This window comes from Roseovarius albus (assembly GCF_900172335.1).
Classification (GTDB): Bacteria; Pseudomonadota; Alphaproteobacteria; order Rhodobacterales; family Rhodobacteraceae; genus Roseovarius; species Roseovarius albus.
On record NZ_FWFX01000004.1, the window covers coordinates 170,743 to 228,413 of the forward strand.

The 57,671-nt window shown below is 52.7% G+C and carries 54 protein-coding genes (2 of these 54 only partly in view); 35 read left to right on the plus strand and 19 right to left on the minus strand.

What is annotated here, in order from left to right:
• The 3 genes from ROA7450_RS08195 to ROA7450_RS08205 form a co-directional block, all read right to left on the minus strand.
• On the minus strand, nt 1-247 hold the start of the coding sequence (locus ROA7450_RS08195; RefSeq protein WP_085805218.1) for a class I SAM-dependent DNA methyltransferase. The gene continues 368 nt to the left of window position 1, outside the view; the window shows 247 of its 615 coding nt (coding positions 1-247); its start codon is at nt 245-247; the stop codon falls past the left edge of the window.
• Nucleotides 248-268: 21 nt separating this feature from the next.
• A complete protein-coding gene (trmFO, locus tag ROA7450_RS08200) occupies nt 269-1,624 on the minus strand; it encodes a methylenetetrahydrofolate--tRNA-(uracil(54)-C(5))-methyltransferase (FADH(2)-oxidizing) TrmFO (RefSeq protein ID WP_085805219.1) in 1,356 nt (451 codons plus the stop codon).
• A gap of 512 nt (nt 1,625-2,136) precedes the next feature.
• The gene (locus ROA7450_RS08205) at nt 2,137-2,925 is read right to left on the minus strand and encodes an enoyl-CoA hydratase (RefSeq protein ID WP_085805220.1); all 789 of its coding nucleotides are present in this window, start codon (nt 2,923-2,925) and stop codon (nt 2,137-2,139) included.
• Nucleotides 2,926-2,983: 58 nt separating this feature from the next.
• Here ROA7450_RS08205 and ROA7450_RS08210 point away from each other — a divergent pair, with 58 nt between their 5' ends.
• Complete coding sequence (locus ROA7450_RS08210) at nt 2,984-3,406, plus strand: PaaI family thioesterase (protein ID WP_085805221.1); 423 nt, start codon at nt 2,984-2,986, stop codon at nt 3,404-3,406.
• A 52-nt stretch (nt 3,407-3,458) separates the two neighbouring features.
• On the opposite strand, the gene ROA7450_RS08215 is transcribed toward ROA7450_RS08210, so the two are convergent.
• A complete protein-coding gene (locus ROA7450_RS08215) occupies nt 3,459-3,692 on the minus strand; it encodes a DUF1127 domain-containing protein (protein ID WP_085805222.1) in 234 nt (77 codons plus the stop codon).
• A 162-nt stretch (nt 3,693-3,854) separates the two neighbouring features.
• On the opposite strand from ROA7450_RS08215, the gene ROA7450_RS08220 reads away from it, so the two are divergent.
• From ROA7450_RS08220 to ROA7450_RS08235, 4 genes are all read left to right on the plus strand, one after another.
• On the plus strand, nt 3,855-5,177 hold the full coding sequence (locus tag ROA7450_RS08220; protein ID WP_085805356.1) for an aminotransferase-like domain-containing protein: 1,323 nt from the start codon (nt 3,855-3,857) through the stop codon (nt 5,175-5,177).
• Between the two features lie 184 nt (nt 5,178-5,361).
• The gene (gene rplM, locus ROA7450_RS08225; protein ID WP_085805223.1) at nt 5,362-5,826 is read left to right on the plus strand and encodes a 50S ribosomal protein L13; all 465 of its coding nucleotides are present in this window, start codon (nt 5,362-5,364) and stop codon (nt 5,824-5,826) included.
• Nucleotides 5,826-6,314, plus strand: a complete 489-nt coding sequence (rpsI, locus tag ROA7450_RS08230; RefSeq protein ID WP_085805224.1) for a 30S ribosomal protein S9 — start codon at nt 5,826-5,828, stop codon at nt 6,312-6,314. Before rplM ends, rpsI begins: the two co-directional genes overlap by 1 nt.
• Before the next feature lie 86 nt (nt 6,315-6,400).
• Nucleotides 6,401-8,326 (plus strand): acyltransferase family protein, encoded by a 1,926-nt coding sequence (locus ROA7450_RS08235; RefSeq protein WP_085805225.1) that lies wholly within the window; start codon nt 6,401-6,403, stop codon nt 8,324-8,326.
• Nucleotides 8,327-8,429: 103 nt separating this feature from the next.
• Here ROA7450_RS08235 and ROA7450_RS08240 read toward each other — a convergent pair whose 3' ends face one another.
• The 8 genes from ROA7450_RS08240 to guaA form a co-directional block, all read right to left on the minus strand.
• Nucleotides 8,430-8,978 (minus strand): peroxiredoxin, encoded by a 549-nt coding sequence (locus ROA7450_RS08240; protein ID WP_085805226.1) that lies wholly within the window; start codon nt 8,976-8,978, stop codon nt 8,430-8,432.
• Nucleotides 8,979-9,520: 542 nt separating this feature from the next.
• Nucleotides 9,521-10,138: a TetR/AcrR family transcriptional regulator gene (locus ROA7450_RS08250; protein ID WP_085805228.1), complete on the minus strand. Its 618-nt coding sequence runs from the start codon at nt 10,136-10,138 to the stop codon at nt 9,521-9,523.
• Nucleotides 10,131-11,000, minus strand: a complete 870-nt coding sequence (gene ppk2 / locus ROA7450_RS08255; protein ID WP_085805229.1) for a polyphosphate kinase 2 — start codon at nt 10,998-11,000, stop codon at nt 10,131-10,133. Before ppk2 ends, ROA7450_RS08250 begins: the two co-directional genes overlap by 8 nt.
• A 74-nt stretch (nt 11,001-11,074) precedes the next feature.
• A complete protein-coding gene (gene metA, locus ROA7450_RS08260; protein WP_085805230.1) occupies nt 11,075-12,019 on the minus strand; it encodes a homoserine O-acetyltransferase MetA in 945 nt (314 codons plus the stop codon).
• Between the two features lie 39 nt (nt 12,020-12,058).
• The gene (locus ROA7450_RS08265) at nt 12,059-12,919 is read right to left on the minus strand and encodes an ATPase (protein WP_085805231.1); all 861 of its coding nucleotides are present in this window, start codon (nt 12,917-12,919) and stop codon (nt 12,059-12,061) included.
• Between the two features lie 119 nt (nt 12,920-13,038).
• Nucleotides 13,039-14,175: an OmpP1/FadL family transporter gene (locus ROA7450_RS08270; RefSeq protein ID WP_085805232.1), complete on the minus strand. Its 1,137-nt coding sequence runs from the start codon at nt 14,173-14,175 to the stop codon at nt 13,039-13,041.
• Between the two features lie 143 nt (nt 14,176-14,318).
• Nucleotides 14,319-15,146: a DMT family transporter gene (locus tag ROA7450_RS08275; protein WP_085805233.1), complete on the minus strand. Its 828-nt coding sequence runs from the start codon at nt 15,144-15,146 to the stop codon at nt 14,319-14,321.
• 53 nt (nt 15,147-15,199) lie between these two features.
• Complete coding sequence (gene guaA, locus ROA7450_RS08280) at nt 15,200-16,759, minus strand: glutamine-hydrolyzing GMP synthase (RefSeq protein ID WP_085805234.1); 1,560 nt, start codon at nt 16,757-16,759, stop codon at nt 15,200-15,202.
• A gap of 197 nt (nt 16,760-16,956) precedes the next feature.
• Between guaA and ROA7450_RS08285 the strand changes: the two genes are divergently transcribed.
• Nucleotides 16,957-18,501 carry a trimethylamine methyltransferase family protein gene (locus ROA7450_RS08285; protein WP_085805235.1) on the plus strand — a complete coding sequence of 515 codons (1,545 nt, stop codon included), beginning with the start codon at nt 16,957-16,959 and terminating at the stop codon, nt 18,499-18,501.
• On the opposite strand, the gene ROA7450_RS08290 is transcribed toward ROA7450_RS08285, so the two are convergent.
• Nucleotides 18,494-18,793, minus strand: a complete 300-nt coding sequence (locus tag ROA7450_RS08290) for a DUF6477 family protein (protein WP_085805236.1) — start codon at nt 18,791-18,793, stop codon at nt 18,494-18,496. The two genes, ROA7450_RS08285 and ROA7450_RS08290, sit on opposite strands and share 8 nt — an antisense overlap.
• Before the next feature lie 227 nt (nt 18,794-19,020).
• Between ROA7450_RS08290 and ROA7450_RS08295 the strand changes: the two genes are divergently transcribed.
• The gene (locus ROA7450_RS08295; protein WP_085805237.1) at nt 19,021-20,133 is read left to right on the plus strand and encodes a DUF6456 domain-containing protein; all 1,113 of its coding nucleotides are present in this window, start codon (nt 19,021-19,023) and stop codon (nt 20,131-20,133) included.
• A gap of 212 nt (nt 20,134-20,345) precedes the next feature.
• Nucleotides 20,346-21,299, plus strand: a complete 954-nt coding sequence (gene lipA, locus ROA7450_RS08300; RefSeq protein ID WP_085805238.1) for a lipoyl synthase — start codon at nt 20,346-20,348, stop codon at nt 21,297-21,299.
• A gap of 384 nt (nt 21,300-21,683) precedes the next feature.
• Here the strand turns inward: lipA and mepK are convergent, their stop codons facing one another.
• A complete protein-coding gene (gene mepK / locus ROA7450_RS08305; RefSeq protein WP_085805239.1) occupies nt 21,684-22,253 on the minus strand; it encodes a peptidoglycan L,D-endopeptidase MepK in 570 nt (189 codons plus the stop codon).
• A 326-nt stretch (nt 22,254-22,579) separates the two neighbouring features.
• Here mepK and ROA7450_RS08310 point away from each other — a divergent pair, with 326 nt between their 5' ends.
• Genes ROA7450_RS08310 through ROA7450_RS08325 form a run of 4 tightly spaced genes read left to right on the plus strand, consistent with a single transcriptional unit; the run spans nt 22,580 to nt 26,813 of the window.
• Nucleotides 22,580-24,196, plus strand: a complete 1,617-nt coding sequence (locus ROA7450_RS08310) for a L,D-transpeptidase family protein (RefSeq protein WP_143534403.1) — start codon at nt 22,580-22,582, stop codon at nt 24,194-24,196.
• Between the two features lie 29 nt (nt 24,197-24,225).
• On the plus strand, nt 24,226-25,317 hold the full coding sequence (gene lpxD, locus ROA7450_RS08315; protein WP_085805240.1) for a UDP-3-O-(3-hydroxymyristoyl)glucosamine N-acyltransferase: 1,092 nt from the start codon (nt 24,226-24,228) through the stop codon (nt 25,315-25,317).
• 30 nt (nt 25,318-25,347) lie between these two features.
• Nucleotides 25,348-25,605 (plus strand): acyl carrier protein, encoded by a 258-nt coding sequence (locus ROA7450_RS08320; RefSeq protein WP_085805241.1) that lies wholly within the window; start codon nt 25,348-25,350, stop codon nt 25,603-25,605.
• Complete coding sequence (locus ROA7450_RS08325; protein WP_085805242.1) at nt 25,602-26,813, plus strand: beta-ketoacyl-[acyl-carrier-protein] synthase family protein; 1,212 nt, start codon at nt 25,602-25,604, stop codon at nt 26,811-26,813. Before ROA7450_RS08320 ends, ROA7450_RS08325 begins: the two co-directional genes overlap by 4 nt.
• A gap of 57 nt (nt 26,814-26,870) precedes the next feature.
• Here the strand turns inward: ROA7450_RS08325 and ROA7450_RS08330 are convergent, their stop codons facing one another.
• Nucleotides 26,871-27,536 carry an invasion associated locus B family protein gene (locus ROA7450_RS08330; RefSeq protein WP_085805243.1) on the minus strand — a complete coding sequence of 222 codons (666 nt, stop codon included), beginning with the start codon at nt 27,534-27,536 and terminating at the stop codon, nt 26,871-26,873.
• A 409-nt stretch (nt 27,537-27,945) separates the two neighbouring features.
• Between ROA7450_RS08330 and ROA7450_RS08335 the strand changes: the two genes are divergently transcribed.
• The 4 genes from ROA7450_RS08335 (at nt 27,946) to dxs (ending at nt 32,684) form a co-directional block, all read left to right on the plus strand.
• The gene (locus ROA7450_RS08335) at nt 27,946-29,487 is read left to right on the plus strand and encodes a helicase HerA-like domain-containing protein (protein ID WP_085805244.1); all 1,542 of its coding nucleotides are present in this window, start codon (nt 27,946-27,948) and stop codon (nt 29,485-29,487) included.
• Nucleotides 29,488-29,598: 111 nt separating this feature from the next.
• Complete coding sequence (locus ROA7450_RS08340) at nt 29,599-29,841, plus strand: exodeoxyribonuclease VII small subunit (RefSeq protein WP_085805245.1); 243 nt, start codon at nt 29,599-29,601, stop codon at nt 29,839-29,841.
• Nucleotides 29,842-29,846: 5 nt separating this feature from the next.
• Entirely contained in the window at nt 29,847-30,713 is an 867-nt protein-coding gene (locus tag ROA7450_RS08345) for a polyprenyl synthetase family protein (RefSeq protein ID WP_085805358.1), read from the plus strand.
• Between the two features lie 42 nt (nt 30,714-30,755).
• The gene (gene dxs, locus ROA7450_RS08350) at nt 30,756-32,684 is read left to right on the plus strand and encodes a 1-deoxy-D-xylulose-5-phosphate synthase (RefSeq protein WP_085805246.1); all 1,929 of its coding nucleotides are present in this window, start codon (nt 30,756-30,758) and stop codon (nt 32,682-32,684) included.
• Here the strand turns inward: dxs and ROA7450_RS08355 are convergent.
• Nucleotides 32,681-33,682, minus strand: coding sequence for a GlxA family transcriptional regulator (locus tag ROA7450_RS08355; RefSeq protein ID WP_085805247.1), 1,002 nt, complete (start codon nt 33,680-33,682; stop codon nt 32,681-32,683). The two genes, dxs and ROA7450_RS08355, sit on opposite strands and share 4 nt — an antisense overlap.
• Nucleotides 33,683-33,854: 172 nt before the next feature.
• Here ROA7450_RS08355 and ROA7450_RS08360 point away from each other — a divergent pair, with 172 nt between their 5' ends.
• On the plus strand, nt 33,855-35,225 hold the full coding sequence (locus tag ROA7450_RS08360) for a class II 3-deoxy-7-phosphoheptulonate synthase (RefSeq protein WP_085805248.1): 1,371 nt from the start codon (nt 33,855-33,857) through the stop codon (nt 35,223-35,225).
• A 77-nt stretch (nt 35,226-35,302) separates the two neighbouring features.
• Here ROA7450_RS08360 and ROA7450_RS08365 read toward each other — a convergent pair whose 3' ends face one another.
• Nucleotides 35,303-35,956, minus strand: coding sequence for a PAS domain-containing protein (locus tag ROA7450_RS08365; protein WP_085805249.1), 654 nt, complete (start codon nt 35,954-35,956; stop codon nt 35,303-35,305).
• Nucleotides 35,957-36,157: 201 nt separating this feature from the next.
• Here ROA7450_RS08365 and ROA7450_RS08370 point away from each other — a divergent pair, with 201 nt between their 5' ends.
• The 10 genes from ROA7450_RS08370 to phoB all read left to right on the plus strand — a co-directional run bounded on the left by ROA7450_RS08370 (nt 36,158) and on the right by phoB (nt 45,650).
• Entirely contained in the window at nt 36,158-37,036 is an 879-nt protein-coding gene (locus ROA7450_RS08370; protein ID WP_234999469.1) for a YicC/YloC family endoribonuclease, read from the plus strand.
• Nucleotides 37,037-37,043: 7 nt separating this feature from the next.
• Entirely contained in the window at nt 37,044-37,685 is a 642-nt protein-coding gene (gmk, locus tag ROA7450_RS08375; protein ID WP_085805251.1) for a guanylate kinase, read from the plus strand.
• The gene (locus ROA7450_RS08380) at nt 37,682-38,203 is read left to right on the plus strand and encodes a gamma carbonic anhydrase family protein (protein ID WP_085805252.1); all 522 of its coding nucleotides are present in this window, start codon (nt 37,682-37,684) and stop codon (nt 38,201-38,203) included. The genes gmk and ROA7450_RS08380 overlap by 4 nt, the downstream gene beginning before the upstream one ends.
• 23 nt (nt 38,204-38,226) lie before the next feature.
• A complete protein-coding gene (locus ROA7450_RS08385) occupies nt 38,227-39,276 on the plus strand; it encodes an ATP-binding protein (RefSeq protein WP_085805253.1) in 1,050 nt (349 codons plus the stop codon).
• A 166-nt stretch (nt 39,277-39,442) separates the two neighbouring features.
• Nucleotides 39,443-40,498, plus strand: coding sequence for a substrate-binding domain-containing protein (locus ROA7450_RS08390; protein WP_085805254.1), 1,056 nt, complete (start codon nt 39,443-39,445; stop codon nt 40,496-40,498).
• Nucleotides 40,499-40,576: 78 nt separating this feature from the next.
• Entirely contained in the window at nt 40,577-42,037 is a 1,461-nt protein-coding gene (gene pstC / locus ROA7450_RS08395) for a phosphate ABC transporter permease subunit PstC (RefSeq protein ID WP_085805255.1), read from the plus strand.
• Complete coding sequence (gene pstA, locus ROA7450_RS08400) at nt 42,034-43,389, plus strand: phosphate ABC transporter permease PstA (RefSeq protein ID WP_085805256.1); 1,356 nt, start codon at nt 42,034-42,036, stop codon at nt 43,387-43,389. The genes pstC and pstA overlap by 4 nt, the downstream gene beginning before the upstream one ends.
• A 49-nt stretch (nt 43,390-43,438) precedes the next feature.
• Complete coding sequence (gene pstB / locus ROA7450_RS08405) at nt 43,439-44,206, plus strand: phosphate ABC transporter ATP-binding protein PstB (RefSeq protein WP_306372427.1); 768 nt, start codon at nt 43,439-43,441, stop codon at nt 44,204-44,206.
• An 11-nt stretch (nt 44,207-44,217) separates the two neighbouring features.
• On the plus strand, nt 44,218-44,946 hold the full coding sequence (gene phoU / locus ROA7450_RS08410; RefSeq protein WP_085805258.1) for a phosphate signaling complex protein PhoU: 729 nt from the start codon (nt 44,218-44,220) through the stop codon (nt 44,944-44,946).
• A 14-nt stretch (nt 44,947-44,960) separates the two neighbouring features.
• Nucleotides 44,961-45,650 carry a phosphate regulon transcriptional regulator PhoB gene (gene phoB / locus ROA7450_RS08415; RefSeq protein ID WP_085805259.1) on the plus strand — a complete coding sequence of 230 codons (690 nt, stop codon included), beginning with the start codon at nt 44,961-44,963 and terminating at the stop codon, nt 45,648-45,650.
• Nucleotide 45,651: 1 nt separating this feature from the next.
• Here the strand turns inward: phoB and ROA7450_RS08420 are convergent, their stop codons facing one another.
• Nucleotides 45,652-46,560 (minus strand): LysR family transcriptional regulator, encoded by a 909-nt coding sequence (locus ROA7450_RS08420; RefSeq protein WP_085805260.1) that lies wholly within the window; start codon nt 46,558-46,560, stop codon nt 45,652-45,654.
• A gap of 104 nt (nt 46,561-46,664) precedes the next feature.
• Between ROA7450_RS08420 and ROA7450_RS08425 the strand changes: the two genes are divergently transcribed.
• The 5 genes from ROA7450_RS08425 (at nt 46,665) to ROA7450_RS08445 (ending at nt 54,061) form a co-directional block, all read left to right on the plus strand.
• Nucleotides 46,665-47,888: an acyl-CoA dehydrogenase gene (locus ROA7450_RS08425; protein WP_085805261.1), complete on the plus strand. Its 1,224-nt coding sequence runs from the start codon at nt 46,665-46,667 to the stop codon at nt 47,886-47,888.
• A 75-nt stretch (nt 47,889-47,963) separates the two neighbouring features.
• Nucleotides 47,964-49,211, plus strand: a complete 1,248-nt coding sequence (locus ROA7450_RS08430) for an NAD(P)/FAD-dependent oxidoreductase (protein ID WP_085805262.1) — start codon at nt 47,964-47,966, stop codon at nt 49,209-49,211.
• Nucleotides 49,212-49,328: 117 nt separating this feature from the next.
• Entirely contained in the window at nt 49,329-50,729 is a 1,401-nt protein-coding gene (locus ROA7450_RS08435; protein ID WP_234999470.1) for an MATE family efflux transporter, read from the plus strand.
• A 181-nt stretch (nt 50,730-50,910) separates the two neighbouring features.
• Nucleotides 50,911-52,521, plus strand: a complete 1,611-nt coding sequence (locus ROA7450_RS08440) for an ABC transporter substrate-binding protein (RefSeq protein WP_085805263.1) — start codon at nt 50,911-50,913, stop codon at nt 52,519-52,521.
• Nucleotides 52,522-52,648: 127 nt separating this feature from the next.
• Nucleotides 52,649-54,061, plus strand: a complete 1,413-nt coding sequence (locus ROA7450_RS08445; protein WP_085805264.1) for an MATE family efflux transporter — start codon at nt 52,649-52,651, stop codon at nt 54,059-54,061.
• A gap of 43 nt (nt 54,062-54,104) precedes the next feature.
• Here the strand turns inward: ROA7450_RS08445 and ROA7450_RS08450 are convergent, their stop codons facing one another.
• Nucleotides 54,105-55,079 carry an aldo/keto reductase gene (locus ROA7450_RS08450; protein ID WP_085805265.1) on the minus strand — a complete coding sequence of 325 codons (975 nt, stop codon included), beginning with the start codon at nt 55,077-55,079 and terminating at the stop codon, nt 54,105-54,107.
• A gap of 548 nt (nt 55,080-55,627) precedes the next feature.
• Between ROA7450_RS08450 and ROA7450_RS08455 the strand changes: the two genes are divergently transcribed.
• From ROA7450_RS08455 to tsf, 3 genes are all read left to right on the plus strand, one after another.
• Nucleotides 55,628-56,323 carry a DUF4336 domain-containing protein gene (locus tag ROA7450_RS08455; RefSeq protein ID WP_085805266.1) on the plus strand — a complete coding sequence of 232 codons (696 nt, stop codon included), beginning with the start codon at nt 55,628-55,630 and terminating at the stop codon, nt 56,321-56,323.
• A 307-nt stretch (nt 56,324-56,630) separates the two neighbouring features.
• Nucleotides 56,631-57,419 (plus strand): 30S ribosomal protein S2, encoded by a 789-nt coding sequence (gene rpsB / locus ROA7450_RS08460; protein ID WP_085805267.1) that lies wholly within the window; start codon nt 56,631-56,633, stop codon nt 57,417-57,419.
• 74 nt (nt 57,420-57,493) lie between these two features.
• Nucleotides 57,494-57,671, plus strand: the start of a protein-coding gene (gene tsf, locus ROA7450_RS08465) for a translation elongation factor Ts (RefSeq protein WP_085805268.1). 698 nt of this gene lie beyond the right edge of the window; 178 of the gene's 876 nt are visible here — the first part of the coding sequence; it begins with the start codon at nt 57,494-57,496; its stop codon lies beyond the right edge, outside the window.

The window sequence follows — 57,671 nt, forward strand, 5'->3', positions numbered from 1 at the left end:
CATCAATTTGCGTAAAACCCGCTTGTCGCAGGGCGAGGCCAGACAGACCGGTGCCGCAGCCAAAATCCAATACTGGTGCCCTGCAATCTGCAATAAACTTCGCCAATGCCTTTGCGACGCGTGGTGGGGTGGCATATCCATTGTCGGCCACTTCGGCGTCGTAAGTGGCGGCCCATTTGCCATACATCTCTTGTCTCTCGTCGGGGGATGAGACGTCGTAAACCTTGTCGAAGAATTTTTCTGTCATGACGACAGAAGATCACAGCACTCAGCCTGCGTCCAGATTCGTTTCTGAAAGCCAATCGGTCCATGCGGATTTGGCGCGGTCGGTGTAGGCTTTGTAGCGATCTTTGCGGCCCTTGCGGCCACCTTTCAGGCCGTCAACCGGACGGAATAGGCCGAAATTCACGTTCATGGGTTGGAAGGTCTTCGCTTCGGCCCCACCGCTGATATGATAAATTAAGGCCCCCATGGCACTGTCTTGCGGCGGATCTTGGAGAGGCTGCCCCAGAAGTTCAGCTGCGGCCAAACGACCAGCTAGCAATCCCATGGCAGCAGATTCAACATAGCCCTCGACTCCGGTGATCTGACCGGCAAAGCGGATGTGAGGATGTGAGCGCAGACGCATCTGGCTATCGAGCAGCGTTGGCGAGTTCAGAAACGTATTGCGATGAATTCCGCCCAAGCGGGCGAAACTGGCGTTTTCCAGACCGGGGATCATGCGGAGAACCTCGGTTTGTGCGCCGTACTTCATTTTGGTTTGGAAGCCGACGATATTGTACAGCGTGCCAAGTGCGTTGTCGCGACGGAGCTGCACCACCGCATAGGGTTTGACATCCGGTTGATGCGCATTCGTCAGGCCGACGGGTTTCATCGGGCCAAAGCGAAGCGTTTCGCGGCCGCGTTCGGCCATCACCTCGATGGGTAAGCAGCCGTCGAAATAGGTGGCAGTTTCGCCCTCGTGAAATTCTGTTTTATCTGCAGTCAGCAGAGCATCAATAAACGCCTCGTACTGTTCCTTATCCATCGGGCAGTTGAGGTAGGCCGTGCGCTCTTCTTGAGTTTCGCCTTTGTCATATCGCGACTGCATCCAGGCGCGGCTCATGTCGATGCTGTCGAAATAGATGATCGGAGCAATGGCATCAAAAAAGGCAAGGGATTCCGCACCCGTTACTTTGCCAATAGCCTGGCCTAGGGTTGCCGACGTCAACGGGCCGGTAGCGAAAATCCAGTTGCCATCCTCGGGCAGGGCGGCCACTTCCCCCTCTTTGGTCGTGATATTGGGGTGGCTGCGTAAACGTTCGGTGATGGATTGGGAAAATGCATCACGGTCTACGGCCAATGCTCCCCCCGCGGGCAAGCGGTGTTTGTCGGCCATTTCCATGATCAGTCCATTTGCAGCGCGCATTTCCCAATGCAACAGGCCCACGGCATTTTGTTCATCGTCGTCTGAGCGGAATGAATTGGAGCACACCATCTCGCCAAAGTCGCCGGTCTGATGGGCAAAAGTGCCGACCTGAGGGCGCATTTCGTGCAAGACGACAGAGACGCCCATTTGTGCGGCCTGCCATGCGGCCTCGGATCCGGCCATGCCGCCGCCAACGATATGAAGTGTTTTACTCATGGTCAGCGATGTAGGGGATGCAGTAGCTTTAGGAAAGAGAGAGCGGGCCATTGGTGATAAAAAAAACCGGACTGACGCCCGCCAGTCCGGTTCTTAATAAATGACATGCGCGGCAAACTTACACTCGTTTACACCAACCGCCGCGCATGCGCCCTATAACTAATACCCTAAAATATGACCAACACACTGGTTACTGACACAATCGTAGAACCGATATGAACACTAGAATTTCTACGCCGGTAGCACTTTGTACTTTTGCTCACTGATTACTTTCACATCGGTTCTGCAATAATTTGTACAAAATTGCGTAAAGATGAATAGGCTGCCTGCAGACACAATGTGTTTCGAATTATGTAACAAAAGCCGTATCTTTATGGAAATACAGCGAAACCCGTCCCGTTAACCGGATCGACTTTCTTCAAGGTCCTTTATAAGGGATGTTTCTGGTTTTAAGGTTGGTTACAATGGGCTCTAATTCCTTAGATATAACCCAATACGGAAACAATAAGAGATCAAGAACCTGCCCAGGAAGGCGGGCGTTTTTCGATAAATGCGCTGATTCCCTCGGCAGTATCATCAATCATCATGTTCTCAACCATGACATCACGAGTGTATTCATATGCGCCATCAAGTGGCATTTCGATCTGATTATAGAAAGCCTGCTTGCCGATACGCACCGCGGCACCAAGTTTGGAGGCTATGATTTCTGCCAACTCGTTTGTCGCCGTCTCGAGCTGTGTATCCGGGACAGCCTTGTTAATCAGCCCCAACTCTATTGCACGGTCAGTTTCGATGAACTGTCCGGTGGTCAACATTTCAAAGGCCTTTTTGCGCGGGATATTGCGGCTGAGTGCTACCATAGGGGTGGAGCAGAACAATCCAATGTTGACACCGTTGACGCCAAAGCGTGTGCCTTCGGCAGCTATGGCCAGATCGCAAGTGGCCACCAGTTGGCAGCCTGCGGCAGTCGCGATACCATGAGGCTGAGCTATCACAGGCTGCGGCAGGTCGCGAATGGTGGTCATCACGCGGGCACAACGGGTGAAGAGATCAGCAAAATAGGCACGGCCGCCATCCGGAGCTTGTCGACCACGTGTCATTTCCTTGAGGTCGTGCCCCGCGCAGAAGGCTTTGCCATTTGCAGCAAGGATCACAACGCGGATTGTTGGATCATCGGCAATCGAAAAGAGCTCGGTCTGCAAGGCGGCGAGCATGTCATCGGACAGAGCGTTCAACTTCTCTGGGGTGTTGAGAGTCAGACGGGAAACGGGCCCGGTGTCAACGCGTTCAAGAATTGCCATCTTGTGTCCTCCGATTTGTTGTGATTCCTTTTACGGGGGAATTGTGTGTGAGGGAAGCATGAGACTGTTGATGACAATTGATGAGTTGAAAGCCTTTCTTCAGAGCGACTTTCCTCAGGTAAGCGGAGAGTTCACTATTGAAGACCTGGGTGAGATGCGCATTCGGATGCGCTTGAATGTGTCTGAGCGGCATCTGCGTCCAGGTGGCACCGTGTCCGGCCCGTCAATTTTTGCGTTGGCGGATGTCGCGGTCTATCTGGCGGTGCTGGCCATGATTGGGCCGCAGGGTCTTGCGGTCACAACCAGCAGTTCGCTTGATTTCATGCGCAAACCAGTCGCTGGCAGGGACCTGATCGCCGAGTGCAGGTTGCTCAAACTCGGGCGGGTTTTGGCAGTTGGCGAGGTTTTGGTCTTTTCCGATGGTGATGATCGCCCTGTTGCGCGCGCCAGCATGACCTATTCGATTCCACCCAAGACATAAAAAAGGGCCGGAGCGAACTCCGGCCCAGGGGAAGAGGGGCCGTTACGGGGTGTCACGGCCTCCAGAAGGGTTTGCTGTATTCGATCATGGCCTCGCGCGGGGTCAGACCGATGTCATCTAGCTGCCGGGGAGAAAGCTTTTGCAGCTGTTTTCGTGTGCTGTAACGGAGCGACCATAGCGTAATGTAATACGCCCAACGCACCGCGACCTGTGCCAGAACAGGCATGTCGCGGCGAGCCATGAGCTGCGCAAAATCTGCGTGGTCTGAGAGGATAGGGGCGTACATTGGTCAAACTCCTGTATTGTGTTGATACAATCGGTGTGGTATGTATGTTTGTATGTAGCGCAATGCGTACAATATGGCGAGGAAAACATTGTGACCGATACAATTTGGCATCCTGACTTCGCTAACATTGACTCACCTAAGTATATTGTGTTGGTACAATCAATGCGCGCTGCGGTCCGTTCCGGTGTATTGAAGCAGGGGTACAAGATGCCGCCTGTGCGTGAACTGGCCTGGCAATTGGGCATTACACCCGGAACCGTAGCGCGGGCGTATCGGCTTGCGGCGGAAGAAGGTCTTGTCGAAACCGGGGTTGGGCGGGGCACCTTTGTATCTGGAGGGTTGGTCACGCAAGACACTGCACCTGAATCGCTGCTGAATGATCCCGAGCCTGGGACCGTGGATTTTCGGGGGGTACGTGTTCCAGACGTCGGACAGGACAAGGAAATTCAACGCATCATGATGTTGTTGGCACGCGACACGGGGCGCAACTATACGGACGTCCCCAGTGCCTTTACAGATCAAAAGGCGCGCGAAGCAGTGGTTCATTGGATCGGGCCGGATCGGGCAGGGCGGTTGTCTAAAGATGATGTCGTCTTGGGATTTGGGGCGCAAAACACTGTTATTCTGGCGCTGCAAACATGTTTGCATGGACCTTCGCCAGTGATCTTAACTGAAGAACTGGCCTACCCTGGAGTACGGCATGCCAGCCGTTTGCTGCGTGCGCAGTTGATTGGGATTGCCATGGATGATGAAGGCATGCGCCCGGACCGGTTGGAAGAAGCCTTGCGCAAACATGGTGGGCAGGTGTTGTTGACCTTCTCAGAGGTGCACAGCCCCACAACCAGCCGAACCAGCCTGCAGCGGCGTCAGGAAATCGCTGAGATTGCCCGCCGTTATCAGCTTCAGATCATCGAAGATGACAGCCTATGTGTGACCCGTCCCGAAGCGCCGAGTTATCGTGGGATTTGTCCAGAGCGTGCATGGTATGTGTCATCGCTCAGTAAATCGGTTTCGGCGGCGATGCGGTTTGGCTACGTCGTGTGTCCGCGTGATCAGGCGGCTCAGGCCCGGCAGGTGGCGCAATCGTCGTTTTACGGCCTACCACAGACTTCGTTGGATATATGCGCAGAGTTAATCCAGTCGGGCGTGGCCGAAACTGTTCGACAGAAGGTGGAGCAGGTAATTTTAGAGCGCGTTCGCATTGCAGTGAACGTGTTGGGGCAATGGGAGATCAACTGGCGTCCCGACGTGCCCTTTATCTGGCTTAAGCTACCGCAAGGGTGGCGGGGCTCAACGTTCGCCCGTGCCTGCGAGGCAGAAGGGGTGCGGATCAAGCCGTCGGATGAATTTGCCTTGCCAGATGGCCATGCGCCCAATGCGGTTCGACTGGGCCTGAATGCCAATGTGTCAAAAGAAACCTTTGAAAAAGCCCTTAGAACCATGTCCAGATTGCTTGCTCGACCACCAGCGAACGTTGATTTGTGAGGTGTAGAGCCGAGTATTCGCTCAAATACGTGGGGTAAAATAATACCATATTTATAAGATATTGTTTTTTAATGTTTAATACTGATTTCGCACCATTGACTGGCGCAAAAAGACCGGTATAACCCGCCCATCAACTTGAGGACTGCCATCCAGCGGCCCTATAAACATATGGGATAACCCAGAAATGAAAACATTCTCTGCAACTCCGGCAGATATCGACAAGAAATGGATCCTGATCGACGCAGAAGGCGTTGTTCTGGGCCGTCTGGCGTCGATTATTGCCATGCGTCTGCGCGGCAAGCACAAAGCCAGCTTTACACCAAACATGGACATGGGTGACAACGTGATCGTCATCAATGCCGACAAAGTGCAGCTGACAGGCAACAAGCGCGAAAAGCCAAACTACTGGCACACTGGCCACCCTGGTGGCATCAAATCGCGCACCACAGGTGAGATCCTGGAAGGCGCGCACCCAGAGCGCGTTGTAACCCAAGCGGTCAAACGCATGCTGCCAGGCAACCGCCTGTCACGCGTTCAGATGACAAACCTGCGTGTATACGCCGGCACCGATCATCCCCATGATGCACAACAGCCTGAAGTGCTGGACGTGAAATCCATGAACTCCAAAAACACGCGGGTGGCTTACTGATGAGCGAAGAAATCAAAACACTCGAAGGTCTGGAAGCAGTTGCCGAAGGCGCAGCACCAGCGATCGAAATCGAAGCCCCACGCGAGCCAGTTCGTGACGAGCTGGGCCGTTCCTATGCCACAGGCAAGCGTAAAGACGCGGTATCCCGCGTTTGGATCAAGCCAGGTTCGGGCAAAGTCACCGTTAACGGCAAAGAAATGGATAAGTATTTTGCGCGTCCAGTTCTGCAGATGATCCTGCGTCAGCCGTTCACTGTTGCAGGCGTTGAAGACCAGTTCGACGTGATGGCCACCGTAAAAGGTGGCGGTCTGTCCGGTCAGGCCGGTGCGGTTAAGCACGGTATCTCGAAAGCGCTGCAACTGTATGATCCAAGCCTGCGCGGCGCGCTGAAAGCCGCTGGCTTCCTGACACGCGACAGCCGTGTTGTTGAACGTAAGAAGTTCGGTAAGCGCAAAGCCCGCCGCAGCTTCCAGTTCTCGAAGCGTTAATTGCTTCCTTACTGAGAGAACTTGTAAGCACCTGCGAAAGTGGGTGCTTATTTTTTTAGTACACTTCAACTTGGTGTTGAAAGAACATGAAATACCGTCCTGAAATTGATGGTTTGAGAGCGATTGCCGTCGTCCCAGTCATTTTGTTTCACGCGGGTTTTGAAAGCTTTCGTGCTGAATATTTGGGAGTTGATATATTCTTTGTAATCAGCGGCTACTTGATTACGACAATATTAATCGACGACATTTCTAACGACCGTTTTAGCATTGTTAATTTCTATGAGCGCCGCGCCCGCCGGATAATTCCAGCGCTTTTCTTTGTGATGCTGGCATGCATTCCATTTGCTTGGATGTGGATGTTTCCAGCTCAAATGAAGGGTTTTACTGATAGCGTTATGGCGGTTAGCTTTTTTGTATCGAACATATTGTTCTGGTTTGAAAGTGGATACTTTGAGGCCGCTTCTGAGTTGAAGCCGTTACTCCATACATGGAGCTTGGCCGTAGAAGAGCAATACTACATCCTGTTTCCTATAATTTTGGTTTTGATCTGGAGATTTGGTCAAAGTCTTGTTTTCTGGATTATCGCAGTGTTCGCGTTGACCAGCTATACATTGGGGGAGTGGGGCTGGCGGGCTGATGAATCAGCCCGATTTTACTTAGCTCCGGCACGCGCATGGGAACTTCTGGCAGGGTCTTTAGTGGCGATTTTCTCTCACCAAAATGGTTCAAAGAGCAGCAATTTATTGTCGGCTTTGGGGTTTATCGCGATTGTTTCTGTAATTTTTGCAGGCAACAAAAATGCATCTTTTCCAAGTCTGGACGCTTTGATTATTGTTGCGGGTGTCGTTTTGGTAATTTTGTACGCAGGGCCAGGTACGTTGGTAGCAAAGGCGCTTGGCGTGAAGCCCCTAGTGGGGATTGGGCTCATTAGCTATTCAGCATATTTGTGGCATCAACCACTTTTTGCTTTTGCCAAAATCAGACTGATGGAAAAACCAAGTGACTTTCTAATGCTATGCCTGAGCCTCTCGTCTTTGGTGTTGGCTTATGGCAGTTGGAGGTTTATCGAGGCACCTTTCCGGGATCGGCAAAAAGTTTCACGAAAGAGCATTTTTAGATTTAGTCTCTTAGGAACAGTAGTGTTTGTTGCATTCGGTATCAGCGGTCACAATTCGAAAGGCTTCGAAACTCGTATGCCAGACAGTGTTGCCGCAATACAAACCGAAGGAAAGGCGGCAAGCCCGAAGTGTTTACGTGGTCAGTTCGACGAATGCAAATTTGGCGCAACAGATGAGCCACATGAAATTGTTCTGATCGGTGATAGTCACGCTGGACGATATGCTCTTGGTTTGAAAGACATTTTCCAAGCAGGCAATGCGTCATTCTACGCGTTCGTCGCGCCGTGGTGCGCTCCATTGTTAGATTGTATTGCAACCGTAAACATCAATAATCACGAATGTAGTCCAAACATGACTGAAACGTTGATTGATGTTTCACAGGATGAAAAAATTAAAGTCGTAATTCTTGCGGCGGAATGGAGCAATTACACAACGGGTTATCGGCACGAGTCAAAACACACTGCTTATTCTTTTGCGGATGGTCAGAATTTCTCTGCGAAAGGCAATGCGGCGCAATTTAAGATGTCGATGAAAGCAACTTTGGAACTGCTGTTGGATCGCGGAAAAAAGGTCGTGTTGATCGATCCGACCCCGGAATATGACTACCATGTCACAAATACCCTGGCAAAATCCGCACTCTATACAGGTGTGCCACAAACAAAAGCTATTTCGTTTGATGATTACTTTGAGCGCAATCGAGAATTTTTTAATGCAATTAGCGGTTTGACACATCCAATGTTGATCAAGATAAGCGTCGCAAACATGCTGTGCGATAGTGAAAATTGCAAGCCCTACAACGCTGATGGTTTACCTCTGTACAGTGATGACAATCATTTAAGCATACTCGGCTTAAATCGCGTCGCTAAACATATCTATCAAGCTGCGAAGCCGTAAAAACATACAGCCGATTGGTCGCATGTTTGGGGATGAGACTAAATGAGAACAGAAATGAAAAACCCGCCAGAGGCGGGCTTTTTTGAGTTCATCAAAGTTAATTTCAGGCCAGTTCAGGCTCTTTCGCGGTGTTCAGGTGCTCCATCAGAGTCTCAGGTGAGGAAACGCCGTACGGATCTTCAGGGCAGTTGTCCATCAGGCCAGGCTCTTCGAACCATGCTTCGACCACACCATCGGTGACGATGGCCGCGTAGCGCCACGATCGCATGCCAAAGCCCAAGTTATCCTTGTCAACCAGCATACCCATCTTGCGGGTGAATTCAGCAGATCCATCTGGGATGACTTTGACGTTTTCCAGCTTTTGATCCTGTGCCCATTTGTTCATGACAAAGCTATCGTTCACCGACATGCAGTAGATCTCGTCGATGCCTTGCGCTTTGAAATCAGCATAGCCGTTTTCAAACCCAGGCAGCTGGTAGGTGGAGCATGTGGGGGTAAAAGCACCCGGCAGCGAGAACAGGATCACGCGCTTACCAGCGAAATAGTCAGCGGTGGTTTTATCTTCCCAGCGGAATGGATTTGGGCCTTCAATCGCTTCGTCGCGAACACGTGTGTGGAAGGTCACGTCGGGCAGTTTTGCGCCAGCTTTCATCATCAAACTCCTGTGATTCAGATGTGATCTAGGAGCGCTTTAAAATGATTCTAAGGGGAGCTTCAATGGCAGAATTGCCGCAGGTTGAAATTATGATTTATGTAATAATTTCATTAATATACCTGAAGAAGCGCATGCCGCTGCGTTCCACGTGTTGCTGCTCATTTGCATTTCCTTTGATCCACCCAAGCAACATCAAGTGAGCCGTTTTTCAATCTTCGCTTTTCGACACAGATTGTGTCGGTGTGCTGCATTGCTTGAGTGAATGAAGAGGTGCTAAGCACATATAGGTTGCCTTGTTGATCGCGTATAGTGGCCTCCATCCCCGAGTCTGTATCGGAAAAACTGCTAACGATTGAAATGATTGGAAGGCGTTCGTAACCCTCAACAGAGTAGGTTGCGCGCTTTCCGATTAGTAGCATCATTACGATTGCAAACGGAACAAGCCAAATCGCAATCTTTATCCAATGACCATGATCAAGCACGAATGCTTGAAGCCGAGGGGATAGACATTTCAATAAATTGTGCATGGCACCTTTAGTTTATTCATCTGGTGGAATGAGGCCCAGTCCGCGTAGGTAAATCCCAATCCCGGATTCCAGCAAATCTTCGGGCGCAAAGGGGCTTTGCGTTCCGGGGGAGTTGCGGGCGAAAAGCTCGACGACGCCGTGGCTAAGCGCCCAGACATGCGCGGAAAACATAGCCGCTGGCGGCCGATTTTCTTCAGGGATGTGTTTGGATAGCTCGGTCGCGGCGTGTTCCAAAACCCCGCGCGCGCGGTTGGCGACGGCGGCCAGTTCCGGTGTACGGTTGATTGAAATGCCGGATTCAAACATTGATATGTAGTATCCGGGATATTTGCGGGCGAATGCTAGATAAGCGCGGCCGGTAGCCTCGAAACTCGCCAAAGCCGACGGCTGCCCCTGATCAAAGGCGTGCTGAATCAGATCGGCAAATATCTCGTACCCTTGACGTGCGGCTTCGGCAATCAGATCTTCACGCCCGGCAAAGTGGCGATAGACCGCAGCAGGAGTGACACCTGCGCGTTTGGCCGCCTCAGACAGGGTAAAACCGGTCGGGCCCTTGGATTCGATCAAGCTAAGCGCCGCATCGACCAGCGCTTGACGCAAGTTGCCGTGATGATAGCCGCGTTTAGGCATCCCAGATCTCGGGTCCGGCACAGAGAAGGGAGTCGATTGCACCAATCGCCTTGCCATCCTTGTTGGCATAGGAGATGGCGTTCAGGACGTGACGGATGGCCTCCAGCCGTGCGCGGCGCTTATCATCGGTACGCAAGATGGTCCAAGGGGCATGATCGCTGTGGCTTTGATCAAACGTTTCTTGAATAGCAGTGGTGTAGTCATTCCACTTGCTGAGCCCTTTCACATCGATGTTGCTCAACTTCCATTGCTTGAGCGGATCGGATTCACGGCCCAGAAAACGGCGCAACTGTTCGGCCCGTCCGACATTGAGCCAGAACTTAAAGAGGTGGGTGCCATCGTTGACCATCATGCGCTCAAAATGCATGACCTGCCTGAAAAAACGGGCGCGCTCCTCTTCTGTGCAAAAGCCAAAAACCTTTTCTACAACGCCGCGATTGTACCAACTGCGATCAAAGAACACCATTTCACCACCTGATGGCAGATGATCAATATAGCGCTGGAAATACCATTGTGATTGTTCACGATCCGAGGGTTTAGACAAAGCCACAACTCGCGCGCTGCGAGGTAGAAGATGTTCACGGAACCGTTTGATTGTACCGCCTTTTCCGGCGGCGTCACGCCCTTCAAACACAATCACGACGCGCGCACCGCTTTGCCGCACCCAAGATTGCAATTTCACCAGCTCGACCTGCAGGTTATATAGGTCTTTCTCATAGGCCTTGCGCGGCATCCGTTCGGAATGCGGATAAGTGTTGGACAGAATGTCACCTTTCTCAGCGCGCCGAATGGCATTCCGAACCTCAACAGGGGCATCATGTTCGAAATACTTGGTGATCGCGCCGTCAAATGGCAGATCCATTCCTGTCTCCCTCAACTCGTTACATCTACTATGGCCCGCTGGGAATGCAGGCGCAATATTCCAATCACCGTGTTTTAGGTGCGCAAATCAGTTTCTTCCAAGCCGATTTTGCTGATGTCGTACGGCGTGGTTTCATAGATCTCTGAAATCCAGTTGCCATAAAGCAGATGCGCATGGCTGCGCCAACGGTTTTGCGGCGTTCTAGACGGATCATCATCCGGATAATAGTTGCCTGGTACATTGATTGGCGTACCATTGGCGACATCGCGATCATATTCCTGCTTGAGCGTACCGCTGTCATATTCGAAGTGATTAAAGATATAGAGCGCGCGGAGTGCCGGATCGGACACCAGACAGGGGCCAACCTCGTCGCTGTTCAACAGGATGTTCAACCCCGACACGGCTTCGATCTCATCCCGGCGCATTTCCGTCCAACGGCTGACCGGGATCACGCATTCATCAGAAAAACCCCGCAGTAGTGGTGAGGATTCCGCCATGTTGACATGGCGAAAACACCCAAAGGCCTTGTGTGGCAAGATGTGCTTGGCCACGCCGTGAAAGTAATTGATCATCGCCATGCCACCCCAACAGACGCCAAAGGTGGAATGCACGTGAGTTTGGGTCCAGTCAAAGATCTGACGCAGCTCATCCCAATAGGTGACATCTTCAAATTCAAGATGCTCGATCGGGGCGCCCGTGATGATCAGGCCGTCAAACTTCTCCCCGGACTCGAAAACCTCGCTGAACGGTCGATAAAAACTGGCCATATGTTCTGCGGCGGTGTTCTTGGTGCGATGTTCAGTCATCCGGATCAGATGAAGCTCAATCTGCAAGGGCGTTGCTCCGATCAGCCGGGCAAATTGATTCTCGGTCTGGATCTTCTTTGGCATCAGGTTCAGCATCGCGATGCGTAGCGGGCGAATATCCTGACGTGCCGCCTGATCTTCGTCCATCACCATCACACCTTCGCGCGACAGCACGTCATAGGCGGGGAGGCTGGAGGGAAGTTTGATCGGCATGAGACTGACTTTTCTGATGTTTATCCGCAGATAAGCGGATTAGTTGCGATCCTCAAGGGCACTCGCGACGGCGTGATCGAACTCGTCCGGCGTGTTGATGTTTGCCAGTGTGTCGCCGGTGAGGGTAATGCCCCATTGCGCCATGGCCTCGTATCGCGGTTTTCGATGGGCGAGGGCGCGGGCGTAGGTCCAACGGATGAAGGTATTCGGGTCAACTTTATCTTCACTCAATCCAGATTCTGCCAAATACTCATCCCAACAACTGTCCAGGAATTCTGGCAGATAAGCCATGGGTTTTGGCGCGCGGTCGAACCGGCGGATCAGTTCTTGGGTATGTGCTTCATCGCCTTGCAGGTAGATCATCAGGCATTGCGAAGACAGTTCGTTCAACAGGGGATCATCGACATCATTGCCATCAGCCCATTCACAGATTGACCCACCAGTGTCGCAGACAAAATTCGAGTAATTGTACAATCTATCCGCGCGGTCGATGAAATACCCGGTGTCTGCCAAGGCCCGGATTTCTGCCTGACGGAACTGCTCCTGACGGCGACGATATTCGCCTATGGGCAAACCGCCTTTGTCAGGGTCTCCCGGTTTTCCTAGGTAGGTTGATACAGGTGTCAGGTTGCTGAAAGTGATGTTTGAGCCGATATAAATCGAGTCGGTCAACAAAAGGTCCCGCAAGAATGGCACTTGCATCGCATGGGCCTTGGCGTTGTCTGCAATGACTTCGCCCATGTATCGCGTGCCGATGCGGTAATCGATGGAGTAATGAAACCATTCACCCTGACCGCGCAACATAGTGGATAGATGGGTCTTGCCCAAACCTGACATGCCATAAAACAACACGCGCTTGTTTTCGGCTGATAGCCATTCATCTGCTGTCTGATATATCATTGCTGCGTCCCTTACTTCGCGCCTGTGGTAGCCAGAGGGGGAAGAGACGTCAATTTGAAACGTTCAAAAAGAAAAACCCCGCCGAAAGGGCGGAGTTTTATTTTTGGATTTTTGCTAAATCAGAAACGGAAACCCAGCTTCATTCCGAAGGCAATGGCATCGTTGCCACTGAATGAAGACACAGACGTTTCCGCATCCCCTACATCAAAGTATTTGACGCCTGTAGTGATTTCCCAAGACTCAGTTTCATAAGTCGCAGCAAGGCCATAGCTGATATAGCCGTCTTTACCTTGCAAGTTACCAACCGTTGCATCGTGCTCGGTTTCGTAGCCAAGAAGCACGGCACCACTCCAAATGTCATTGAAACGATGACCTAAACCTAACTCATAGGTCCATGAATCATCCGGTTCAAAGGCGATTGGATTGCCGGTTTGAGCAACAAAGTCTGGCGGAGCGATGTTGAACTTTGTCCATTCCCGCCATTTGATGGAGCCGAACAACAATGTGTCCGGTGCAACACCGGTTTGAGCATGCAATGTCACGGCCTGCGGAATTTCTACGTCAAATTCAGTGCCGTTGTTGTCGCGGAAATCGTGGGTGATAGCGGATTCATACGTTAGGGCCACGCGCATGGCGATTTCTGGTTTTTCGTATGCAGCGCCGAGCAGATACCCAAGCTTGTAGTCATTGTCGACATTCAAGGTGTATGAGAAACCACCTGCTGGGACAAAACCACTGGCCGCGATTACGGTAACATCACCCTTCAAACTCTGTAGGCGCAAACCACCATAAACGCTAACGTTGTCATTCACCTTGTATTTCGCCATTGCCGTATAGGCGACAGAATCTACTTGTGCTTCTGAGCCAGTAAATACGGCATTCGGCGCTCTGTAATTGACATCGGCCCCTACTGGTTCGTCAATCGTAAAGGCGATTGCAACTTGATCGTTCAGCTGATGTTTAAAGCCCGCGGCACCCGTAATATACCGTTCAGTAATATTGCCAGTGCCAGCAGTTGGGGCCACTCCTATTGGGAAGCCTCCGGGGCCAATAACTGGCAGTGCTGGCGGAGCACCAGCATTCGGCGTACCGCTGATGTACGGTGAAACTACCGTTGCGCTGAATTCAAGGTAGTTTTTACCCTCCTCGAATAGAATTTGTGATCGATCTCCAGCGCGCTCGATGCCTGCGGCATGGGCCATTCCTGCGATCGTTACCGAGGCAAACGTAGCCGTCACCAAACCTTGATATTTCATAAAACCCTCTTATCTCTTCCCGATTGCAGGGCACAATAAAGAGGGAAGTGAACCGGTCAATTACTGACGCCGCGTCACAAATTCGGAGAACCAGTTGTGTGTCTCATTGATACCACAAAGTGTTAACCTGTTGTATTTATATGTTATTTTGTCTCATTCCACAGATTCAGGTAATTTGCAGCAAAAATAATAGCCGCTCCAAGTATGACTGGATAGCTTAGTGGCTCTTGGTAAAACCAAAATCCAATCAAGGCGATGAGGGGCAAACGCAGGAAGTCTACGGGAACTACAACGGTTGCTGGGGCCATACTTACAGCTTTGGTCAGGCAGAAATGGGCGGTAAGACCGCAGAACGCGATCACCGTAAGCCATGGCAAAGTTGAGGCTGACAGTGCGGTAATATCGCCGTCATAGCCGGCGCAGATTACGCCAAAAATTGACTGAAGCAAAGTCATCCAAAGCAGAATGCAGGTCAGGCTTTCATGACGGGTCAGCATTTTAGTGAAGATGATTGAACAGGCGAAACCTATGGCTGCTACCGCAGCAGCAATGGTTCCAATGTTAAGAGCGTTTGCACTCCCGGGCTGAGTGACGATCACAACTCCTATGAACCCCGTAACAGCGGCGACAACGCGTATGATTGTCAGGCGTTCAGACAAAAGGAGAGGGGATAACATCAACACCCAAATGGGCGATGTAAATTCAAGCGCGAAGAGCTGTGCCAACGGAATTAGAGGGAGTGCAAAAAACCAAAGGTTTTGCGCTGCAAAGTGGCTGATGTTGCGCACGACTTGAAGGCGCAGGTTGCGGGTTGTGATTTCGCGAAGTGTACCCGATAGTGAAGAAATACACAGGACTGCGATCAGGCCGATGATGCTGCGATACATCATGATCTCGAAAGTATCGAGCTCAAAGCTGACGGCACGGCCGGCGATAGCCATCAAAGAAAAGGCAAAAACCGCCCCCAGCATCCAAACTGCGGCACGTAAAACGTGCGCAGGTTCAGAAGACGCTGGGGCAGGTGTTATTCCCACTCGATGGTACCCGGAGGTTTCGAGGTGATGTCATAAGTGACGCGGTTGATGCCCTTGACCTCATTGATGATCCGGGTGGCGGTTTCACCAAGGAATTCGTGGCTGTAAGGGTAGTAATCCGCAGTCATGCCGTCCACGGATGTCACCGCGCGCAGGGCGCAGGCATAGTCATAGGTTCGGCCATCGCCCATAACGCCTACGGTGCGAACTGGTAAAATAGCGACAAAGGCCTGCCAAATCTCATCATAGAGACCATGTTTTCGGATCTGGTCGATGTAGACGGCATCCGCTTCGCGCAGGATTTCCAGCTTTTCGCGAGTGATTTCACCGGGGCAGCGGATCGCTAAGCCAGGGCCAGGGAAGGGGTGGCGGCCAATGAAGCTGTCAGGCAGGCCAAGCTCGCGCCCCAAGGCACGCACTTCGTCTTTAAACAGTTCGCGCAGAGGTTCGACCAGCTTCAAGCCCATCTTTTCGGGTAAGCCGCCGACGTTGTGGTGCGATTTAATGGTCACCGATGGGCCGCCCGAGAAAGACACGGATTCAATGACATCCGGATAGAGCGTGCCCTGAGCCAGGAATTCCGCATCTTCAATGGTGTCGGCGTATTTCTGGAACACATCGATGAACAGTTTGCCGATGATCTTGCGTTTTGTCTCGGGATCGCTTTGGCCGTCCAACTCGCCCAGAAACAAATCGCTTTCGTCTGCGTGGATCAGTTGAATGTTATAGTTGTCGCGGAACATGCCGACGACTTCAGTAGCTTCGTTGTTACGCAGCAGGCCGTGATCAACAAAGACGCAGGTCAACTGGTCGCCAATCGCTTCGTGAATTAGGATCGCGGCGACAGAGCTATCAACGCCGCCGGACAGGCCACAGATGACCCTCTTGTCACCAACTTGTTCGCGGATGGTTGCGATCATCTGTTCGCGGTAAGCACCCATGGTCCAATCGCCCGAAAACCCGGCGAGCTTGACAAAATTCTCATAAAGTTTTGCACCTTTGGGGGTGTGGTGTACCTCGGGGTGGAACTGAACCGCATAGAAATTACGCGATACATCGGCCGTGATTGCGTAAGGCGCATTGGGGGAGGTGCCATAAACCTCAAACCCTGGGGCGATTTCGCTGACGTGATCACCATGCGACATCCAAACTTGTTCATCGCCCTCGGTAAACCACCCATCCAGAATACTCAGGTTCTCGCCGGGTGTCACAAAAGCGCGGCCAAACTCGGCTGTGCCATGGCCCGATTCGACTTTGCCGCCCAGTTGATGCATCATCACCTGCTGGCCATAGCAGATGCCCAGGATTGGTAACCCCAGGTCAAAGACCTCTTGCGGCACACGGGGTGATCCGTCACGGGTCACACTGTCAGGGCCGCCGGAGAAGATTACTGCTTTGGGTGCAAAATCCTCCAGAAACGCGGCAGTAACGTTTTGATAGGGATGAATTTCGCAATAAACATTCAGCTCGCGCAGGCGCCGGGCGATCAGCTGTGTGACTTGGCTGCCGAAGTCGATGATAAGAAGGCGGTCATGGGATGTCTGGGTCATGACAGCCTAGTATGCCGGAGTGTCGATTTGCGCAAGAGAGGCGTTGCGCTCAGACCTAAAAATGTCGCCATTGTCTGGTGCGGATGTCGCTATAGCGCCTCAAAGGCCGCAAACCTTCAAGGCAGGGAGGTTTTCATTGGATACAAACGATGGCAAGCTGCACCCGGTGGGGTGCTTTCAGTTCAAAGGAATAGAGAATGGCCGAAGCAGGATCGCGTCGTCGTAGCCGTGGAGGCGGAGGAGCCGCCCGTCGGGCAGAACGCAGCAGCATCAGTTTTGAAACCGCAAAGTACATCGAACGGAATATTCCGAATGTCGAGGTGCTGAACGAAGAAGCGCTGGAGCTGATCGAAACAAACGCTGAGATCATTCTTGAAGAGGTTGGAGTCAATTTTGTAGACAATCCTGCCGCATTGGATCGCTGGCGCGAAGCCGGGGCCGATATCGATGGCGAGCGCGTTCGTATCCCCCGAGGTCTGGCCCGCAAACTGTGCTCAACCGCGCCAAGCGAATATATTCAGCACGCTCGCAACCCAGAGAAATCTGTCACTGTTGGCGGTCGCAATCTGGTTCTGGCTCCTGTTTATGGCCCTCCATTTGTGCGCGACATGGATGGCGGCCGTCGTTACGCCACGATGGATGACTTCGAGAAGTTTGTGAAACTGGCCTATATGTCCAAGTGGCTGCACCACTCCGGCGGGACCGTTTGTGAACCCACAGACATCCCCGTGAACAAACGCCACTTGGATATGCTCAAGGCACACATGTTGTTGTCGGACAAGCCATTCATGGGCTCTGTGACTGAACCAAGCCGCGCACAAGATTCTGTTGATATGTGTGGCATTCTGTTCGGCAAAGACTTTGTCAAAGACAACACAGTCATGACATCGCTGACCAACATCAACTCTCCAATGACATTTGACGACGTGATGATGGGCTCGCTTGAGGTTTATGCCAAGAACAATCAGGCCTGCATCATTTCGCCGTTTATCGTTGGTGGTGCCATGGCTCCGGTTTCCGTTGCCGGCACGCTGACACAGGTGCTGGCAGAAGTGATGGCCGGTGTGGCGTATCACCAGTTGGTTCGCCCCGGTGCGCCTGCGATCTTTGGCGCTTTTGTAAGCTCGATCGACATGAACTCTGGCGCGCCAACCTTTGGCACACCTGAAGCGTCATTGGTGACTTATGGTGCTGGCCAACTGGCGCGCCGTTTGGGGCTTCCGTTCCGCTCGGCAGGATCATTCTGTGGCTCAAAATTGCCTGATGCACAGGCGGCATATGAAACGGCAAACAGTCTGAACATGGGCCTGCTGGCCGGTGTGAACTTTATGCTGCATTCGTGTGGTTGGCTTGAGGGCGGTCTTGTTGCGGACTTTGAAAAGTTCGTTATGGACGCTGACCAACTGGGCGTTTTGCACGGTTTGGCCAAAGGTGTGCCAATCGATGGTGACGCACCTGCCATGGATGCGATCCGTGAAGTTGGCCCCGGTGGTCACTATCTCGGCTGTGCGCACACGCAAGCGAACTTCAAAACAGCGTTCTGGCGTTCGGAGCTATTGGACTACAAACCGTTTGAAACATGGTACGAAGAAGGTGAGCGTGACACACGTACGCTGGCCAACATCAAGATGAAACAGATGCTGGCCAACTATCAAAAGCCTGCGATTGACCCGGCGGTTGAAGAAGCGCTTGAGGCCTATGTGGCTGAGAAGAAAGCGTCGATGCCGGACGCCTTCACATAAGATTACAAGACGATTGGGAAGCGCGCAACAAGCGCGCTTCGCTCATCAGAGCGATGAGAATTTCGACATGCTTTTTGACCGAATAGGTCATGTCATCATCCAATCGCCGATGATTTTCCAACCTTTCCAATTCCAATAGTTGAGCTGTGGCCGCGTTGGCAGATGGCAAGGGCACTGCCTCGATGCATTGTTGTAAATGTGTTTCACGCCGATAGTCTGCCATGCCAATGCGTGCAGCTTGAATAAGTGTGCGTGGCCGTCTTAGGCTGTCGAGCTGATCAGTGTAATCCATCAGTAATATCTCCTGCGTTCAGAAGATCAGGAAAACACAACCTAAAGGGGTGTAGCATAATCTTGTTGGCAGCGTTCGCAATGGGGTGAATTTAATTAATACTTAAAAACAATCATTAACAGGTCGCACTTAAGTCAAATTGCGATGGTCAACACGTATAGGTGGCATATAATTATTGTTTTTCCTTGTTTATTTGTTGCTGTGCCACGCATTCCGGGAGGTTCGCGATGGAAAATATAGCGGTGAAAACCGTTAAGACCGAAACATTTCCATCATGGGTTCCTAAGCCGGCCCAGAATTACCTTTTACATATAGAAATCGGAATTTCGATCAGGGCTGTCGCCCGTCAAGTAGGCTGTCATGCGTCTACCGTTTTACGTCAGGTGCGCCAATGTGAAGCGCAACGCGATGACGTTTTGATCGATCTGGCATTCTATCGTCTTGGCCATTGCATTCGACCCCGTGCGTCCCATGAACATTTAACTAAGGAGACATTGATGGGGACAGATCAATTAGAAGTTCAAGACCAAGCTGTGATGAGTGACGAACAGTTTCATGCTAAGGTGTTTCCCGTGTTGCAGCAACTGTGTAAATCCGGAACGGTATTGGCTGTCGCTGCTGGGATGGATAAAGCTGTGATTGTGCATGATGACGACGCAACGGTGGCGATCAGCAACATCGATAGTGAGTTAGCCGAAGCCATTGCCTTGAAAGGATGGATTGAAAGTAAGGATACCGGCCGTATTGCGCGCTATCGGATGACCGGAACGGGACGAGCGGCCTTTAATTCTATGCTGGCCGAAAGAGAAAATTCAGCCATGGGTTTTGCAGAGACACAAACGCCATTCGCGTCTGTAGGTTCAACGTCTCAACGAGAGACATGCAAGAATTCAGAACCAGTCAGAAAACGTATTCGATACAGCGCCCCAGATACACCTTTGACCATGTTGGCGCGGCGCCGAGATCGTGACGGAGCAAAGTTTTTGTCCGATAATCTTGTGCATGCAGGGGAACGGCTGAGAGAAGATTTTGAGCTTGCTCAGATCAAGTTGCCGGAGACAACCAACTGGGATCAGTTTTGGGAAAATCCGATGGCTGAAATTTCTTCAAAGGCAGGATCGCCGATCGCACGCGATCGGGTGATTTGTGCGCTACATGATTTGGGACCGGGACTTGGAGACGTGGTATTACGCTGCTGCTGTTATCTTGAAGGCTTGGAAAAAGCTGAAAAAGGGTTGGATTGGCCCGCGAGGTCGGCAAAAGTTGTGCTGCGAATAGCGTTGCAGCGCTTGCACAAACATTATCATTCTTTGGGAGATTCCGGTAGCATCATCGGGTGAGCAGTGTCCAAAACAGCCTCTAATACGAGAGCTTTTTATAGAATTCTATACGTATAAAAGCCCCTATCGGGCGCAACCCGATAGGGGGAACACATAACGGCAGGCACTGGTTAAAACTTCTGCTCGACCTGCGAGGCTGTCGCAGCACTGGTACTTCCTACCGCTAATGTTTAGATAGGTATTGTCTTCTGACTATTCGCGGGGAAAAAACGGTGAAGGACATCAAGATTCCAGAGCTGAGGCATCCGGAAAAAGCGCACCGGCCGGACAACGCCCAGCCACGCAAACCCTCTTGGATTCGTGTTAAAGCTCCGAATAGCCCAGGGTACAAGGAAACGCACCGCATTATGCGCGAGCACAACCTTGTAACCGTTTGCGAGGAGGCGGCCTGTCCAAACGCCGGCGAATGTTGGTCTCAAGGTCATGCCACCATGATGATCATGGGCGAGGTCTGTACGCGGGCTTGTTCCTTTTGCAACATCGCAACAGGTAAACCTCCTGAAGATCTGGACGTGTTCGAGCCGGGCAGGGTAGCCGACGCCGTGCAAAAACTCGGACTGAACCACGTTGTTGTGACATCCGTGGATCGTGATGACATCAAAGACGGGGGCGCAGAGCATTTTGCACAGACTATTCGCGCCATTCGTCATCGTAGCCCGAAAACAACGGTTGAGATCCTGACACCAGACTTTCTGCACTGTGACCCTTCTGTGTTGGAGGTGGTCGTCGAAGCCCGACCTGATGTTTTTAATCACAACTTGGAAACTGTGCCTGGGCTTTACCCAGAGGTTCGGGCTGGGGCTCGGTATTTCCATTCTCTACGATTGCTGCAAAGGGTCAAAGAACTTGATCCGAGTATTTTCACCAAATCCGGCCTGATGGTGGGATTGGGCGAAGATCGCCAGTCAGTGCATCAGGTGATGGATGATATGCGTGCTGCCGACATCGATTTTCTGACCATCGGTCAATACCTGCAACCGACACCAAAACACCATGTCGTCGCAGGTTTTGTAACGCCAGATGAATTCAAAGCCTATGAGCGTGCTGCCTATGGCAAAGGATTCTTGATGGTTTCTGCCACGCCTTTGACCCGCTCATCTTATCACGCGGGGGATGATTTCGCTCGTTTGCGGGATGCGCGCGAAGCAAAGCTGTTACGGCAGTGAACTGGATTTAGCGTCAAATTTTTACCTTCTAAAAATCAGTGGCTGATCCGTTTTTGGTATTTCCATAGAGAGCCTCATCAATGATCAAATTGTTGCCTGCGTTTCTCATTGCAAAGATGGCTTGCCACGTTATCGATAGGCGGTAGTGGCTGCGAAGCTACTTTCTGAATAGATATTGTAATTGAGCTTTTCCCTGTGTTCCAAATTCCGTTTAAGAAAACGACTTTTAACATGAAGCTCAAATCCCCGCCTGTTTTTGCGTTTTTGAGTTCGCCAATGCAGTTTGTTTGGGCAACGATTGGGTAAACGTCATAATGATGTGCCGATCAAAAAGAAAAGGCGGCCCAAAGGCCGCCTGTTTCGTGAGTGGTTCGCGAGCTAAAATTAACTTCCCCAAGTGCGGACAGGTCCGCAATCTACGTGGACAAAATTACTGCCTGAATAACGTCCAACGCCGCCGCCTGCACAGGCTTTGGCAGCACGGTACATCTGTCCGACGGACCGCGAAGACAGGCGCAGGTCAGCAGCCTGGCCTTTCATGTGACGCGAGTTTTTGGCCACACCGCGTGAACGGCGACGCAGCATGGCATTGGTTTCTGGGCTGCGATAACCGGACAAGAGCATGAAGGGCTCGTTCACATCCAGCAGGTTGTGACTTGCCGCCATGACATCGATGGTACGTGAATCGATTGTCATGACGTTGTTTGTCCGCCAGTCACGCATGAAAGTCGAAATTTCCTTCATTGCGTCTTTGATATAGCTGCCTTCGATCCAGTAGATGGTATCGATACTTTCGCCCGTCCGGGCCGAAGTCATGCGAAGTCGACGAATGTCACCCCCACCCCGGAGAAAGCCTGCTGCGTTGCTATAGGTCGGTGCTGCGGCAACTGCTGTTGCTGCAAATGCACCCAATACCGCTCGCCGCGATAATTGAATCGTGCCACAATTTTTCATTAGTCCGCGCCTGTCCCGTCGCTTACCTGTTTGCGCCGCTTGCAAGGCGGCTCTGCCATCTCATCCCCAGATGTGAGGACGTTATGGCACAAAGTGATTCAGCCACCAAGTGTGGATTTGTCATGTGACTCACGAAACTGTCAATTTCGGCGAGAATTTGCGCAAAAACTGCACAAACTCCAAAAAGCACATGAAAATCCGATGCTAATTAGTCTCAATAGCACAGAGATCTTTCTTAAAAGTTAGGATTTGATTGGACAGAATTGACCGAACTCGAAAAAACAACAGGTGGTATTAAGTGACTTTTATAAAGGCCCAACCCAGAAATGACGCGTAAACCGCCAATCAATCGAGTAACCAAACTGGCCTGTGTTTTGTGGGCCTCTGTCGCGACAACATTCTTTGAACCTAATAGTGCGTTGGCACAATCCACGGCTTTCCGTCAGGCGATTGCAGAACATGCCGCCTCGGACCGGGCTTTGGCTACGTTCTTCCAAGAACACGACTATCAACGCTTTTGGACCGTACAAGGTGAGATTGGGACAAAACGGCGTGCCGCCTTGTTTCGGGCTATCGAAGGGGCCGAGTTGCATGGTCTGCCAGCAGCCAGATACGACACACAAAATGTGATGCAGCAATTGGAAGCAGCCAAGTCGCCGCGCGACCTTGGGCAAATCGAAGTGGCGATGAGCGGACTATTGCTAGATTATGCCCGAGACCTGAAGACAGGCGTACTTGTTCCCGGGGCCGTTGATGGCAGTATCAAGCGCGAGCGCCCTTCCTTTGATCAAAAGGCTGTTTTGGCGGCCTTTGCCTCCGGCAACCCCAATGCGCTAATTACCGAGTTGGCACCGGATTCCAACGAATATCGCCGTCTGATGAAAGAAAAACTGAGGTTGGAGAATCTGATCCAAATGGGGGGGTGGGGCCCAGCTGTTCAGGCAGAAAAACTCGAAGAGGGTGATGCTGGCAACACAGTCATTGCGCTGCGCAACCGCTTGATGTCGATGGAATATCTTGAGCGACATGTGGGGGTCGTATACGATCAAAAGATCAAGCAAGCGGTTCAGGCGTTTCAACTCGCAAATGGTTTGGAGCCGGATGGCGTGGCTGGTCCCAGCACGTTGGCCGAATTGAACAAATCGGTCGAAGATCGTTTGAAATCTATCATCGTTGCGATGGAGCGTGAACGCTGGATCAGTCAGCCGCGAAATGAGCGTCACATTAGAGTCAACCTGACAGATTTTCATGCACGCGTGTACGAGAATGACGAAGTGCAATTCGAAACCCGAGCCGTTGTCGGTAAGAATGGTGATGACCGTCGCAGCCCTGAGTTTTCCGACGAGATGGAATTCATGGTTATTAATCCAACATGGCACGTGCCGCGCTCTATCGCTGTCAAAGAATACTTGCCAAAACTCAAGCGGAACCGAAACGCCGTTTCGCATCTCAAGATTTACAACCGGCAAGGGCGAGTAGTGAACCGCGGGGCAATCAATTTCGCAGCTTTCAACAAGCGAAACTTTCCCTTTGCGATCAAACAACCTCCGTCCGAGAAGAATGCGCTTGGGTTGGTGAAATTCATGTTCCCGAACAAGTACAACATCTATCTGCATGACACGCCAGCCAAAGATCTGTTCGCACGCGAGAAACGTGATTTCAGCCACGGATGTATTCGTCTACAGAAGCCGTTCGGATTTGCCTATGAAATGCTGTCCAAGCAGGAGAACGACCCCAAGGCGTTCTTCCACCGCAAGCTTGATACAGGTAAGGAAACCAAGGTGTTGCTGGATCAAAAGGTTCCGGTACATATCATTTATCGCACCGCCTTTACCCTACCAAAAGAAGGCGTTCAATTCCGTAGCGATGTTTACGGACGTGACGCAAAGATTTGGGACGCTTTGAGCAAAGCAGGGGTTTCGCTGGGCGCAGTTCAAGGCTAAACCTTCCCCTGAGAGTTACGGGGGGTCTTATGGGATATACCATCAAGCAGATCGCAAATGCGCTTGGGGCTGACGTTCTTGGCAACGCTGACCTTGTCGTCGAAGGTGTGTCTGAACCTGCCGATGCCTCACGAGAGCATTTGGCGATGGCAATGAAACCCAAATTTGCAGAGGATTTGCCAAAAGGTGCTGCACGGGCGGCCTTTCTATGGGATGGCGCTGACTGGCAGGGAATGGGTCTTGAAGCAGCGATTGTCGCGCATCGCCCGCGCTATTTGATGTCTGGCCTGACCGCATTTTTGGACCCGGGGCAGGGATGGGACGAGGGCATCCACTCGACTGCTGTGATCCATGACACTGCCCAACTGGGTGAGGGCGTTACTGTGGGGCCGTTGGCTGTCATTGGCGCCGGGGCGGTGGTTGGCGCGCACAGTGTAATTGGCCCGCAATCTTATGTTGGCACTGAAGCGACACTTGGCGAGGACTGTTTTTTGCGCGAAGGCGTCAAAATTGGCTCCCGCTGTGTGATTGGGAATCGTTTCATTGCGCAGCCGGGTGTGGCCGTGGGAGGCGATGGCTTTTCTTATGTCACACCTGAAAAATCGGCTGTTGAACAAGTGCGCAAAACGCTTGGTGATCGCGGGGAAGCTGCGGCACAAAGCTGGACGCGTATCCATAGCCTTGGCGCGGTAGAAATTGGCGATGACGTGGAAATGGGGGCAAATTCTACCGTCGACAAAGGCACCATTCGCAACACCCGCATCGGCAGCGGCACCAAGATCGATAACCTGGTTATGATTGGCCACAATGTCGAAGTGGGCACCGATTGTTTGTTTTGTTCGATGGTTGGCATTTCCGGATCGACCAAGATCGGCAAGAATGTGGTGCTCGCGGGTCAGACCGGCGTAAATGATAATATCTTTATCGGCGACAACGTTGTAACTGGCGGCGCAACCAAAGTCTTTTCCAATATTCCGGCTGGTCGCGTAATGCTGGGTCACCCGGCGATGAAAATGGAAACCACAATGGAAGTTTTCAAAGGCCTGCGACGCCTGAAGCGACTGTACGATGATGTCGCAGAATTGAAAAAAACTGTTTTAAACCAGAAACAGAGCGACTAAATCGGTCTACGAAAACCGAACGAGGTGAACATGGACATCAAAGATCGTGTGATACACATCATCGCCGAGCAGGCGGTTTTGGAACCTTCAGATGTCGGACTAGAAAGCACGCTCGAAGATCTCGGGATCGACAGCCTTGGTCTGGTGGAAAGCATTTTCGCGATTGAGGAAGCCTTTGACATCTCTGTGCCATTCAATGCCAATGAACCTAACGAAAGTGATTTCGATATTTCATCGGTCGCAACGATCATTGCGGGCATTGAAAAACTGGTGAAAGAACAATCGTGAATCGTGTTGTTATTACCGGGGCGGGCACGATCAACGCCTTAGGGGCGTCGGTACCTAAAACATTGGAGGCCATGCGCGAGGGGCGTTGCGGGATTTCGCAATTGGAAATCCGCGATGTCGAGCGATTGGCGATCCAAATAGGGGGGCAAGTCAAAGGGTATGAACCTGAAGAAGCATTCAATCGTCAGCAATTGGCTCTTTATGACCGGTTCACGCAGTTTACTCTGATTGCAGCGCGTGAGGCGATTGCGCAATCAGGTTTGGAATTTTCTGGCGACCTAGCGGCACGCTCAGGTGTTGTTCTAGGTAACTCGGGTGGTGGAATGACAACACTCGATGACAACTACCGATCAGTTTACGAAGACGGAAAAAACCGCGTGCATCCGTTCGTCGTTCCAAAGTTGATGAACAATGCAGCCGCCAGCCACGTGTCGATGGAATTCAACCTCAAAGGCCCAAGTTTCACAGTTTCTACAGCCTGTGCTTCCTCAAACCACGCCATGGCGCAAGCCTTCCAGATGGTTCGCAGTGGTATGTCACCAGCGATGATCTCGGGTGGATCGGAATCGATGCTGTGTTTTGGCGGTGTGAAAGCCTGGGAAGGGTTGCGTGTTATGTCCAAAGACGCCTGCCGTCCGTTTTCGGCCAATCGAAACGGGATGGTTCAGGGCGAAGGGGCAGGGGTTTTTGTGTTCGAAGAGCTTGAACATGCAAAAAGTCGTGGGGCTGATATATTGGCCGAAATTGCAGGTTTTGCGATGTCATCTGACGCCTCGGACATTGTAATGCCGTCAAAACAAGGCGCCGCAAGAGCGATAAAGGGGGCAATCCAGGATGCAGGCATCTCGCGCGAAGAAGTTGGTTACATCAACGCGCACGGCACTGGCACAGCAGCGAATGATAAAACCGAAAGTGCTGCCGTCGCGGACGTCTTTGGCGCGCATGCTGACAAGCTGATGATAAGTTCAACCAAATCCATGCACGGACATCTGATTGGTGGCACTGGCGCGGTTGAACTGCTTGCTTGTATCATGGCGGTGAGAGATGGGATTATTGCTCCCACGATTGGGTATGAAGAGCCAGATCCGGAATGTGCGTTGGACGTGGTTCCCAACGAGGCACGAGAAGCCCAGGTTGAAGTGGCTCTCTCCAATGCTTTTGCCTTTGGGGGTTTAAACGCAGTGCTCGCACTCAAACGGTTTGCATGATTTCAAGGAAAAGGCCGCCCAATTGGACGGCCCGCAGAATAATCTGGTTTTAGCAGATCAATTGTTTTTTACGGCATCGCTATTATAGGCCGCTGTGAAACCGTCCAATGAAATCCGGATATTCACCGGGCGGTCAGGGGCCTGATAAGGTATGATCTGTAGCACCGCTTCGTTTCCAGCCTTGAATGCATCGACATCGCCTTGGGTAAATCCAAGTTGCGAGAAACAGGCATTCGCATCGCAGTAAAGAAACTTGTAAACTTTTGCATTTGCGCCATCGATGCCGATCTTGAGGTCTTGGGTGAGCAAAGTACCGAGAGGGACAGCAATGGTCGCGCCTGCAACGGCCTGCGTGCCTTCAGCAAGTCTGAATAAATCAATCGTTGCGACAGGATTGCCAGCTTGATCGGGCAAGAGTTGATACATGTTGCACGGATCTTTTTCTGCCTCGCTCGTATAGCACTTAACCTGCCAATCGCCATATGTCTCGCCAATGTAAACGGTTGGCTGCGCTGGTTCACCAAGAGCGGGGGCTGCGGCCTCCTGGCTTTCCTCTGCAGTGTTTTCGGGGGTTTCCTCCGCGGCAGGCGCATCCGTCTCAGTTGTAGTATTCTCTGTTTCAACAACCGTATCTGCCGTCTCTGTGGTTTCCTCTTGGGCATAAGACATGGATCCCATTGCCAATACTGCGATGATGGAGAGGCTCGAATAAAGTTTTGTCATTTTGGTCCTGTCGTTCCAATTGATTTGCGTGGGGCCTAACACAGTCCTTTGGGGGAGTCAGTGCTTTTCCTGATTTATGCTGGCTCACGGGGCAAATAATCGCCGCTCAAAGGCTTGCTTTCAAAAGAAAAAGGAAAAGAGATTTCTCAATCTCTTTTCCTCTTCTCTCCCTGTCGGACAGGCCGACTTATTCATTGATCGCGACGCTAGGACAGATCCTCTTTTGCGTCAACTGTTTATAGACACAAATTGAACAAAAAAGAGCCGCACCCATAGGTGCGGCCAGTCTGACAGGGAGGAATTCATTCAAAACCACGATATGTTGGGTTCTGAAGAGGATTTCATACTAGCAAGAATGTGTTAACTGAGTATGTTCACATCGTGGAAAAAGTGAGACAGGGGTTTGGTCGTGGAAAATAACGTACTTATCGGCGGAGGTGGTGAAGGTTACGTCGTTAAACAAGGCTTGTCTTTGAGATACGCAAACCGTCATGGGTTAATCGCTGGGGCCACAGGCACGGGTAAGACCGTGACACTGCAAATCCTTGCTGAAGGGTTCTCTGCTGCTGGTGTTCCCGTATTCTTATCTGACGTCAAAGGGGATTTGTCGGGGCTTGCGGCATCTGGCAGCGAACCCTTTAAGCTGCATCAAGCCTTCACCGATCGCGCGCAAACTATCGGATTTGACGATTATAGTTATTCCGCCTTTCCCGTGGTGTTCTGGGACTTGCTGGGCCAACAGGGGCACCCGGTGCGCACCACAGTTTCAGAAATGGGGCCTTTGCTTCTCTCACGCTTGATGGATCTGTCTGATGCCCAAGAGGGGGTGATGAATATAGCCTTCCGCGTGGCGGATGAAGACGGGTTGCCATTGCTCGACCTAAAAGACCTGCAGGCTCTCTTGGTTTGGGTTGGCGAAAACAAGGACAAGCTCTCGTTACGCTATGGCAATATTTCTCCACAATCAGTTGGTGCAATTCAGCGGCAATTGCTGGTGCTGGAAAATCAAGGCGGTACAAAACTGTTCGGTGAGCCGGCACTGGAGCTTGCAGACCTTATGCGCACCGCCCCAGATGGCCGTGGCAATATCAACATCTTGGCCGCAGATCAATTGATGGGATCGCCCAAGCTCTATGCCACCTTCTTGTTGTGGCTGCTCAGTGAATTGTTTGAAAACTTACCAGAGGTAGGAGATCCCGAGAAACCCAAACTGGTCTTCTTCTTTGACGAGGCGCACCTGCTGTTTGATGACGCTCCAAAGGCCTTGGTCGACAAAGTGGAACAGGTCGCCCGCCTGATCCGTTCTAAGGGCGTCGGTATCTATTTCATAACCCAAAACCCAGATGATGTGCCCGAGGATATCTTGGGCCAGTTGGGAAACCGCGTGCAACACGCCCTGCGCGCCTTTACAGCCCGGGATCGCAAAGCGCTGACCCGCGCTGCAGAGACTTATCGACCAAATCCACGCTTTGACACCGCCGATGCCATTCGAGATGTCGGCACTGGTGAAGCCGTGACTTCGATGCTTGAGGCCAAGGGCGCACCCGGCGTGGTAGAGCGCACATTGATCCGCCCGCCGTCTTCCAAACTTGGCCCGATCGATACAGCAGAACGCAAACAACATATGCAGGCCTCACCTGTTGCGGGTAAATATGACGAGATCAAAGACCGCAAATCTGCTTATGAGATTCTGGCCGCGCGCGCCGACGCCGCAGCTGGAGAGGCTGAGGTTTCCGAAGTTGAAGCCGAAGAAATGCCGCCCATGCAGCGCGAATTCAATACGGCGCGTCGCTATTCCGGATCCCGTGTCAAACGGTCAACCAGCCGCGGCCGCAGCATGGGACAGGAACTGGGTGATGCCCTGACCGGTGCCGTACTAAAAGAGCTCAAAGGCACAACCGGGCGTCGGATTGTCCGCGGGATCCTTGGGAGCTTTTTTAAAGGTCGTTGATGCATTCGTTCTGTAGGGAATTTGCATATACTGTGCATTCTTACGACAACGAATTGAACCTCTCCCGTACCCTCGTTATGGTGAAGGAAAGACTCTGACTCAGGACATCCCATGACCGACACCCCCGTATCCGAAATGTCATTTGAACAGGCTATGAAAGAGCTGGAACAGGTGGTTGGCAAACTGGAGCGCGGAGATGTGGCGCTTGAGGCCTCTATTGCGCTGTATGAGCGTGGTGATGCGTTGAAAAAGCACTGTGAAGCCGAGTTGAAGCGTGCTGAGGAAAAAGTTGCCACCTTGACACTTGATCGAGATGGACAACCCACCGGCACCACACCTGCCGAAGGGATGTGATCAGCATGAATGAGGCTTTGACCGGGCTGGCAGCCCGGGTTCAAACGCATTTGGATCAGAGGCTGGCGCCCTTTGGTGATGACCTGGTGGCGCAGGCCATGCGTTACGCAGCGTCCGGCGGTAAACGGGTACGGGCCTTTCTAGTTGTCGAGTCGGCCAAGTTGCATGATGTGACTGAGGCACACGCCATCTGGCCCGCCTGCGGGATCGAAGCGATGCACGCCTATAGCCTTGTACATGATGATATGCCTTGCATGGATGATGACGCTCTGCGCCGGGGGCAACCCACAGTGCATGTGAAATGGGACGAAGCCACGGCAACACTGGCCGGTGATGCGCTGCAATCGCTGGCGTTTGAATTGACTTTGCACCCCGAGGGTGCAGAAACGGCGCAAGCGCGTGCAGACCTTGGCCTTAGACTGGCGCGTGCGGCAGGCGGGCAGGGGATGGTCTTGGGTCAATCGCTTGATATCGCAGCTGAATCCGCGGAAACACCGCTCTCACTTGAAGAAATTACTCATCTGCAGGCGGGTAAGACTGGCGCGCTGATTGAATGGTCTGCCACCGCCGGCGCAGTGATGGCCGGAGCTTCGACAGATGCATTGTCTATCTATGCTCAGGCACTTGGGTTGGCCTTCCAAATTCAGGACGATATCATTGATGTGACAGGCGATGCTGCCGAAGTGGGCAAGGCCGTTGGCAAGGACGAGGCCGCAGGAAAGGCCACATTTGTTTCGCTTTTGGGGCTGGATGGGGCAAAATACCGCGCTTCAAGCCTTGTCGATCAAGCCTGTGACGCCCTATCTGTATATGGAAATGACGCAGACATGTTGCAGCTGCTCGCGCGCTTCGTTATCTCGCGTCAAAAATGAACCGGTCTGACACGAAATCTGACCCGGAAAGGACGCCGACCTATGTCTGACCGCCCGCATACGCCCTTGCTGGACCAAGTGAACACACCTGCGGATCTCAAGCAGTTCAGTGATGTGCAGCTAACGCAACTGGCGCATGAAGTTCGGGCCGAGACCATTTCGGTCGTCTCGGAGACAGGCGGGCATCTTGGGGCCGGGCTGGGCGTGGTTGAACTGACTGTGGCCTTGCATGCGGTGTTTGATGCGCCCAAGGACAAGATCATCTGGGATGTTAGCCATCAATGCTATCCACACAAGATCCTGACCGGCCGTCGTGACCGCATGCGCACGCTTCGGCAAAAGGATGGGGTTAGCGGTTTCACAAAACGCTCGGAGTCGCCCTACGATCCCTTTGGCGCGGCACATAGCTCCACCTCGATCAGCGCGGCCCTTGGCTTTGCTGTGGCGCGTGATCTGGGCGGAGCCTGTGATACCGGGCATGGTGACGCAATTGCAGTGATTGGCGATGGCGCAATGAGTGCGGGCATGGCCTTTGAAGCGCTCAACAACGCGGGCCATCTGAAGAAACGCCTGATCGTAGTTCTGAACGACAATGAAATGTCGATTGCTCCACCGGTCGGCGCGTTTTCTTCCTATCTTTCGCGGCTTTACGCGGGTGAGCCGTTTCAGGAATTGAAAGCGGCCGCCAAAGGGGCGGTATCCCTGCTGCCTGAGCCTTTCAAAGAGGGGGCTAAACGCGCCAAGGATATGCTTAAGGGCATGGCGGTGGGCGGTACCATGTTCGAAGAACTTGGATTCTCTTATGTCGGCCCGATTGATGGCCATGACATGGAGCAGTTGTTGCCTGTCCTACGCACGGTGCAAGAACGCGCCACTGGGCCGATCCTGATCCATATCACCACCAAAAAGGGCAAGGGCTACGCGCCTGCTGAAAACGCCCGTGACGGAGGTCATGCGACTGGAAAATTCGACGTTCTGACGGGGGCACAAAAGAAATCCCCATCCAATGCGCCAAGCTATACCAAGGTGTTTTCTGAAGCATTGCTGGACCACGCTGCTAAGGACGATAAAATCTGCGCTGTGACTGCGGCGATGCCCGATGGCACCGGACTGGATCTGTTTGAGAAGCGCTACCCAAGCCGTTGTTTTGATGTCGGAATTGCCGAACAGCATGCCGTGACTTTCGCCGCCGGACTGGCGGCGGGTGGGTTGCGCCCGTTCTGCGCGCTTTATTCGACCTTCCTGCAGCGCGGCTATGATCAGGTGGTTCATGACGTGGCCATTCAGCGCCTGCCCGTGCGTTTTGCCATTGATCGCGCCGGGCTTGTTGGCGCTGATGGCGCCACGCACGCTGGTAGCTTTGATACAGCTTTCCTCGCCAATTTGCCGGGTATGGTGGTCATGGCTGCCGCGGATGAGGCTGAATTGGTGCATATGGTCGCCACCGCCGCCGCGCATGACAACGGACCGATTGCCTTCCGCTATCCACGTGGCGAGGGACAGGGTGTTGATATGCCAGAGGTCGGCGAGGTGCTGGAAATCGGTAAGGGCCGGATTGTGCGCGAGGGTGCCAAGGTCGCGATCTTGTCGTTTGGAACGCGCTTGGGCGAGGTCTTGAAAGCGTCCGAGTCCTTATCAGCACGTGGGATTTCCCCAACTGTGGCCGATGCTCGGTTTGCTAAGCCACTCGATGAAAATCTGATACTTGACCTGGTCGAAACGCATGACGCGCTGATCACCATTGAAGAGGGTGCTGTCGGTGGATTTGGTAGCCATGTCAGCCAGTTACTGGCCGATCATGGAGTGTTCGATCATGGTTTCAAATTCCGTTCCATGGTGTTGCCTGACATTTTCATAGACCAAGCCAACCCCGAAGACATGTACAGCGTTGCTGCTCTGAACGCATCAGACATTGAGGCGAAGGTGCTGGATATTTTGGGCGTCTCACAGCTCAGCGATAAACGCGCTTAAACCGATAACCGCGCCGATTGTGTGCCACGCTCGCGATAGGGCGTGGTGTTGTAATGCGCGCGGTAGCATTTGGAAAAATGCGAAGGTGAGGCAAAGCCGCAGGCCAGCGCCACGTTGATTACCGTCATATCCGTCTGCATCAACAGATTGCGTGCTTTTTGCAGGCGCAGCTCCATATAGTAGCGCTTCGGGCTGCGGTTCAGGTAGCGGCGGAACAGGCGCTCCAACTGGCGCGTCGACATGCCGACATCTTTGGCCAGGATCGACGGGCTGATCGGCTCTTCGATGTTGGCTTCCATCATCTGGATGACCTGGCTAAGTTTCGGGTGACGCACCCCGATGCGGGTCGGAACTGACAGGCGCTGCGTGTCCTGATCGGTGCGGATCGAGGAATAGATCAACTGGTCCGCCACAGCATTGGCCAATTGTTCACCATGATCATCGGCAATGATCTTGAGCATCAGATCGATGGAAGAGGTACCGCCAGCAGTGGTCATGCGGTTGCCATCCACGATGAAGACCGACTTGGTCAGTTCAACCTCGTCAAACTCTTCCATGAAGCTGTCATGGTTTTCCCAATGGATGGTCGCACGTTTGTTGTTTAGCAGCCCGGCTTTGGCCAGCGTATAGGCTGCGGTGCACAACCCACCCACACGCAGTCCTTTACGGGTTTCGCGTCGCACCCAGTTCAACAGCTTCTTGGTGGTTGCTGTTTGAATCTCTGTGCCGCCACAGAGCATAACGCAATCATCGCGGTTCAATTCTCCCAGAGGGGAATCGAGTTTGAAGATTGACCCGGCGGAGCAATTGACCGTGTTGTCTGAATCGCCTGTCGTGACCCATTCGTACAGGACATCTTCACCCATGCGGTTGGCAATGCGCAGGCATTCAATTGCTGCTGCGTAACTCAGCAGGCTGAAATTATCCAACAAAACGAACACAAAGCGCTGAGGTGCGCCCTTGGATGTTGTTTTTATTTTGCCGTCACCTGCAGCCATGGTGGCGAATCTCCGACATTAACGGGTCTGTTCGCGGCGACTTTCACGAAACTGTCGTAATTTACAAGCATTCCTTTTCCAAGATTGCGAGAAATCCGACACGACCTATATGGTCTCTCAGTTAGAGCTCTAGTATAGGGATGGCTCAGAATTCTGAAAGCGGAGAAATAAGATGACTGATTGGCAAAAATCTGGCTGGCGTGCAAAACCGCGGATTCAGATGCCAGACTATACCGATGCTGATGCGTTGCACGCGGTTGAAGCGCGTCTTTCACAGTATCCTCCGCTCGTGTTTGCCGGTGAGGCGCGCCGCCTGAAAGCCGCGCTTGGTGCCGCATCACGGGGCGAGGCGTTTTTGCTGCAAGGTGGGGATTGTGCCGAGGCCTTCGACCAGTTCAGCGCTGATGCAATCCGCGACACCTTCAAGGTTATGCTGCAAATGGCGATGGTCCTAACCCACGGTGCCAAAGTGCCGGTGATCAAGGTTGGTCGCATGGCCGGGCAGTTTGCCAAACCGCGCAGCGCACCGACCGAGGTGGTCGATGGCGTGGAACTACCCAGCTACCGCGGTGATATTATTAACGACCTAGAGTTTACGCCTGAATCGCGTATTCCGAACCCGGACAAGATGCTGCGGGCCTATACGCAGGCTGCCGCTACATTGAACTTGCTACGCGCGTTTTCGACCGGTGGTTATGCTGATGTGCATCAGGTCCACGCCTGGACATTGGGATTCACTGAGGGCGAGAAGGCCGCGCGTTACCGCGACATGGCCAACCGGATCAGTGACACACTTGATTTCATGAAGGCCGCTGGCATTGACAGCGACAACTCGCACAGCCTGCAGACCGTAGACTTCTACACCAGCCACGAAAGCCTGCTGCTGGAATATGAAGAGGCGCTAACACGTCTGGATTCCACTTCCGGCAAATGGCTGGCAGGCTCGGGTCACATGATCTGGATCGGCGACCGTACCCGTCAACCCGATGGTGCGCATGTGGAATTCGCCCGCGGCGTCCAGAACCCGATTGGCCTAAAATGCGGCCCAACAACAACGGCAGAAGATCTCAAGGTTCTGATGGAAAAACTGAACCCTGAGAACGAAGCTGGTCGCCTGACCCTGATTGCACGTTTTGGCGCAGGCAATGTAGGCGAACATCTTCCACGTCTGATCAAAGCGGTTCAAGAAGAAGGGGCCAATGTGGTTTGGGTCTGCGATCCAATGCATGGCAACACCATCAAATCGGCCACAGGCTACAAAACGCGCCCGTTTGAATCGGTTCTGCGCGAGGTGCGCGAGTTCTTTGGCGTTCATAAGGCCGAGGGCACCATTCCTGGCGGCGTTCATTTCGAGATGACTGGCCAAGATGTGACCGAATGCATCGGCGGTATGCGCGCGGTAAGCGAAGAGGACCTCTCTGATCGCTACCACACAGCCTGTGATCCGCGCCTGAACGCTAGCCAGTCGCTAGAACTAGCCTTCCTCGTGGCAGAAGAACTGTCAGATCTACGTGAAAACCGGCTGGCGGCACAGGCTGTATAGGCCAATCTCTTAATAGATTTTCAAACCCCGGTGCGTTTTCAACAACGCGCCGGGGTTTCATTTGTTCAGTTTGACCTTCAATCTTTGACAAGCTGCAAGTACGGGCGAACGCCGCGACGTGGCTGCGAAGGATACTCATGTATTTCGACGTCATCGTTTTGGATCAACTTCAGGGCAGGGGTCTCGATTGGTCGTATCGCTTCAATCGCGCTGGTCTGGATTTCAAACCGACGCGGTCCAATGCCAATCTGACCTTCGGTCAAAAAACAGCCCAACGCACGGGACGTATCTCCCAAATCACTTTTTAGCGGTAGTAGAATGAGCACGCCCTGTAGTGCGGGCGCGTCTGGATTTCCTGCTGAATGCAGGTACAAAGTCAGACTGGCGGGGGTCTCGAAGAGATCGACCAAAGCATCTGCCATACGCATGCGGTCTTCGGGCACTAAAAAGCTGGTGATTGGCATCCCCCGCACTTCCATTCCCATCAGATCGTTGAGGTGCGTGCCTGCCATGCGAAATCGGGCAATGCCCGGGGCAAGTTTCTCAATAATGAAGGCTTTAGAGACGACCTCCTGCAAATTGGCCGGCTCGATGTCGCTGCGCAAAGGAAGAGACCCGTTTACACATTTGTTGATCCAATAGCGTTTAACAGCGTCGATTTGGAGCCTTAAGACTTGAGGAATATCTCTTGATGTCTTGGCCGTTCTGGAAGTTTTAAGCGTATCTGTCATTGATCTACCTGTGTTCACTCATACGATTGCGCATTATGCCCATCCAATTCGTTACGAATTTGACATAGTTTCGTTCCGTTTTGTTTAGATTTCCTAACGATTGGTTAACAGTGAGGAGGGAATTTTCGGTTCTCCTTGCCAGTTCTGAGTCAAATGGGTAGGAGAAACGGGCATCGCAGGAGGCGTATTTTGTTGAAATCTATGACAGCTTTTGCATCCGCCAAAGGCAATGACGATCTCTATTCCTGGGCCTGGGAATTACGTAGCGTTAATGGCAAAGGGCTGGATCTGCGCCAACGTATACCCGACTGGATCGAAGGGCTTGAAGCGGCGTTGCGCGCCCGGATCAGCAAAGCGCTGAGCCGAGGAAATGTCTCTCTGTCTCTGCGTATCCAATCAGAAGAACCAGAAAGCACTCAAAGTCTTAATCAAGCAAACCTGGCCAGTATTTTGGCGCATATGGCCGAAGTGGAAACACAGGCGATGAGCGCCGGTGTATCCTTGGCCCCAGCAACCTCTGCTGATGTCCTCTCTATCCGTGGCGTTTTGGAAAACCGATCCGCTGACAAAGATAGCAAAGCTCTATCCTCCGTGCTCCAAAAAGAATTTGAGCCACTCTTGCAAAGCTTCATCGCCATGCGAGAGAGCGAGGGCCAGGCGCTCGCGCATGTGTTAGACGAGCAGTTGAACCAAATCGAGGCGCTCACGCAGTCCGCGACTGAGGTTCTTGAGGCGCGCCGCGAAGATATGCAATCGGCATTCCGAGCATCTTTAGCGCGTGTAATGGACAACGTTGATGGCGCAGATGAGGCGCGTGTGGCGCAAGAATTGGCGACACTGGCCGTTAAGACCGACATCACTGAAGAGATTGATCGCCTGCGGGCGCATATCAAGGCGGCAAGGGGACTTGTCGCAAAAGGATCTCCCGTTGGCCGAAAGCTGGATTTTTTGGCTCAAGAATTCAATCGCGAGGCCAATACGCTGTGTTCCAAAGCCCAGAATGCGGAACTGACTGCAATCGGGCTGGAGCTCAAAACCGTTATCGATCAGATGCGCGAACAAGTGCAGAATGTGGAGTAGGAGCAATATGAGCAATCGTCGTGGCCTGTTGATCATCCTGTCGTCGCCCTCGGGCGCAGGCAAATCCACATTGAGCAAGCGTCTGAGAACGTGGGATCCGAGCCTTGCCTTTTCTGTCTCTGCCACAACTCGTGAACCAAGACCGGGTGAAGTAGACGGACAGGATTATCATTTCATGACCGAAGAGGATTTCAAGCACGACGTCAGTCACGGCGAGATGCTCGAGCACGCCCACGTCTTTGGCAATTTCTATGGATCTCCCAAAGGCCCAGTGCAGACTGCGATTGAGGCAGGGCGCGACGTGCTGTTTGACATCGACTGGCAAGGCGCGGCCCAGATCCGGAATTCGGAATTGGCTCCACATACGTTGTCGATATTCATCCTGCCGCCTTCGATCATTGAACTTCGTCGTCGTTTGATCAGCCGGGGGCAGGACAGTGACGATGTCATCCAAAAACGCATGCGTAAAAGCTGGGATGAAATCTCACGTTGGGATTCCTATGATCACGTGTTGATTAACGACGATCTGGATGCCACTGAGGCCGATTTGAAAACCATCATAAATGCGACACGTTTACGGCGTATCCAACAACCACACTTGGTGGAACACGTGCGCAAACTACAAACGGAATTCGAGGAAAATCAATGACTTTGTATGCGCTCGATGATCACAGCCCGCAGATTGCCGAGGATACTTGGATCGCGCCAGACGCCAATGTCATCGGGCAGGTGGTCGTCGAAGAGGCGGCCTCGGTCTGGTTTGGCTGCACCCTGCGGGGCGACAACGAGCTCATCCTTATCGGCGCGGGCACTAACGTGCAGGAAAACACCATCATGCACACGGACATGGGCTTTCCGCTGACCATCGGCGCGGGATGCACCATTGGCCACAAGGCGATGTTGCATGGCTGCTCCTTGGGCGAAAATACTCTGATCGGTATGGGGGCCACTGTTTTGAACGGCGCCAAGATCGGCAAGAATTGCTTAATCGGGGCGGGGGCACTGATCACCGAGGGCAAGGAAATCCCGGATGGATCGCTGGTCATGGGGGCACCGGGCAAGGTGGTACGCCAGTTGGATGAGGCCGCGATCGACCGCCTCAAAGTTAGTGCGCGTCATTATCAGCAAAACATGCGTCGCTTCCGCGCGGGACTTCGCGCGCTATAAGAGATGAGACCAAAGGGGCTGAAATGGACACGCAACAGATTAACGCGCTGCTCGATGCTCTGCCACTACCCGCACTGGCCATTGGCCCCAAGGAAACCATTCTGGGCGCCAATGATGCAGCCCTCAGTCTTTTGGGGCGTGGCATGGTGGGGCGTCATTTTATTACGGCTCTGCGTCAGCCCAGTGTTTTGGACGTGGTCGAGGCGACTTTGCGAGATGGCTCTATCAATGCGACCCGTTACCTAAGCAACGATGGCGCTCAAGACACCACCTTTATCATCAACTGCGCGCCGGTGGATGTCGGCCAAGGGGCCGGGGCGTTAGTTTGTTTTGAAGACATTACCCATGTGGAACAAATCGGTCAGATGCGCCGCGACTTTGTGGCGAACGTTAGCCATGAGCTGCGTAGCCCACTGACAGCACTGTCGGGCTTCATCGAAACTTTGCGCGGTCCTGCACGTGATGATGAAGTGGCACGTGAGCGTTTTCTTGCGATCATGCAAGATGAAGCATCGCGTATGGAGCGATTGGTCAAGGATCTCCTGTCACTCAGTCGTGTTGAAAGCGAGGAACGCCAGCGGCCGACCACTGAGATCGATATTTTGCGAGTGATTGGCTCTGTTCTGCATTCATTGCAGCCGTTGATTCTGGGAAACAATATTGAAATCGTTCAAGAATTCGCCAACGACAAAATTATCCTTGCGGGTGATCAAGATCAGCTCCAACAGGTACTGACTAACCTGATCGAAAATGCAATCAAATACGGTGGCCGCGACCAGCGGGTTCATGTACGCGCTAGTACCACGAATGACGAACCCACAATGCGTGGCCCCGCCGTGGTTGTTGCGATCCGCGATCAAGGTCCAGGGATTGACCAGATCCACATTCCCCGTCTGACCGAACGTTTCTATCGCGTTGACAGCCACCGCTCACGCGAGATAGGCGGCACCGGTCTTGGGTTGGCCATCGTTAAACATATCCTAAACCGCCACCGTGGACGTTTGAGAATCGATTCGACCTTAGGAAATGGCAGTGAATTTCGCGTCATTCTACCTTTGGGGAAAAATATTTAACAAATTATTTTAATAAAAGAACATTAATACAATAAGTTAGACGCTCCACCTCTCCTGTCATAAAAGCGTTACAAATCTTTAACAAAAGCGTTGCTGAGCCCGCCTAGAAAGCGCGCAAGGTTTCCGCACACGGCGGAGCCAAGAATTAAATTCAGGAGCGTTACGCATGTCTCTCGTTAAACTGACCACATCTGCTGTGGCCATCGCGGCCGTCTCGGCCTCCGCTGCCTATGCGCGCGACAACGTACAGGTTGCCGGTTCTTCAACCGTTCTGCCTTATGCCTCGATCGTTGCCGAAGCTTTTGGCGAAAACTTTGACTTCCCAACTCCGGTTGTTGAATCGGGCGGCTCTTCCGCTGGCCTCAAGCGCTTCTGCGAAGGCGTTGGTGAAAACACCATAGACGTTGCAAATGCATCGCGCGCCATTCGTGAAAAAGAAGTGAAAGCCTGCGCAGAAAACGGTGTGACTGACATCATCGAAGTTCGCATTGGTTATGACGGCATCGTTTTTGCGTCTCAAATCGACGGCCCAGACTTTACCGCGTTCGAACCGATTGACTGGTTCAATGCCCTGAGCCCAAAAGTTGTTGTTGACGGCGCATTGGTCGACAACCCGAACAACAAATGGTCGGATGCAAATGCTGATTTGCCAGACGTTGAAATCGCGGCCTTCATCCCAGGTACCAAGCACGGTACCCGTGAAGTGTTCGAAGAAAAGGTTCTGGTCGAAGGGTGTAAAGCCTCCGGTGCCTATGACCTGTATCTGGCTGCCGCAGAAGGCGACAGCGAAAAGGCCAAGAAGAAAGCTGCCAAAAAAGCGTGCTACCACGTGCGCACTGATGGTAAATCAGTCGACATCGACGGTGATTACACCGAAACTCTGGCCCGTATCGACAGCAACGCCGAAGGTGTTGGCGTCTTCGGTCTCGCGTTCTACGAGAACAACACAGACAAGCTGAAAGTGGCAACCATGTCGGAGGTTGCTCCTTCGACAGAAACCATTGCATCGGGTGAATACCCAGTATCGCGCCCGCTGTTCTTCTACATCAAAAAGGCCCACATCGGCGTGATCCCAGGCCTGAAAGAATACGCAGAATTCTTCGTCGCCGATGAGATTGCAGGCCCAGATGGTCCACTGGCCGAATATGGTCTCGTATCCGATCCAGAACTGAGCGAGACACAATCCTCGGTTGCCGATGAAACCACACTCGGCGGATCATAATTCATCAAATATCTGGGGTGGCCTTTGGGCCATCTCAACCCACTTTCGTGACTATCCTCTGACGTGATCGGAACTACCATGCCTTCCAACTGGCTCGTCCTGATTGTGCTTGCGCTGGCTACCATCGGCTTTGTGATCGGGCGCGCGCGCGCCATACAAAGCGCAGGTGGCGAAACCAGAGACCTGCATTCTCTGCCATCCTACTATGGTACCCATGTGGCGATGATGGCCGCTGTGCCCGCTATCGGGTTGCTGTTGATCTGGTTGATCGCACAGCCATTAATCATTAACAGCTCAGTTGCGTCCAGCATTCCAGACAGTGCCATTGCAGAAACTGATTTGGGCCTAGTGATGAGTGACGTCCGCCGCGTGGCTGATGGGCTGGATGTAGCCGTCAGCCAAGGTGCGATGACAACTCAGGACGCGCAAAACCTCAATGCTGATGAAACAGATGTGCGTGCCGAACTGGCAAAGGTTGGCGTGGCGCTTGGCTCTGATGTCAGCGTGCCCATTCTTGAAGCTGCACAAGACTACCGGCAAAAGTCCAAAGTGGGCAGTATGGCCATGGCGGCGGCTGTCCTGACGTTGGTTGCAGGGGGCATGTTCTTTGCCGTGGGACGCACAAATAAAAGTTTCCGCGCGCGTAATGTGGTGGAGTCCGGCATCAAAACCTTACTGCTGGCAGCGGCGTCCTTGGCCATCCTGACCACTTTAGGTATCGTGTTGTCGCTGGTCTTTAACACCGTTGAATTCTTTAAGCTTTATCCCCTCAGCGAGTTTTTCTTCGGCCTGACATGGGCTCCCAGTTTTGGTGGCGGGTCCGAACTTGGCTTTCTCCCACTACTGTGGGGCACGCTTTACATCTCAATTATCGCACTAGCTGTCGCTGTACCGATCGGCTTGTTCGCAGCGATTTACCTATCGGAGTACGCCAGCCCGAAAATGCGCTCGGTCGCCAAACCGCTGATCGAAATCCTCGCTGGAATCCCGACAATTGTTTACGGTCTGTTTGCGTTGCTCACGGTCGGCCCGCTGTTGGTCAGCATCTTCGGGGCTGATGGCGTTGGCATCATGAAAGCAGGTACTGCTGTGATGACCGCTGGTTTGGTGATGGGTGTGATGCTGATCCCATTTGTAAGCTCGCTGTCTGATGACATCATCAATGCGGTGCCACAATCCCTGCGTGATGGTTCTTATGGCTTGGGGGCAACCCGGTCAGAAACGATCAAGCAGGTGGTGCTGCCTGCGGCGCTTCCGGGTATTGTGGGGGCAATTTTGCTGGCTGCCTCGCGCGCCATTGGCGAAACTATGATCGTGGTACTGGGGGCGGGGGCCGCCGCCCGATTGAGCCTGAACCCGTTCGAGGCGATGACCACTGTCACTGCCAAGATCGTCAGCCAGCTGACCGGTGACGCTGACTTTGCCTCGCCCGAGGCTTTGGTTGCCTTTGCCTTGGCGATGGCGCTTTTCATCATCACATTGGGGCTTAACGTTGTGGCCCTCTACATCGTGCGCAAATACCGGGAGCAGTACGAATGACCGATATGGCGACCAACAATGATATCGTGCCACCGGCGAAATCTTCGCTGCTGGCGCTAGATGCCCGCACGCAACGCCGAAACCGTGAGGAAAGCACCTTTAAGGCACTTGGTCTGGGCGCTGTCGGGATCGGAATGTTGTTCCTGTTAATCCTGCTGACCACCATCGTCAGTAACGGCGTCGGCGCGTTCACACAGACCTTCATCAATGTACCAGTCTATCTGGATCCGGCCAAGCTCGACAAAAAGGGTGAACGCAATCTTGACGACATCAAGAAGGTTTCAACCTTCGGATACAGCCCCTTGGTTCTGAATGGTCTGCTCGAACTGGTTCAGGAAAATGGAATCGATACACCGTTTGAAAAATCCAAACAGATGAAGAGCCTCGTGTCCGCATCCGCTGCCGCAAAAGTGCGCGACTACGTGATCGCCAACCCGGATCAGATTGGTGAAACTGTCACCTTCAATTTGCTCGCCGCGAGCCGTGTGGATGGCTATCTCAAAGACCGCGTCAAACGCGAGGATGTTGCCCGTGATAAAAACATCTCGGCTGAACACCTCGATCTTGTTGACGAATTGGTCAAGGCAGGGATCGTTAAGAAAGGCTTCAACTGGTCCTTTATCACCGGCGCAGATGCTTCTGAAAGCCGGGCAGAACAGGCCGGAATCGGTGTGGCGATGATGGGGTCATTCTTCATGATGCTGGTGGTGCTTTTGCTCAGCTTGCCCATCGGCGTGGCCGCATCGATCTATCTTGAAGAGTTTGCACCACAAAACAAGTTCACCGACCTGATAGAGGTGAACATCTCGAACCTTGCTGCGGTTCCGTCGATTGTCTTTGGTATCTTGGGTCTGGCTGTATTCATCCAGTTCATGCACCTGCCGCAATCTGCACCATTGGTGGGCGGCTTGGTTCTCACATTGATGACCTTGCCAACGATCATCATCTCAACCCGTGCAGCCCTCAAGGCTGTCCCATCCAGCATCCGTCAAGCGGCACTTGGGGTGGGGGCATCCAAAATGCAGTCGGTGTTCCACCACGTCCTTCCCTTGGCCATGCCCGGCATCTTAACCGGCACCATCATTGGCCTGGCGCAGGCGTTGGGTGAAACCGCTCCGCTTCTATTGATCGGGATGGTGGGCTACATCGCCTCGAACCCGCCAGATGGCATCGTGTCGGGTTTCATGGACCCCAACTCGGCCATGCCTGCGCAGATCTATGAATGGGCAAAACGCGCCGATCCGGCCTACTATGAACGCGCCTGGGGTGGCATCATCATCCTGCTGCTCTTCCTGCTTACTATGAACGTCATCGCCGTCATCCTGCGCCGCCGTTTTGAACGTCGCTGGTAATTGGTTAGGATACAAAGAAATGTTTGACACAGATAACGCAAAGAACACCATGACCCAAACCGACATCAAGTTTTCGGCCAAGAACGTTCAGGTATTTTATGGCGAAAACCACGCCATCAAGGATGTGAATGTCGAGTTGGAAGATAAGACAGTCACTGCCTTCATCGGCCCGTCCGGATGTGGCAAATCCACCTTCCTGCGTTGCCTGAACCGGATGAACGACACCATAGACATCTGCAAGGTCAAGGGTGACATCCTACTGGATGGTGAAGACATCTATGACAAGAGGGTCGATCCGGTACAGCTGCGCGCCAAGGTTGGGATGGTTTTTCAAAAACCAAACCCGTTCCCTAAATCAATCTACGACAATGTGGCCTATGGCCCGCGCATTCACGGTCTGGCGCGCAGCAAGGCCGAGCTGGATGAAATCGTCGAAAAATCCCTTCGGGGTGCGGCCATCTGGAACGAGGTGAAAGATCGCCTTGATGCTCCGGGCACAGGTCTCTCAGGTGGCCAACAACAACGCCTGTGCATTGCCCGTGCGATTGCCACCAAGCCCGAAGTATTGCTGATGGATGAGCCTTGCTCGGCGCTTGATCCCATCGCAACCGCACAAGTCGAAGAGTTGATTGATGACTTGCGCAAGGACTTTTCGGTTGTGATTGTGACTCACTCCATGCAGCAAGCCGCGCGTGTCAGTCAAAAAACTGCCTTTTTCCATCTCGGCAACCTAGTGGAGTTTGGCGAAACCCCGCAAATTTTCACCAACCCAGAAGATGAACGCACCGAAAGCTACATCACAGGCCGTATCGGGTAGGAGCAGAGACAATGAATACCGAAGCACATATCGCATCCGCATTTGATCGCGATCTTGAGGGCATCCAAGCCAAGATCATGAAGATGGGCGGTCTGGTTGAAAATTCGATCCTCAACGCGGTGGAATCTCTGGAAAAGCGAGACGAAGAACAGGCGGAACAGGTTCGCAAAAGTGACCGCGTCATCGATGCGCTTGAAGAAGAGATTAACAACGACGCTGCACAGGTGATTGCCCTTCGTGCCCCAACCGCAGTTGATTTGCGTGTTGTTCTGTCGGTGATGAAGATCAGCGCCAACCTGGAACGCATTGGGGATTATGCGAAAAACATGGCCAAGCGTACCACGGTCCTTTCGCAAATGCCGCCGGTGAATGGCTCTGCTGCTTCTCTGCGCCGTATGGCAAAAGAGGTGGATCGTATGCTGCGTTCGGCGCTTGATGCTTATATTCAGCGCGACGTTGATCTGGCCTACGAGGTTATCCATCGTGACGAAGACGTCGACCAGATGTACAACACATTGTTTCGGGAATTCCTAACCTTCATGATGGAAGACCCGCGTAACATCACCGCCTGCATGCACCTCCATTTCATTGCCAAAAACACAGAACGCATGGGGGATCATGTGACTGCCATAGCCGAACAGGTGATCTATCTGGTTACGGGCGAAACACCCGATGAAAAGCGCCCGAAAGGTGATGAAACCTCGGTTAATCCCGATGTGGCTCCTCAATACGAAGAGTGATTTGGAACTAAAACATGCCGATAGAACAACCCAAGGTTCTCCTTGTTGAAGACGAACCCGCACAGCGCGAAGTTTTGGCTTATAATCTCGAAGCAGATGGTTTTGCCGTGACCAAGGCTGAGAATGGTGAAGAAGCGTTGATACTGGTCGAGGAGGTCTCGCCTGACATCATCTTGCTCGATTGGATGTTGCCGAATGTGTCCGGTATAGAAGTTTGCCGCCGCCTCAAAACACGCAATGAAACCCGAGGTGTTCCGATCATCATGTTGTCGGCCCGCTCGGAGGAAGTCGACCGCGTGCGAGGGTTGGAAATCGGGGCTGATGACTATGTCATCAAGCCCTATTCCGTGGTCGAACTGATGGCCCGTGTTCGCGCGCACCTGCGGCGAACACGGCCTTCCACAGTAGGCGAACGCCTAGAATACCAAGACATAGTGCTGGATTCCGAGACCCACCGCGTGACCCGCGATGAAAAAGCGCTCAAACTCGGGCCCACTGAATTCCGTCTGCTTTCGACTTTCATGGAAAAACCGGGGCGCGTCTGGAGCCGTGAGCAGCTTTTAGACCGCGTCTGGGGGCGCGATATTTACGTTGACAGCCGCACGGTTGATGTGCACATCGGTCGATTGCGCAAAGCGCTGTGCCAGCATGGCGGAAATGACCCACTACGCACGGTACGCGGGGCTGGCTACGCTTTGGGGTGATTCAGCGCGGAAGCATGTCTTCATGATCAACCTGCGTGCTTAGCCAGTCTTTGAACTTAACGAGAGCAACATCGTGTTCCTTGTTCTTTGGCCAGACCAAATAATAAGCGCCGGGCAGGGGCGTGGCGTGACCCCAGGCATGGATTAACCGCCCTGCCGCAATCTCTTGTTCCACCAGATAGTCTGGGATCAGCGCAATACCTAGGCCATGTAAAGCCGCCTGCAGGATGGTTGAAAACTGATCATACAGCATGCCGCTAACCTGTTCGACTTGTTGCCCCTGTGCTGCGAACCAATCACGCCAAGCATCCGGTCGAGTTTGAATGTGCATCAGAGGAAGATTCAGTAGATCTCTTGCAGATTGAATAGGTTTCTCCGCAATAAAACTTGGTGAGCAGACCGCAATAACACTTTCATCCTTTAAGTGTAGAGCATCAGTGTCGGGCCACCCATCCTTGCCAAAATGTATCGCGGCATCAAACGGTTCAGTGTTAAAGTTAAACTCTGTTATGCGCGTGGACAGGTTAATGGTCACTTCAGGGTGCAATCGTGCAAACTCTGGTAGGCGCGGCACCAACCAACGCATACCAAAGCTTGGCAAAATAGCAAGATCCAGGCTGCCTCCGGCTGGATTTATAGTCATTTGAAGTGATGACTTTCCAATAATATTAAGTGCTTCTCTGATATCTTTCGCGTAGTCTTTCGCTTCGGATGTCAACGCCAGTCGCCGCCCTTGTTTGACAAATAGATCGACGCAGAGCTGTGCTTCAAGACTTTGCAATTGGCGGCTCACGGCGCTCTGTGTCAAAGAAAGCTCATTTGCGGCGGCTGTCGCACTGCCCAAACGGTCAACCGCTTCAAGCGCTTGTAAGGCACCAATAGGGGGCAAAAAGCGTCGTGACAGATTCATACTTTCCAAATACTCATGCGTTTATGCGAAATTGTCGATTTTATTTGTCATAATTGCATGTATTTTACAATCAATCATGCAATTTAGCCATTTGGAGCCCTCTCATGAGCCTCGACACCCCCGCATTGCGCGCCAAGGATAAGCCAGATCTGGCAGAGTTTGACTGGCAGGATGCCTTCCGCTTGTCTGATCAGTTGCAAGAAGACGAACGCATGATTGCCGACAGCGCCCGTGCCTATGCGCAGGAAAAGCTGCAGACACGTGTGGTAAAAGCTTATTCGGACGAGGAGACAGACCCCGAGATTTTCCGTGAGATGGGTGAAATGGGCCTATTGGGCACCACAATCCCCGAAGAATATGGCGGGCTGGGCGCGGGCTATGTCAGTTACGGCCTCGTCGCGCGTGAAGTGGAGCGGGTGGATTCCGGCTATCGCAGCATGATGAGCGTCCAATCCAGCTTGGTGATGTATCCGATCTATGCTTACGGCAGCGAGGATCAGCGCCGCAAGTATTTACCAGGACTGGCAAAAGGCGAATTGATCGGCTGCTTTGGCTTGACTGAACCTGACGCAGGCAGTGACCCAGCGGGTATGAAAACCCGGGCCACCAAAACCGATGGCGGCTATGTTCTTAACGGGTCTAAAATGTGGATCTCGAACAGCCCGATCGCCGACGTTTTCGTGATCTGGGCCAAATCCGAAGCCCACGGCGGTAAAATCCGGGGGTTCGTGCTGGACAAGGGCGCCAAGGGCCTGAGCGCCCCACGCATTGACGGTAAGCTTTCTCTGCGCGCCTCGGTCACCGGGGAAATCGTGCTTGATAACGTCGAAGTGGGTGAAGACGCGCTTTTACCCGGAGTTCAGGGGCTTAAAGGTCCGTTTGGTTGCCTCAATCGTGCGCGGTACGGCATCGCTTGGGGTGTTATGGGGTCCGCTGAATTTTGCTGGCACGCAGCACGTCAATATGGGTTGGACCGCCATCAATTCAATCGCCCGCTGGCGCAAACACAGTTATTCCAGAAGAAACTGGCAGATATGCAAACCGAAATCACGCTCGGCCTGCAGGCCGCTTTGCGTGTGGGGCGTCTGATGGATCAAGCCAATGCTGCACCGGAAATGATCAGCATGATTAAGCGCAACAACTGTGGAAAAGCATTGGATATTACCCGCATGGCGCGGGATATGCATGGCGGCAACGGTATTTCCGAAGAATTCCAGGTCATCCGCCACATGATGAATCTTGAAACGGTCAACACTTATGAGGGCACCCATGATGTACACGCGCTCATTCTGGGCCGTGCTCAAACAGGGCTGCAGGCGTTTTTCTAATCGACGTCTTAAATCCCGCTGATAATGTGGCCCGGCTGAAGGAATTTCAGCCGGGTCTTTTGTGGGGCATACGACGTGAACAATCTTTGGCAACAAACCTGTACGGAATCATTCAGTGCACCGGAATTCAGCGGTCACCGGACCGCCGATCTTCTCATCATAGGCGGTGGGTTTACCGGCTGCTCTGCCGCGCTAAGGGCGGCGGAAATGGGGGCGGACGTTACGTTACTTGAGGCTGAAACCATTGGGCACGGGGGGTCAGGTCGAAATGTTGGTTTGGTCAATGCTGGGCTTTGGCTTCCGCCAGACGAAGTCTGCTCCAAAATGGGGCAGGCGGCGGGTGAGCGCTTGAATGAGACCTTGGCCGCAGGGCCAGACGAGGTTTTTGATCTGATCGCGCGTTATGACATTCAATGCGACGCCGTCCGAAATGGCACGTTGCATCTGGCCCATTCCGAAAAGGGCATTGCCCGGCTCAAGGCACGATTAACGCAGTTCGAACGGCAGGGTGCTCCAGTTACATTCTTTGATAAAGAAGAGACGTGCCGCAGAACCGGAAGCGGTATTTTCCACAGTGCATTGCATGATCGTAGGGCAGGGACGATCCAACCGTTATCATATGCAAAGGGACTGGCCCGCGCCGCACAAGCGGCGGGCGCGATGATTCACGAGCGATCTCCAGTTCTGGATCTTTACTATTTAGGTGGGCAATGGCAGGCCCGTACAGAGGTTGGAACAATTTCCGCCAAGTCATTGCTACTTGCTACAAATGCTTATCGGGCGAACATTGAAACTATCGATCATCCAAAGACGGCAATCGTCCAATATTTCCAGATCGTCACGGAACCGCTGAGCTCGCGGCAGCTGGAGCACATCCTGCCAAATCGCGAAGGAGCGTGGGATACTGCACTGATCATGACATCTTTTCGCTTGGATGCCTCAGGGCGCTTGATGGTCGGTGGCATGGGGGATGGGCGGGCGTTGCATCAAAGCTGGGCCAAACGCAAGCTCGCACAAATCTTTCCCTCATTAAAGGGGGCAACAGTTTTCCACGCCTGGAGTGGTCGCATCTCTATGACTGCAGATCACCTTCCACGCATTATGAGATTGGCGCCGAACAGTTACAGTATTTTTGGATATTCAGGGCGCGGCATTTGCCCGGGAACGGTATTCGGATCAGCCGCGGCGCTGGCCCTTTTGACAGACGACCCCACAATATTGCCTGTGCCCGTTTGCGAAAACTACTCGGAGCGGGTCCCTTGCCTGAAATCTGTGTTCTACGAAACCAGCTCATCAACGGTTCATCTCATTTCTGCCAGATAGATCAATTTTATGTTCATTCTTGCACAGTGACCTGTGACATTTGAGGACTTGGCCACTCTCTGGTTAAGTCTTACTTACGACCGACCATGTCATGTTGCCCGACTCAAGGAGAGCCCTGTGGCCCATCTCGCAGACGCAAAATTCACCCAGGGCAATCTGATGCACCACGTTTCGTCAATGTCTTTGACGGCGAGCATCGGACTTATGGCAATCTTTGTTGTTGATCTGGTCGACATCTACTTCATCTCACTGCTTGGTGTTGACGAACTTGCCGCAGCAGCAGGTTATGCCAGTGCCCTGATGTTTTTTGCCAGTGCCATTAATATCGGCCTGTCGATTGCAGCCGCAGCCCTTGTGTCGCGATCCGTCGGAGCGCATCAGGATGAAAAAGCACGAACTTATGCCACCAGCGTGGCAGCGTTTACCGTCGTGATCGGCTTGATCCTCCCGATAATAATTATGACGAATTCGTCTTACTTTCTGGGCCTTCTAGGTGCCAAAGGGGAGATTGCCGACAAAGCTTACACCTACCTGAAAATCATCCTGCCAACGACCATGTTTTCGGGTTTGGCCATGGTCGCGGTTGCAACCTTGCGTGCCTACGGTGATGCGAAACGTGCGATGTATCCGTCCTTGATTGGGGGCGGCATCAACGCTGTGCTGGATCCGATTTTCATCTTCACACTCGGACTAGGATTGGAAGGCGCAGCCTGGGCTACGGCTATTGCCCGCTTTGCGACGATGTTCTTCGCGATATATTCCGCAATCCGACATTACGATGCCTTTGCAGCGCCCCGGGTAGAGAAGATTTTCGGAGATTTGCGAGAGGTTGTTGCTATCGCAATCCCGGCAATCCTCACAAATGTTGCAACACCATTGGGGAGCGCAATTGTCACCCGCGAGATGGCCAAATACGGCACCGAGGCGGTGGCGGGCATGGCGGTCATCGGGCGACTGACACCAGTGGTCTTTGCCGTAGTCTTAGCCCTGTCAGGTGCGGTTGGTCCGATCATTGGCCAAAACTACGGTGCAGCGCGGTTGGACCGCGTGCGTGAAACCTATGTTGATGGTCTTAAGTTCCTCGCCATTTATGTCTTATTGGCGACGCTCTTCCTCTACCTTGTTCGCGAACCATTGGCGGATATGTTCGACGCTCAGGGCGATGCTCGCGTGCTGCTGTATTGGTTCTGCGGTCCGCTGGCGCTGGCCAGCTTTTTTAACGGGGCAATCTATGTCTCAAACGCGTCCTTCAACAACCTTGGCCACGCACCTTATTCAAGCTGGGTAAACTGGGGCCGTCATACACTGGGTACGATCCCGTTCGTTTTGGTCGGGGCAGCATTGATGGGGGCACCGGGCGTCTTGGTTGGTCAGGCTTTGGGAGGCGCTGTCTTTGCTGCCATCGCGGTCTGGCTGAGTTTCCGTGTGATTGAAAGCCCGGGTCACAAACTGTTCATGCCGTATCTCTGTCCACAAATGCACAGAATGCACATTGTCTCAAATCGTTGCATTCGCTAACCGATACTCAACACGGCGCTTTGCATTCTGATTGCGACACGCCTTTGGATGCGATGCCGTTTTTAAGCAAATTTAAGAAATAAATCGTTGATTTTGGGTTTCCTGAGCTCAATATTTAGGTGTGGTAATGCCTGCATGACAACTGCGGGCCCCACAATCATAAACAGGGAGTTTCAATCAAATGAAACAGAAACAAGACACATTGGTCTTGGGCCGCATTGTCGAAGCGGGTAAGCAACGACAGATTACGCGGCGCCATTTTATGCAACATGCTACAGCAGCGGGTCTGTCGGTCGCAGCCGCGTCTGCGCTGTGGACAAATGAAGTTTCTGCGGCAACACCCGAAAAAGGTGGATCATTCCGCTTGGGTGTTCACGATGGTAACACCAGCGACACCATGGATATGGGCAAGTACCAGTCCGTTGGTGAAATCCAACTTGGGCATACGTTCCGCAGCTTCCTGACGGAAATTACATCCGACAACAAGCTTGGCGGCGATATGGCAACCGGTTGGGAAGCCTCTCCAGATGCAAAACAGTGGACGTTTGAGCTGGCAAAGGACGCCTCGTTCCACGATGGTCGCCCATTCACAGCAAAAGACGCGATCGCCTCACTGAACCACCACCGTGGTGAAGGCAACACCTCGGCCGCGGCTTCACTGCTGGCAAATATCACTGACATCACGGCAGATGGCGATCACAGCATCGTCATTGATCTTGATCAGGGCTTTGCTGATCTTCCATGGGTTCTGGCTGACTACCATCTGACAATGGTTCCCGCCAAAGAAGATGGAACAGCCGAATGGGAGACCCAAATGGGCGCGGGTCCCTACAAGATTGTAGATCACGATCCGGGCGTTGGCACATTCATGGAACGTCACGATGGCTGGCATCGTGAAGGTGCTTACTTCGACAAAGTCGAACATGCGATCCTGAACGATCCAAACGCACGTCAAACTGCGTTGGTTTCCGGCGATGTTGATGCGATCACATCTGTCGATTTGAAGACACTCAGCCTGCTGGCACGTGCACCGAATGTCGAAGTGGAAAACGTTGCTTCTGGCTCGGCCATTACAATGCCGATGTTCTGTGATCAGGCGCCATTTGATGACGTCAACGTCCGTCTGGCCTTGAAGCACGCGATCAACCGCGAAGACATCGTTGAAAAGATTCTGTTTGGCACTGGTATCCCAGGCAACGACTTCCACGTTTCGCCAAACATGCCCTACTGGCCTGACATTGAACAGCGCCAGTATGACCCAGACAAAGCCAAGTGGCACATGAAAGAAGCGGGTCTCGATTCACTGAGCGTTGAATTATCTGCTGCAGACAGCGTGTTACCGGGTGCGGTTGACATGTGTGTTCTGTTCAGTGAGCACGCCAAGGCGGCGGGCATTGACCTCAAAGCGATCCGAGAGCCAAATGACGGCTATTGGTCTGATGTCTGGTTGAAGAAACCGTTCGTCTTTGTGAAATGGGGCGCGCGTCCAACGCCAGACAACATGCTGACACTGGCCTACAAAGGTGATGCACCTTGGAACGAGTCGCATTGGCAAAACGAGCGCTTTGATGAGCTACTGCTGCAAGCGAAAGCAGAGCTGGATGAAACCCGCCGTGCAGAAATGTACCGCGAGATGTGTCAGCTTTCTCGTGATGATGGTGGCACAATCATCCCTGCGTTCCTCAACTTTGTTTATGCCCGCAGCAACAAAGTTGGCCGTGGCGACAGTCTGGCTGCAAGCTGGGAAGCAGATGGCGCACGCGGTTCACACCGCTGGTGGTTCACAAGCTAAATCAGTCGCAGGACAAAATTGGAAAGCCGGGCAAGCACCCGGCTTTCTTCTTTCTAACACAAACGTTTGCAGCCATTGATTAATTCACATGACTCGATAAACTCGCCTCAACGCGGGGGAGAGTATTATGTCTGAGGTCAAAGAAGTCAGGTTCACTGAGGGGAACCTGATGAAGCACGTCACGGTAATGTCTTTCACATCCAGTATCGGCATTATGGCCATCTACGTGGTAGATCTCTTTGACATCTTTTTCATCTCACTTCTAGGTCAAAAGGAGATGGCTGCCGCAGCAGGTTATGCAAGCACGCTGATGTTTTTTGTTAGCGCTATAAACATTGGTCTATCAATTGCAGCAGGCGCGCTGATCGCTTCGGCCCTTGGAGCTAGCAACCGCCAAAAGGCCCGTGAAATAACTTCGAGCGTGGCTGTAATTGCAACCATAATCGGGATTGTTTTCCCGCTACTGATGCTTCCAAACATCGAATACTTGCTAAGTTTAATCGGTGCGACGGGGGACGTTCAGGAAATGGCTGCCAGGTATCTCTGGATCATTTTGCCTGCCACAGTATTCTCAGGCATCTCGATGACAGCAGTTGTAGCCCTGCGCGCTTACGGAGAAGCCAAATGGGCGATGTATCCGTCTTTGGCCGGCGCAGGCGTCAATTTTGTGATGGATCCAATTTTCATCTTTGCTCTAGGTCTTGGCCTTGAAGGTGCGGCCGTTGCGACAGTGTGCGCGCGTCTTGCCACCCTGTATCTAGCCATTCGCGGTTCGACCCGGCGCAGTAATGCATTCGTCAGGCCAACTATGCCGATGGTCGTGAAACATACTGGCGCGATTGTTCGCTTCGCAATTCCTGCAGTAATGCAATCAATTGCTTCTCCAGTCGCAATGGCCATCCTGACCCGGTACATGGCCAAATTCGGCTCAGAGGCCGTGGCCGGTATGGCGGTCATTGGCCGTCTGGCTCCGGTTGTGTTTTCGGTTGTGAACGCTTTGCGTGGTGCTGTTGGCCCAATCATCGGCCAAAACTATGGGGCAGGGCGCATGGATCGCGTTCGCGAAACTTATTTCTCCGGCCTCAAGTTCCTTGGTATCTACGTGATTGCCACATTCACCATTCTCTTTGTTCTGCGGGTCCCCATCGCCAACGCCTTCGGCGCGACTGGCTTGACCCGAGAACTGCTCTATCTCTTTTGTGGTCCGCTCGCAGTGGTGGCCTTCTTTAATGGCACAATCTTCCTATCGAATGCCACTTTCAACAATATGGGTCATCCGGGGTATTCCTCCTGGCTCAACTGGGGTCGCAGCACGATCGGCATGCTACCATTCGTTCATGTCGGGTCACTGGCTTTCGGGGCGAAGGGTGTCTTAATTGGTGCGGTCGTTGGCGGCGCAGTCTTCGCCGCCATCTGCGCCAAGATCAGTTTCAACCTGATGAATCGCAAAATCGCTTCGCAAACCCCATCAGAACCCGAACTTGGGTACGATCAGGAAAGCGAGCATGTCATGGTGAATCAGGTTAATTCCATCCAGTGATGATCTCACGGAAATGATTGGGTCTAGAATTTGCACCGTGGCTTCACGGTCTCTCATTGCTTGACAGATCCAGCCAATCCATTTCCGCTGTGCTTAAGGTCAGATCACCTGCTTTTACTGAATCGAGAACGTGCGCTGGAGACCCTGCTCCATTGAGGGCAACAGCTGGAAACGGTTGGTTTACGGCAAAAGCCAGAGCGATAGCGTAAAGAGAAACGCCTTTGTCCGCCGCCAGCGCCTCGGCACGGCGTTTTCTTTCAAAGTTCCCGTCTGAATAGAACACGCGCACCAAGTCGGCGTTGCTATGATCCTGAGCCCGGCCATGGGCGAAGAAACCACGCCCAAGCGCCGACCATGCGATGAGTGGGAGCTGGTTCTCTGAATGCCATGTGCGGTCGGCGTCATTGGCAACCGCTGTATTGGGCCAAAAGGGTTCGTTTGATCGGGCCAGCGAAAACGCCGGGCTTGAACAGGTGAGTTCGGCCTTTCCATGCGATCTTGCATAGTTGATCGCGTCGTCAATTCTCTTTGTCGTCCAATTGGAGGCGCCATAGGCCTTGATCCTCCCTGCGCGCACTTCTTCGTCCAGAGCGTCGATCAGTGGCGCAATGTCGTGCGAGGGATCATCGCGATGAAACATCCAGAGATCCAATCCGTCCGTCTTAAGACGCTCCAAGGACCCGTCGATGGCGCGATGGATAAAGTCGGCGCTGATCTGTGCGCCTTCGCCACCGTAGAGCGGTTTGCAAAATCCGGGGATCAACCCTTTTGTGGCAAGAACAATCTTGTCACGCCGCGCCGGATCTGCGGCGAGCCAATCGCCAATCACCTGTTCCGAATACCCGTATTGTTCCACCGCGCCATAGATTTCGGCGGTATCCACATAGGTTCCACCAGCAGAAACAAAAGCGTTAAGAATGGCTTCGTCCCGCGCTTGCGTATCAGGATGAAAGATCATTGTGCCCAGACCGATGACCGAGGCCGGTTTTTCGACGCCACCAAGTGTTATCGTCCGCATGGAGTAACCTTTCGTCAGGCAACAAACAGATTATACCCGGTTCTTCGCTAATACCATATTCTTGGGATTATTTTTTGAAGATGGGGACGGGCTTTATAATTGTGAACGCTCTAAGGAACTAAAATTTAATCAATGCTGTCGGTTTTGGCATTCTTTGTCAAATGGGGTGTTTATGCAGGTCTGAATTGTTTGCATTGTTGCAAAGTGAGCGAATAGTTGCCTTGCAATACTCGACATATGGGTAGGGGAGGCCGTTCGGAGATATTTTCAGCAAAATCTCTGTGATCAGCCTCCATTTTCCAAACATATCGGATGTCTACTTAGAGCCCAAATTGCCCAATGCCGCACAGCCAAACAATGTTTGGTTCGAAAAAAAGAGTGTAAAGCGAGACTAAGAGACCATAATTGCTGCGAGGTGATCTCAATAGCAACGCCTGATTTCATATCAAACGGGCCATCAACCTTGGGAATTGATTGGCCTTGCTAGGTCGCTCGACTATGCTTTTCGCAATATTACAACGACTTTTTAGTTCTTTAGGAGATCAAGAATGTTAATCTCTATTTCAGATGATCTTTGGGTTGTGGACGGAGAATGCGTTAAGTTCTGGGGTTTTGTTTATCCGACAAGATCAGTTGTAGTCCGGTTGAACAACGGCGGTATTTGGGTCTGGTCACCGATCCAGTGCAGCGAAGAACTGGCTCGAGAGGTTGCAAATCTAGGCCCGGTTACCCATTTGGTCAGCCCCTGTCCAATCCACCATCTCTTCATTGGTGATTGGAAAGAGCGGTTTCCAGAGGCCAAAATCTGGGGGCCTCTTTCAACTCAGAAGAAACGTGCAGACTTAACGTTTGAGCCTGCTTTGACAGACGACGCACCCGACGATTGGTGCGAAGAAATTGAACAATTCCATGTGGATGAATCGCAGGCCAATGATGAGGTTTTGTTCCTTCACCACAAATCCAACACGCTGATCATGGCGGATTTTTCCGAAAACTTTACCGATGAGTTTCTCAAAACCCATTGGCGTCCTTGGCAACGGTGGATTGCCCGTCATTGGGGCGTCGTCAAGGGTAAAGGCTATGCTCCGCTGGACTGGCGCGTCACTTTCCGGAAGCGCACAAAGCTGAAAGAATTGAAAGCCACATTGCTCTCCCGCCCGGTAGAAAATGTCATTATGGCCCACGGAACCATGCAGATTTCCAATGGGCAAGCCTATCTAAATCAATGCCTGGCATGGATCTGAGCCAAGGATTCCAGCTGGAGTGAATCCGGAAGGGTTAGTGCCGTAATAAAGCGGACCTTTGGAAGAATGCAGCGAAGGACCGAAAAGTCCGCATTGCAGTCATTGGAGTGCACGAACAATTCTTCGTTTCCAATTTGCGGCTTTCGAGGCGATCAGGACTTGCGCACCTGTAAACAAGCGTCTATACGCGCGTCATTCAATTCGCAGGCATGGGCGGGCCTTTGAGGGAGACATCCTCAAATGTCCACCGGTTGAAGCATCCGCTTCTCATCCCGTGCCGAGGCGTAAACCGGAAAGGATAAAGAACATGGCTCTTCCTGAGTTCACCATGCGTCAGCTGCTTGAAGCGGGCGTTCACTTTGGTCACCAAACACAGCGCTGGAATCCCCGTATGGGCGAGTACATCTACGGCTCGCGCAATGGCATCCACATCATGGACCTGACACAGACCGCGCCAATGCTGGACGTCGCGTTAAACGCGATCCGCGAAACTGTTGCCAAAGGCGGTCGTTTGCTGTTCGTTGGGACCAAGCGCCAAGCATCGACTCCAGTTGCCGAAGCGGCAGAGAAATGCGCGCAATACTACATGAACCACCGTTGGTTGGGCGGCACGCTGACCAACTGGCAAACCGTTTCCAAGTCGATCCAGCGTCTGAAGCAGATCAACGAGCAGCTGGAAGGCGGCGCTGATGGTCTGACCAAAAAAGAGCGTCTGGGCATTGAGCGCGACCAGGAGAAGCTGCAAGCGTCTCTGGGCGGCATCACCGAAATGGGTGGCGTGCCTGACATGCTGTTCGTCATTGACGTGAAAAAAGAAGCACTGGCCATCGCCGAAGCCAACAAACTGGGTATCCCGGTTGTTGCTGTTGTCGACACCAACTGCTCGCCCGATGGTGTTGACTACATCATACCAGGCAATGACGACGCAGCACGTGCAATTGCACTGTACACCGATCTGGTTTCACGCGCGGCTCTGGACGGCATGACCGCTCAGATGGGTGCGGCAGGTGTCGATCTGGGTGCTCTGGAAGAAGCGCCAGCAGAAGAAGCGATTGCCGAAGAAGCCCCAGCTGAAGCTGCTGCTGCAGAAGGCTAAGCCGCTTTCACGCAAATGATACGGGCGGCTGTTATCTGCCGCCCACGACCCACGTTATTCTAAGGAGAACCAAGATGGCGATTACAGCTGCTATGGTTAAAGAACTGCGCGACAGCACTGGCGCAGGCATGATGGACGCGAAAAAAGCGTTGACCGAAAACGATGGCGACATGGAAGCGGCGGTGGACTGGCTGCGCACCAAAGGTCTGGCGAAAGCGGCCAAGAAATCCGGCCGTACGGCGGCTGAAGGTC

Bases quoted from the DNA above. Each gene is read 5' to 3' on its own strand.
- rplM (WP_085805223.1), top strand. From the start codon at position 5,362: ATGAAAACATTCTCTGCAACTCCGGCAGATATCGACAAGAAATGGATC.
- lpxD (WP_085805240.1), top strand. From the start codon at position 24,226: ATGGGATATACCATCAAGCAGATCGCAAATGCGCTTGGGGCTGACGTT.
- ROA7450_RS08355 (WP_085805247.1), bottom strand. From the start codon at position 33,682: ATGGCTGCAGGTGACGGCAAAATAAAAACAACATCCAAGGGCGCACCT.
- ROA7450_RS08235 (WP_085805225.1), top strand. From the start codon at position 6,401: ATGAAATACCGTCCTGAAATTGATGGTTTGAGAGCGATTGCCGTCGTC.
- ROA7450_RS08420 (WP_085805260.1), bottom strand. From the start codon at position 46,560: ATGAATCTGTCACGACGCTTTTTGCCCCCTATTGGTGCCTTACAAGCG.
- ROA7450_RS08330 (WP_085805243.1), bottom strand. From the start codon at position 27,536: ATGACAAAACTTTATTCGAGCCTCTCCATCATCGCAGTATTGGCAATG.
- ROA7450_RS08270 (WP_085805232.1), bottom strand. From the start codon at position 14,175: ATGAAATATCAAGGTTTGGTGACGGCTACGTTTGCCTCGGTAACGATC.
- ROA7450_RS08220 (WP_085805356.1), top strand. From the start codon at position 3,855: ATGCGCGCTGCGGTCCGTTCCGGTGTATTGAAGCAGGGGTACAAGATG.
- ROA7450_RS08385 (WP_085805253.1), top strand. From the start codon at position 38,227: ATGGACACGCAACAGATTAACGCGCTGCTCGATGCTCTGCCACTACCC.
- ROA7450_RS08370 (WP_234999469.1), top strand. From the start codon at position 36,158: ATGACAGCTTTTGCATCCGCCAAAGGCAATGACGATCTCTATTCCTGG.
- pstC (WP_085805255.1), top strand. From the start codon at position 40,577: ATGCCTTCCAACTGGCTCGTCCTGATTGTGCTTGCGCTGGCTACCATC.
- rpsI (WP_085805224.1), top strand. From the start codon at position 5,826: ATGAGCGAAGAAATCAAAACACTCGAAGGTCTGGAAGCAGTTGCCGAA.
- ROA7450_RS08240 (WP_085805226.1), bottom strand. From the start codon at position 8,978: ATGAAAGCTGGCGCAAAACTGCCCGACGTGACCTTCCACACACGTGTT.
- rpsB (WP_085805267.1), top strand. From the start codon at position 56,631: ATGGCTCTTCCTGAGTTCACCATGCGTCAGCTGCTTGAAGCGGGCGTT.
- ROA7450_RS08345 (WP_085805358.1), top strand. From the start codon at position 29,847: ATGAATGAGGCTTTGACCGGGCTGGCAGCCCGGGTTCAAACGCATTTG.
- ROA7450_RS08340 (WP_085805245.1), top strand. From the start codon at position 29,599: ATGACCGACACCCCCGTATCCGAAATGTCATTTGAACAGGCTATGAAA.
- ROA7450_RS08310 (WP_143534403.1), top strand. From the start codon at position 22,580: ATGACGCGTAAACCGCCAATCAATCGAGTAACCAAACTGGCCTGTGTT.
- ROA7450_RS08250 (WP_085805228.1), bottom strand. From the start codon at position 10,138: ATGCCTAAACGCGGCTATCATCACGGCAACTTGCGTCAAGCGCTGGTC.
- ROA7450_RS08265 (WP_085805231.1), bottom strand. From the start codon at position 12,919: ATGATATATCAGACAGCAGATGAATGGCTATCAGCCGAAAACAAGCGC.
- ROA7450_RS08425 (WP_085805261.1), top strand. From the start codon at position 46,665: ATGAGCCTCGACACCCCCGCATTGCGCGCCAAGGATAAGCCAGATCTG.
- ROA7450_RS08445 (WP_085805264.1), top strand. From the start codon at position 52,649: ATGTCTGAGGTCAAAGAAGTCAGGTTCACTGAGGGGAACCTGATGAAG.
- ROA7450_RS08380 (WP_085805252.1), top strand. From the start codon at position 37,682: ATGACTTTGTATGCGCTCGATGATCACAGCCCGCAGATTGCCGAGGAT.
- ROA7450_RS08455 (WP_085805266.1), top strand. From the start codon at position 55,628: ATGTTAATCTCTATTTCAGATGATCTTTGGGTTGTGGACGGAGAATGC.
- ROA7450_RS08215 (WP_085805222.1), bottom strand. From the start codon at position 3,692: ATGTACGCCCCTATCCTCTCAGACCACGCAGATTTTGCGCAGCTCATG.
- ROA7450_RS08210 (WP_085805221.1), top strand. From the start codon at position 2,984: ATGAGACTGTTGATGACAATTGATGAGTTGAAAGCCTTTCTTCAGAGC.
- ROA7450_RS08365 (WP_085805249.1), bottom strand. From the start codon at position 35,956: ATGACAGATACGCTTAAAACTTCCAGAACGGCCAAGACATCAAGAGAT.
- gmk (WP_085805251.1), top strand. From the start codon at position 37,044: ATGAGCAATCGTCGTGGCCTGTTGATCATCCTGTCGTCGCCCTCGGGC.
- pstA (WP_085805256.1), top strand. From the start codon at position 42,034: ATGACCGATATGGCGACCAACAATGATATCGTGCCACCGGCGAAATCT.
- ROA7450_RS08205 (WP_085805220.1), bottom strand. From the start codon at position 2,925: ATGGCAATTCTTGAACGCGTTGACACCGGGCCCGTTTCCCGTCTGACT.
- metA (WP_085805230.1), bottom strand. From the start codon at position 12,019: ATGCCGATCAAACTTCCCTCCAGCCTCCCCGCCTATGACGTGCTGTCG.
- guaA (WP_085805234.1), bottom strand. From the start codon at position 16,759: ATGACCCAGACATCCCATGACCGCCTTCTTATCATCGACTTCGGCAGC.
- ROA7450_RS08290 (WP_085805236.1), bottom strand. From the start codon at position 18,793: ATGGATTACACTGATCAGCTCGACAGCCTAAGACGGCCACGCACACTT.
- ROA7450_RS08390 (WP_085805254.1), top strand. From the start codon at position 39,443: ATGTCTCTCGTTAAACTGACCACATCTGCTGTGGCCATCGCGGCCGTC.
- ROA7450_RS08360 (WP_085805248.1), top strand. From the start codon at position 33,855: ATGACTGATTGGCAAAAATCTGGCTGGCGTGCAAAACCGCGGATTCAG.
- ROA7450_RS08285 (WP_085805235.1), top strand. From the start codon at position 16,957: ATGGCCGAAGCAGGATCGCGTCGTCGTAGCCGTGGAGGCGGAGGAGCC.
- trmFO (WP_085805219.1), bottom strand. From the start codon at position 1,624: ATGAGTAAAACACTTCATATCGTTGGCGGCGGCATGGCCGGATCCGAG.
- ROA7450_RS08450 (WP_085805265.1), bottom strand. From the start codon at position 55,079: ATGCGGACGATAACACTTGGTGGCGTCGAAAAACCGGCCTCGGTCATC.
- ppk2 (WP_085805229.1), bottom strand. From the start codon at position 11,000: ATGGATCTGCCATTTGACGGCGCGATCACCAAGTATTTCGAACATGAT.
- dxs (WP_085805246.1), top strand. From the start codon at position 30,756: ATGTCTGACCGCCCGCATACGCCCTTGCTGGACCAAGTGAACACACCT.
- phoB (WP_085805259.1), top strand. From the start codon at position 44,961: ATGCCGATAGAACAACCCAAGGTTCTCCTTGTTGAAGACGAACCCGCA.
- pstB (WP_306372427.1), top strand. From the start codon at position 43,439: ATGACCCAAACCGACATCAAGTTTTCGGCCAAGAACGTTCAGGTATTT.
- phoU (WP_085805258.1), top strand. From the start codon at position 44,218: ATGAATACCGAAGCACATATCGCATCCGCATTTGATCGCGATCTTGAG.
- ROA7450_RS08440 (WP_085805263.1), top strand. From the start codon at position 50,911: ATGAAACAGAAACAAGACACATTGGTCTTGGGCCGCATTGTCGAAGCG.
- ROA7450_RS08275 (WP_085805233.1), bottom strand. From the start codon at position 15,146: ATGCTGGGGGCGGTTTTTGCCTTTTCTTTGATGGCTATCGCCGGCCGT.
- ROA7450_RS08295 (WP_085805237.1), top strand. From the start codon at position 19,021: ATGGAAAATATAGCGGTGAAAACCGTTAAGACCGAAACATTTCCATCA.
- ROA7450_RS08320 (WP_085805241.1), top strand. From the start codon at position 25,348: ATGGACATCAAAGATCGTGTGATACACATCATCGCCGAGCAGGCGGTT.
- mepK (WP_085805239.1), bottom strand. From the start codon at position 22,253: ATGAAAAATTGTGGCACGATTCAATTATCGCGGCGAGCGGTATTGGGT.